The organism is Acinetobacter sp. LCT-H3 (assembly GCF_001866125.1).
Classification (GTDB): domain Bacteria; phylum Pseudomonadota; class Gammaproteobacteria; order Pseudomonadales; family Moraxellaceae; genus Acinetobacter; species Acinetobacter schindleri.
Map to the genome: position 1 here is coordinate 1 of NZ_MODX01000022.1, position 53,475 is coordinate 53,475.

Below are 53,475 nucleotides of genomic sequence, written 5' to 3' on the forward strand. Positions count from 1 at the left end.
AAACTATGGGACAGCAGTGCCTTCAGGCGCTTTTTTCTTGGCTAAATTTCTTCAATGGTCCCCTTTGAAAAAGGTGAGCCATATATGGCGCAAGAGGGGGTAAATTCTTTCTATAAGCCCCTCCCTTACGGAACAGTGTTCCTCACCCTTTAATAAAGGAAGGGGCTTTAACACTAAGGTTTAAAATAAGGCTTCTTGGTTTTGATTTTATTTTCAAAGCGTTTGACATCCAGCTTCTTCACTAGATTTATGGATGCAGGACAAGCCTCTCCTAGAATCTGTGCAGCCAAAATTTCACTACACAATGGAGCAAATAGAAAACCTTTGGAACCTAAGCCAGCCAGACTATAGATTTCCTGATCTGATTTGAGTTTTCCAAGCAAGGGGAAATAATCTTTGCTTTGGGCACGAACCGAAGCACGACCTTGCCATTCACTGACATCAGCCAAACTCTGTGCATACTCTGGAAATACTGAATGGATCAGTTCAAGGTTATGGATATGGTCTTCTTCCAGTACCTCTGTATCATCACGATTCAGGCAGAATGAAGCACCGAGCAGTAAATGCTGTTCATCAAACTGGATGCAGTATCCGCCGTAGCTATAGGCAATATTCGGATTAAGTGGTTGATCGCTATTTTTGAGCCAACTGACCTGTCCACGAATGGGTTTAAGTTCAGGATGCTCTTCAAGCAGCTGTGGCGTATTTAATGCGGTACAGACGATGACATGATCAAACTGGCCGAGTGAGCTATCACCATCAAATAATTCTGGACATGAGTGTGGTTCAATTCGGCTAATTTGGGCCTGGATATAGCGAATATTGCTATGTTGCAGGATTTCATCACGCAACTGATGAGGCGATACAGCTCCTGCCTGTAACAACGCCAATGCTGGATATTTCGCTGTTAAAGACTGCTGATTTTGATCTGGAACTTGTAGAATACCATCAGGATACTCATCAGCCAGAGCCAACAGGTTTTCTGGATTTTTCAATGCCAGCTGCTGAACCTGAATCGCGCGAAAGGCTTTAAACTGTGCATAATGATTTAGGGCGTGTTGCCAAGCCTGCGTCATTAAATGTTCAGCGCTTTGTGCAATTGGAGATAGCTTCGGATTGAGTAGCGCTAATGGATTACCTGAACTACCGGAAAGTGATGCTGTTTGATCGAATAGGCTGACTTGATGACCACGTAGAGCAAAAGCCCAGGCGGTACTTAAACCAGCAATACCAGCACCAATCACGGCAATCTGGCGTGCCTGACATTTCAACTCTTTATTGAGCGAAGTTTTTTTTTGAATATGATGTTCAGGAATTGCTGTTACTGGCTGTGCAAATTCAGGCAGATTCCAGATGGCTTTCAGCATTTCACGTTTATGACCAAAGCCACGTGGACGTGAAATCGAAATACCATGATTTCTAAGACCGCGTTTCAGTACCCCCGCGACACTAAAAGAGGCAAAGGTGGTGCCATAATCCGAGAGTCGAACAATATTGTTCAGGACATTCTCTTCCCACATATCCGGATTGCAGGAAGGCGCAAAACCATCCAGGAACCAGGCATTTACTGACACAGTTTTTTCAATGACTGGAAAGACATCTTGTGCATCACCTAGCCATAAATCCAGAGAAAAACGTTCTTCAGGAAAACTGAGGCGATGACAGCCAGCAATTGGGAGTGGATATTGGGAAATCAGCTGATCTGCAAGGGGTTTTAGTTCCGGCCAGGCATTTAAAGCACGAATCAGATCATCTTTTGATAGAGGAAATTTTTCCACTGAAATAGCATGCAGATGGCTCCAGTTATCTAGACGAACCTGTTGCCACAGTTGCCATAAGGCCAGAATATTGAGTCCTGTACCAAAGCCCGTTTCCCCTACACAAAAATATTCAAAAGGTTTGAGATCCGCGAGCCGGGTACCGAGATCATTACCATTTAAAAACACATGGCGTGTTTCAAGCAGACCATTGTCCTTGGAAAAATAAACATCACCGAACTGTTTGGAAACTGGCACGTCAATGCCATCTACCAGCTGCCAATCGAGATCGGCAGTTTGAATTGCATAAGACAAAACGGATACAACCTTCAATACGTCAGAAGAGGGAATAGCTTACCACTGACGACGGCGTTTGGTATAAACATAACTCGCAATCAGGAAGCCAAGTAGTACCCCTACTGCCAATGTGGCAGCACCGTAGAGAAACATTTGCGCACTACGTTCACTTTGTAGTACCTGCACCTGAACGCCGAGATTATCGTTTTTCAGCTGCAGTTCCTGATTCTGGGTCAATGCTTCAAGATTGGCTTTTTCCAGTTGTTGCAGACGTGTCGCCTGATCCTTGACCAAAGCCTTCACTTTGGCATCTTGCTGAGCTTTATTCTGTGCAATATCTTCTGCAGTCAGTGGCTTGGCAGCAGGATTTTGAACAAGAGGATTATTCGAAGCAGCCACTGGCATGATGCCAGGTTTATTGGCAGGCAGTGTTTGCGGTGGCGTATTGGCTACCGTGGGTTGCACAGTTGCTGGTGTATTTTGCGCTGGGGCAGCAGATTCCGCTGCCGATGTTGCTTCAACTGCCCAAGCAGTTGTACAGGCAAAAGATAAACCGATTAAACTGGCAATTACAGCGTGCATGAACCTTATCCTTGTGGGAATGCTTTATTGAATGGTTTAACGTCAATATGCGCATAGACGCCTTCTTTTAAGAATGGCTCTTCCTGTAACCATTCCTCCAATGCTTCACGGCTGTCAAAGTCCACAATGATGGTGCTGCCATAAAAACCTGCTTGAGGATTACCTGGTTCTTTTGGCATCGCGCCGGCAACGATTAAACGACCTTCATCATTTAATTTTTGCAGACGTGCAAGATGTTGAGGACGAATCGCAAGGCGTTTTTCGACAGTACCTTCCTGATCGGTACAGCTGACAACAAATAATGGCATGGCAGTTCTCGATGACTTAGTCTAACTTTTATTCAGCAGTTTTAAAGTATTTGCGCAATACAATGAACTGAATAATGATAAAGGAAAACATCACGATCATGTCACCAAATGCGGTAAATTCTCCCCAATATTTTCCATCCATAAAGATATAGGCAAAGAAGCAATGCAAGAAAGACATCACCGCAAACATTGCTGCCCAAGCATAGTTGAGCTTAAACCAGCCTTTTTCAGTTAAATTAAAAACAGGTCCAAACAGACGCTGGATTAATGGTTTTTTATCTTTACTGAACCATGGTGAAAGCAGGAATACGCCAGCAAAAACCAGATTCAGCAAGACAGCTTTTAAGCGGATATAGAAATCATCACTGAGTATTAAAGTGATTCCACCGAAGATCACCGTCATAAACAATACGATCCATTGCTGTTTGTCCAGACGGAATTTCTGCGAAACAAATAACGCGCCATAGACCACTAACATGGAAATGATCAGACCTGTGGTTGCCACAAGAATATTGTTATTGTCGACACCGCCTGCGGAGCCAATCAGCTGGAGTAATGGATGGTTGGTGTCTTTAGGATCTACTGTCTTATATAAATAAAAGAAAATAATGAGTGGCACAAAGTCTAAAAGTGCTTTCATGTTAGAGTATCTAAATCTGATCAAATAAATGTCATAGTATAGAGATGCACGGCGTAGATTTACATACACACAGCAATATTTCTGATGGAACCTTAAGTCCACAGCAGCTGGTTGAGGCCGCGGCAGCGAGCTTTATCCATACGCTGGCCTTGACTGATCATGACACCATGGACGGTTTAGAGCTGGCGCGTGAAGCCGCGAAAGATCACGAAATTAAGATCATTTCTGGGGTAGAAATCTCCAGTCAATGGTCACGTCCGGCCACCAAGAAGAATTATGGCGTGCATATTGTGGCGTTAGATGTTCAAAATCCTGAACCATTGCAACAGGCTTTAGAACAGCAAAAACGGATTCGCGCTGAACGCTCAAAAAAGATTTGTGATCTACTGATACCATTGATTGGACAAGATATTTATCCAGATGTAGTCGCTAAGGTTGATAATATTCCAGACCGTGTCACGCGAACCCATATTGCCAAAACACTGGTTGAAAAGGGGATCGTCACCCGTCCACAACAGGCTTTTGATAAATATATCAAGGAAGGCAAGAAAGCTTATGTGAAGTTTGATGGACTGGGACTGGAAGAAACCATTCAGGTGATTCATGCTAGTGGTGGTTTTGCAGTGCTAGCGCACCCCACCCGTTATGATCTGTCTGCGACCAACATCCGTTACCTGATAGAAATTTTTGCTAGGTTCGGTGGTGACGCCGTTGAGCTGCCACCAGCAGTTGATCCGGCTTCTACCCGGCAGATGGTAGATCGGATGATTGCTGAACATGGGCTAAAAGTATCTGTAGGCAGTGATTATCATGGGGACAATATGCCCTGGATTAAGCTCGGCCATATTCCAACAGTTAAAGACAGGCAAGTGGGCGTCTGGGAAAGTTTTCGGTAACAGGCGTCAGGCTTCAATAAATGGAGACTGCTTTTGCTGCTGGATTTTTATGCCTAGAAGGCAGGCCAAAGCTAAACTCAGTAATGCCAGTTGCCAAGTTGTTGTAATCGCTGCCATCAGTAATAATGCTGCAATAAGCGTATAGTTCAGTAAATTGCGATAAAGAAAAGGATGGTTCCGGGAAATTACCGCCTGCTGGATGTCTGGATGATGTTTGAATTCTCGATAGCGTAGAAAATCGATCAAATTCGCGAGCGCCAGTTCCAGCTTGTCAAAATGTACTGCCTTGCAGGACACCCGATAGTACTTACCATAATTGGTACTCAGCTTAAGCGTATAAGTTGGAGAGTCATCTTCACGACTCGCCTGAATATGTACAATTCTCGGTAAGTCCAGCATGAGTCGACTGGGAATATGGTCGAAGTAAATCCGTCCGCGGAGCGGTGTCGCGATATAGTACTGCAAATGCTGAAAATTCTGATCTCCATCATGTGCATACAGTTGAACAATCCAGCGTGTACGCCTCAGGTAATAGACCAGAACCTGCTGGCCGAGGAGCGCATCACTTGGTTGAACATGGATATCCAGATACGATTCTGTGTTAAACAGCTGATTCAGATCGACATTAAACCATTGTGGGGCTTCATGCTCATTGATCTTTAATAGCAGTTGCTGCTGTTTGCGTAGCCGGGTCGTGTGAATCTGACGTTGGCCCATAATTGTAGCATCTGAGCTGCGTAAGGCTCTTTCACGGATATCCTGAGCCAGCCTCGAATCAATCAGGTATTGCTGAATCAGAAAAGGAAATCTGAAATATTGTTTCTGGTCATAGCTTAGACCAAACACCAGTATGAAACTGATGAGAAGCAGTAAAATCCAGTACTGTTCTAATCCAGTGAATAAAATATCTTACCAGGCCAATACACAGCCAAATGCGAACACAACCCCGCTACCAAGCAGTAAAGCCACTAAAGTTGCACCCAGACGCGTCACCGGTTGCGGTGTATAAAGATGAATCCGTTGCTTGATATTCATGAGATCTTATTTTTATTGTTTCATTATTTTAATTTTGAATTGAATATATGAGCTGCGTTCAGCTGTAATCGTATTTCTTATAATAGATTATGATCTTGGGCCTGAATAGGTGGTGGGGTTGGTTTGCCTAAAGTACCCAATAGTTCAATTTCAATGGTACGTACCATTGAATCAAGGGGTAAGTCATTGCTTTGCGTACCAAAAGGTTCTTCAATTTCTGAACTGAGCGCATCCAGTCCCAAGAAAGTATAAGCCAAAATTCCGACCAGCAGCGGTGTCACCATTCCAAGGGTCGAACCCAGACTAAATGGCAGCATAAAGCAGAAAAAATATACGGTACGATTCAGCAAGACTGAATAGGCGAAAGGTAGTGGTGTGGTGGCAATCCGATCACAACCTGTCTGTACAATACTCAACTCAGCTACATGCTGGTTCATCTGCGCATAAATGATGTCTGAAATTTCGCCTTCTTTCAGGGCCTGCATAAATTCCCATTGAATCAGACTGAGGGTGTACTGTGGGGCATTGGCCTGTTGATAGAGCTGTTGCAGGGCTTGAGGACTCATGCCACTGGTCTGTACCAGTTCGGTTGGATTGGCAGTCTGATGGCGCAAACGATCGCGCAGTACATTGGCAAAGACAATCACATGCTGGATGACCCGCTCACGGCGTGCCTGCGTCAGCATACGGCAGTCCCGGTCAAAATGACGTGCATTGGCAATCAGGATCCCCCAGAGCTTGCGCGCTTCCCACCAGCGTTCATAGGCGGCAGAGTTCTTGAAACCAAGGAAAATCGACAGTACTACTCCGATCAGGGTAAAACCGACTAAGGGTAATTCCGGTAAATGTAAATAATTGGTATAAGATAGCCCGCCAATAATGGCAGAAATGAGCATGACCACTCCCAGAGGTGGTAGCACCTTAGGTAAAATCGTTCCCCGCCATGAAAATAATACTTTAAAGATACTGGGTTGGTCACGTACGATCATTTATTGGAATCATCACAATTTTTTTCATGATCTTGTTGAGTTGTGCCTGCTTTGTCAAGTGCTATCGTTCAGGGTTTTACCGTATTAATGAGTTGCTGTTCTGCAAAGGAAAAACTGCCTTCCCGGGCAATGATACAGTGATCAATCAGGCGGATTTCGACCAGGTGACAGGCCTTTGCAATCTGCTGGGTGAGTTCAAGATCTGCTGCGGAAGGTCGAGGCTGACCGAGTGGATGATTATGGGCAATCACAATCGATGTAGCCTGTTGCTGAATGGCATGGCGTAGTAACTGATTAATCGAAATCTCACATGAATTAATCGAGCCATAAAACATTTTCTTAAAGCTGATTTTTCTTAACCCGGCATCCAGACACAGTACAGCAAACACTTCCTGAGTTTCTCCCAGCAGTTCAAAGCGCAGATAGTCCATAATTTTGCGGGAATGATTCAGTTCCAATGCATCTTGGCGAAGGTGCTCGGCAATATAGCGCCGTCCCAGTTCCTTAACAGCCATCAGCTGGGTAAATTTACTGACACCCATCCCGTGAAACTGGCTGATCTCTTGCAGTGGGGCATCCAAAAGAGTACTTAAATGACCAAAATGTTGAATCAGAAGTCGAGCTAGTTCCACTGCGGAATGCCGCTGGGAGCCTGAGCGCAGGAAAATTGCCAGCAATTCGGCATCGGAGAGGCTTTGTGGGCCTGACTGTAACAGGCGTTCGCGTGGACGTTCCTGTTCAGGCCAGTGTTTAATCGAAAATTGCATGTTTATTAGACTTATTTATTATTAATTATTGTTTTTCACACAAGAAGGTCTCTTGGGCATGATTCTATTTAATGCTATTGTGAGCGCCACTGCAACAGAAAGGTAGCCTGTTTGTGAGCTTCGACGTAAGTGTAATTCCTCATAAAAATATTATTTTAGCTGTGACAGGCGGTATTGCTGCCTATAAAAGTGCAATTCTGGTCCGTCGTCTGAAAGATGCCGGTTTTAATGTTCGTGTGGTCATGACTCAAGGCGCACAGGCCTTTATCACGCCGCTGACGTTCCAGGCACTGTCGGGTAATCCTGTCCATACTGAATTACTGGATCCAGAAGCTGAAGCAGGCATGGGGCATATTGAACTGGCACGCTGGGCGGACCTGTTACTGGTCGCCCCAGCAAGCTGCGATACTTTGGCCAAATTCGCTGCCGGTCTGGCCGATGATTTGCTCAGTACACTTTATCTGGCGACCAACGCACCGGTCTGGGTAGCGCCAGCCATGAATCAGCAGATGTGGGCAGCCAAGCCGACGCAACGTAACTTAGCCACTTTGATTGAAGATGGCGTGCATGTGATTATGCCGGATGCAGGTTCACAGGCCTGTGGTGATGTAGGTTTGGGCCGTATGCCAGAACCGGAAGATCTGGCACGTCAGGTAACCGAGTATTTCCATAAGGCACAACGAGCGATTGCAGAAAAATTTGGTCAGCTTGCGGGTAAGCGCGTCACGATTACAGCAGGTCCAACGCGTGAAGCGATTGACCCGGTTCGTTATATTTCCAATCACAGTACCGGGAAAATGGGTTTTGCCTTGGCGGCAGCTTGTTATGCCGCTGGTGCGGATGTAACGCTGATTGCAGGACCAGTGACGTTGGATACGCCAAATGGCGTCAAACGTAAAAATGTCAGCTCAGCCATGAAAATGCTGGATGAAAGTCTGCATATGCTAGAACAGGGCTGTGATATTTTCATTGCGACCGCTGCGGTTGCGGATTACCGCGTAGCACAAGTGGCAGAACATAAGATTAAAAAAGCCGGTGATGAGCTGAATGTCGCACTGATCAAAAATCCGGATATCGTTGCAACCATTGCCCAACAGGAAAAACGTCCATTTATGGTTGGCTTTGCCGCAGAAACACGAAATATTGAAGAATATGCAGCTGGCAAACTGGTTGCTAAAAAACTGGATATGATTGCCTGCAATGACGTCTCCCGTGCGGATATTGGCTTTGCCTCAGATGAAAATGCCATGACGGTATTCTTTGCAGAGTCCTATCATATGGAAAAACGTGATCTGGAAAAGGCTTCTAAACAGGAAATTGCCCAGCAACTGGTTGAAGCCATTCATGATGCTCTACATCATGATCCTTCTAAGGATGATGATTTCTAAGTTATTGTATAAAAAAGTCCTGCATAGTCAGGGCTTTTTTATTTCTGCAGAATTGACTGAATGTTCAAAAGAAAACCAAGTATTTTGACCTTGAAAGACACTTTTGGCTATTTCGTGTCCAGTTTGAAAAAGATAAAATCACCCTATAAGAATCAGAATTTTTTTATTTTCCAGCCTCACTAATTTGAGCACTGGGGGTGGTATGAAAAGAATAAGTCTATTGTTTCTGACCTTGCTATTGTTTTCCTGCAGTTACTTTGTCTCTATTGATGAACTGTCGCGCAATATTCAGTCTCAGATGCAACGTGAATTTAATTCCAGTTTGGATTATCGCCATTACCGGTTAAAAGTCATGGATATAAAAATCATGGAACGTTCTGGTGATCATTTTCAGGCCATTTCCCAGATACAATATCAGGGCCAATCTTTTCCAGTTAAGGTCTCTATCCAGAAGGTGGAGCAGGGTTATAGCTGGCAGCTGGAAGATGATGCTTTTGCCTTTATTGATGAAGTTGAAATTCAGCGTTATGAACAGCAGTTACAGCAGGAACTGGCTATGATTTCTGCAGAATTCGAACAAGATGAAGGCTTTGGGAACGAGAAGGTCAATGAGATCACTGAGGCTGCAACGCGGGAATCCAGGACAACATCACAGCGGGTTGAAGAACCCATTCCTGTGGGAAATATTACCGCTTATACCCAATAAATTCTCTAGTCAAAAAACCTTAATTTAAAAAGCACCGGGGAAACGGTGCTTTTTAAATTAAAGATTCTGGGTTTGCTGTTCGAGCAGGTAGTCTTCAGTGCGTTTGATCGCCTCCTGAATATTGAACAAGGCATTTTCTACATCTTTTAAGGTTTTGGCATTACCACCGCTTAATGCCTGACGCCATTTACGCGCACCTGGCAAGTTCTGGAACAAGCCAAGAATATGACGGCTAATAATCGAAAGTGGTGCACCTTCTGCCATACGCTGGGCAATATAAGGCATCATTTGTTGCATGATCTCAAAACGATCAGGAGCTTCAAGATTCCAAAGTTGGCCTAACTCGGCCAGTAAGTACGGATTGTGATAGGCTTCGCGACCAATCATCACGCCATCCACATGTTTTAAGTGTTCAACCGTTTCCGCATAGGTTTTGATCCCGCCATTGATTTCAATCAGCAGCTCAGGACGTTCCTGTTTTAAACGGTAAACATCTTCATAACGTAATGGGGGAACTTCACGATTTTCCTTCGGGGATAGGCCTTGTAACAGGGCAATTCGGGCATGCACGATAAAATTATTACAACCCGTCTTCGCTACGGTATCGACAAAATGCAGCATCTCTTCATAAGACTGCATATCATCAATCCCGATACGATGTTTCACCGTCACCGGAATATCCACGGCATTGCGCATCTCACCAATACCTTCTGCGACTAGATCAGGCTCCGCCATCAGGCAGGCTCCAATTTTATTGTTTTGTACCCGGTCACTTGGGCAGCCGACATTCAGGTTGACTTCGTTATACCCCCAATCCTGTGCCATTTTGCTACAGGTGGCCAGGTCTTTGGGATTAGAGCCACCAAGCTGTAACACAACGGGCTGTTCTTGCTGATTAAAGTCCAGATGACGTTTGGCATCACCATGAATGATGGCACCTGTCGTTACCATCTCGGTATAGAGAATAATATTGGGATTAAACAGACGTGCAAAGAAACGATAATCTTTGGTGGTCCAGTCCATCATCGGCGCAACACTGATTCGTGGTTGAAGTTGTTGTTCAATGGTCTTGAGATCAGTCATTCAAAATCACGCCTTAAGTTAGAAATGGAAGAGACAGCACGCCGTTGGGGCTTTGGGCGCTCACCGGCAGTGATACGACCAGTAAAAGAGGGCGCAATATTAGCATAAAAATAATCAGGCTTCATGGCTGAGTACTAGCACTGCAAGAAAGTCTTCTAGGAAATTAAAAAGTATTGAATTCATTCAAATAGATGCAGAGGTTAAGGAATAGTTTACTAAACAGTAAAAGAGTTTAAGATAAAGAAAACAGGATAAAAAAAGGAGAAAAATAATGATGTTACTGGAAGAGATTTACAAAACAACAAAAGCTCAGCATTCAGAATATTTCAATCTGCGTATTCAACGCAGTCTAAGCTGGTTAAGAAAAGCGGTAGAGTTACAGGCCGATTATGATTTTCAGTTTCTGAGCCTGTGGATTGGTCTGAATGCTCTTTATGTACAGGAAAATGAAGATAGTCTTGATCAGCAGGCCTTATCACAATTTCTCCATCTCATCCTTAGCAAGGATCAGGAGAAAAGAATTTCTCAAATTTTATTGGGTCGCTATGAGGTTACGCTGCATGCACTATTGAATAATCAATATCTCACTCAGCACTTTTGGGATTATCAACACAATAAGATTAGCCAAAGTGATTGTCGTGAAATGCTGAAGCAACAAAAAATAGAGGCTCAACAAGCGCTAGGACAGCAGGATATATTGAAGATGCTGTCAGAAGTTTTTAAGCGTTTCACTATTTTAAGGCAACAAATTCTGCAGGGTGGAGTGAGTTATGCCAGCGCCCTCAGTCGCAAGCAGATGCAGGAAAGTTGTAGTCTATTTTCAGCCTTGCTGAACACCTTTATCTATATATTGCTGGAACATGCAGCAGTAATGGATTCCGGCAAAGCCTACTATCCAGTGGTTCAAGTAAATTAGATGATCATTAGTTGGTTTTTACACGCGCATGATAAAACTGATCAATCAGGGCAAAGACGGTGGCAGCTAGTGCAAATATGAATCCAGTCAGGCAGCTCATGCTCCAGCCACCATGATGCCACGCGTATACTCCCGCTGCAGAGCCACAGGCACCTCCAATAAAATACAGGGTCATATAAATAGAGTTAATCCGGGATTTGGCATCCGGACGCAGGCGGAAAATTACATTCTGGTTACAGCTATGGGTAATCGCCAGTCCCAGATTAATTAGCGCATAACCTGCAATATAGCTAATCAACGATGTGCCACCAAAATAGAGAAACAGCCAGCTGCCTGCCAGAATTGAACAGCCAATCCAGCTCAGCAGTTTGATATAACCTCGGTCCGCCCATCTCCCAATCACTTGAGTTGATAATGCGCCAAAAACTCCTACTAAAGTGACTAATCCCACCATAACATCTGCCAGATGAAAGGGAGACTGTGTCAGTAACAGGGCAATGGTAGAGAACAGAATACTCATCGCAGCAAAGGCAAAAGCACCGGTAAGGGAACGAAATACCAGTCGTGGTTCTTGGACCAACAGACTGCCCATAGAGTGGAAAATTCTGGCATAGCTGATTCTGAATTTTGGTAGGGTCGGTAGCTGCCCACGTAAATAGATTCCCAAGAACAGCATCGAGACTGAACTCACTGCATAGATGACTTTCCAGTGAAACAAGTCAGAGAGTAAGCCGGCAATACTGGTCGACAGTAGAATTCCGACCAATAAACCACTCATCAGAAAGCCAATCACTTCACCAGTTTTTTCCGGTTTAACGGTCATGGCCGCTAAAGGAATCAGCACCTGTGCCGCCACAGAAAATAAACCAGCGATAACCGTTCCTAACCAGAGCATGGGCAAATTGATTGCTGTGGCACAGATCATCAGTCCCAGCGCAGCCCCCCACATCAGGGCAGGAATCAGCTTGGTCTTATTCAACATGTCACCCAATGGAACGATGAACAGCAGGCCCAGTGCATAAGACACCTGAGCAAAGGTCACAGTCAGGGCGACTTGCGATTCAGGTACCTGATAATATTGCTGAATTGATGAAATCAGAGGCTGACAGTAATAATTCGCCCCAGCACATAGACCACATGCAATTGCCATCAGCCAGAGCAAAGGCTTATTTTGACTGATATCCAGTGCAGGATTCATGACAGCTACCTTATAAGAAGCAGAAGACTATTTTTGATAATGGCATCAAAAAGATGCAAAGACTGCAGGCACTATAGGTCAAAATAGCACATGATAAAAGTAGAAAAATACAACAGAAAGCTGAAGACAGATCTGGTTATTACCATCTCTGAATATCTTCAAAACCATAACTGATGTGTATTTAATCTTTTTTTTCTTACAAAGTATCTTAAGTTGTCGAAACGGCACTGAAGAAAAACATTGCAATTGAGTCAGAGATAAAACTGTATTCTATTGCACAAATATAGTGCAAATTTGACAATTTATGATGCTGAGCCAGTTTAAGGTATTAATATAATAAATGACTCAAAAATTATTTTTTAACGATTATTAGCGTAGTTTTAGACTTGAGTAGAATAAGTCAAAAGAGCCAATTAAATGAAACATTAAACTCAACTGATTTAAAAATTTTATGATTAAAAAAGGAAAAAGTTATAGGAAAACATGGTTTTCAGGAGTTCCAAATGAATCAGTATAATTCAGTTAAATTTGTCAAAGAAGTCAAGGAATCAAAAAGTGCCCAATAAAAGTGCCTAAATTAGGGCATTTTGGCATGCCGGAAAAGGGAAGGAGTACAGCAAAAAAAATGGAACGACTGTCAGAATGATCAATGTAACAAAGTACAACAAAAATTAAGCTAAGAAAAAATGAACAAAAAAGGAAATATCCTTTAAGAGAATGAATATCGTTTATAAATTCAGCAGATCAAAAAATCAAGGCCTAACTTATAAATGATATATGACAACATCATTTTTATGAATCATCAGTTCAAAATATAGGTATTTATTAAATAAATATTGGGTAGTATTTTGGAATGGTTTGATTAGAATCCAAAAAATCAACAAAACACATCCTGAGGGGAAACATCGTTTTTGCGATGTTTACTTAAGAAAAAATTAGCTTGAGGGACGCTCATGCAAATCGGAATTCCAGCCGAAACTGTCGTCGGTGAACATCGTGTCGCTGCGACACCTGAGACAGTAAAGAAATTGATCAGCGCTGGTCATAGCGTGATTATCGAACGTGGTGCAGGGGTAAAAGCTGCCTATATCGATAGCGCTTATGAACAGGTTGGTGCAAAAATTACGGATGATGCCTATACTGGTAGCCAGATGATTTTGAAAGTTCGTGCACCGAAGGGTGAAGAAATTCAAAAATTACCTGCGAATGCTACAGTTGTGGCGATGTTTGACCCATACCGCAATACCGAGCTTGACCATTTCGCGGCACAGAATGTGTCTGCATTTGCATTGGAACTTTTGCCACGCACCTTGTCTCGTGCGCAAAACATGGATGTCCTATCTTCTCAGGCGAACCTGTCGGGTTATAAAGCAGTGCTTCTTGCTGCAGCAGAATACCAGCGCATGTTCCCGATGCTGATGACTGCGGCAGGGACGGTTAAACCGGCTCGTGTCGTGATCATGGGAGTAGGGGTTGCAGGTCTGCAAGCGATTGCAACTGCAAAACGTCTCGGTGCTGTTGTAGAAGCAACCGACTTGCGTCCTACAGCAAAAGACCAGGTTGAATCTTTGGGTGGTAAGTGGTTAGACGTACCAATGTCTGAAGAAGAACAGCAAAAAGCAGCTGATGCGGCTAAAAATGGTTATGGCTGGATGCCAGGTGAACAGTATATCAAGGATCAGGCGATCATCGTTGATAAAGCAGTTTCCAATGCGGATATTGTGATCACGACTGCACTATTGCCAGGTCGTGATGCGCCACGCTTAATCCGTGCCGAGACCGTTGCCAAAATGAAACCAGGTTCAGTCATTTTAGATATGGCGGTTGAAACTGGCGGTAATGTAGAAGGCTCTCAATGCGGTGAAACGGTTGTGACTGAAAATGGCGTGAAGATTCTGGGTATTCCGAATATTCCTTCGACCTTGTCGACTGAAGCATCTGCACTGTATGCACGTAACGTTTTGAACTTCGTTGAAAATTTATTTGATAGCGAAAAGAATTTTGCCATCAATCCAGAAGAAGAAATTCAGAAAGCCCTACTCGTCACTCACGGCGGCCAAGTGCTGTTAAAGCGTGGTTAAGGAGAGTACTCATGGTTGAAACTATTACGATTTTTGTCCTTGCCATCTTTGTAGGCTACTACGTGGTATGGGGCGTGACTCCAGCTTTGCATACGCCGTTGATGGCAGTAACCAATGCACTTTCTTCGATCATTATCGTGGGTGCGATGATTCAGACTGTTGGTTTACCAATGGTCGGTGTTGAAGGCAGCGTAGACTTCCAGACCATTAACGTGGTGAGCGTACTAGGCGCGATTGCAGTATTCCTGGCGAGCATTAACATTTTCGGTGGCTTTGCCGTGACTGCGCGTATGCTGGAAATGTTCAAACCAAAACAAAAGAAAAAAGAGGGCTAATTGATGGAATTCATTCGTGAATATGCAAATTGGTTCTATTTGATTGGTGCCATTCTCTTTATCTTGACATTACGTGGTTTGTCAGGTCCTAAAACAGCAATTGCAGGTAACCGCTACGGTATGCTTGCTATGGCGATTGCGGTATTGACGACTTTCTTTGTCGCAGAAAATCCGGTGATCTGGATGATCCTTGGTGCAATGGTGCTTGGTGCGATCGTAGGTATTGCCCGTGCGAAAACTGTACCTATGACTCAAATGCCTGAAACTGTCGCGCTGATGCACTCTTTAGTCGGTTTGTCCGCAGTTCTGATTGCTATTGCTGCGATTATCCATAACAACAAGTTAATCGAATTGGGTCCAGACCTTTTAGCTGCAAATGGGGTAACTTTCCATGAAATGAGCAAAGTGCATTTGTTCGAACTCTTCGTGGGTTGTTTCGTCGGTGCGATTACTTTTACTGCCTCTGTATTTGCTTACGGTAAACTGGCTGCGAAGAAATGGGCAAAAACCATTTCAGGTGCTTGGGTAAAACCAGTTCAGGCATTGATCTTTATCGCAATGCTGGCAGCAGGGATTCACTTCTTCCTGACTGGTAACATGACATCCTTCTGGGCAATGACCGGTCTTGCACTGGTATTCGGTTGGGTATGGATTGCACCAGTCGGTGGCGGTGATATGCCAGTTGTGGTATCGCTTCTGAACTCCTTCTCTGGTTGGGCAGCTGCAGGTATTGGTTTTACCTTAGAAAATAACATGCTGATCGTTGCTGGTTCGCTGGTGGGTTCTTCAGGTGCAATTCTGTCTTACATTATGTGTAAAGCGATGAACCGTTCGATCATCAACGTTCTGTTCGGTGGTGCGATGGGCGGAACCGCAACTGCGACAGCGGGTGCAGGCGAGCAGGTACAACGTAATCATCGCTCAGGTTCTGCAGATGATGCCGGCTTCCTGATGTCGAATGCAGATAGTGTAGTCATTGTACCTGGTTATGGTATGGCGCAAGGTCGTGCACAGAATGCGGTGAAAGAGTTGGCGAACCTGTTAAAAGAGCAGGGTGTGACTGTACGTTTCGCGATTCACCCGGTTGCAGGTCGTATGCCTGGGCATATGAACGTATTGCTGGCTGAAGCTGACGTGCCATATGAAGACATTCTGGAAATGGACGAGATCAACTCTGATTTCCCGGCAACAGATGTAGTGCTGGTAATCGGTGCGAATGACGTGGTTAACCCGGCGGCCAAAGACGATCCAAGCTCACCAATTTACGGTATGCCAATTCTGGAAGCGCACAAGGCACGTACGATTCTGGTGATCAAGCGTTCTATGGCAACAGGGTATGCTGGTTTGGACAATGACCTGTTCTATAACGATAAGACCATGATGATCTTTGGTGATGCTAAGAAAGTTGTGGAAGATATGACCAAAGCCATTAATGGTACGGGTCACTAATTCCTAAAATCTTCTTCCAGATCCTCTTTTGTAAAAGAAAGGTCGAGATGAATTAAAAGATTTAGAAAAAAACCACCTTCGGGTGGTTTTTTTATTTTTGCTCTTATTTTTTTATGCACCACAGTTGATTGATATTTGATCGCATCTAAATATTTATCTTGTGAATTAGGAATTATTTATTTGTGAAAATTTGATGGGTTTATCATTAAATTGCTTCTTCAAAGAATTTAAAAATTCATAGATTGTATGGCATTGTTCTTGCTATTCCCTCATTAAGAGCTAGGGGGATTACATGACAAAAATAAAATATTTAGGGTTATTACTGGGGTTGTTGAGTTTGCCTATCTATGCAGCTGAACCAGCAGAAATGGTAAAAAATATCCAGGAAATCCGGATATCGCTGGACAGTGTCTGGGTGGTGATGGGCGGTATTCTGGTGTTCTTCATGCAGGCGGGTTTTGCACTGATTGAGAGCGGCTCAGTCAGAAGTAAAAATAGCGTGAATGTTTTAATGAAAAATTATATGGATGCCTGTCTTGGAGGGCTGGTTTTCTGGCTCATAGGTTTTGGGCTTATGTTCGGGATTAATCATACCGGGTGGTTTGGTAGCTCACATTTTGCACCGGATAATTTAGATAGCTGGAGCTGGAATTTACTCTTCTTCCAAATGATGTTTGCCGCAACAGCAACCACCATTGCCAGTGGTGCCATGGCAGAGCGTATTCATTTTGTCGCCTATGTGGTGAGTGCCGCTTTTGTGAGTGGCTTAATTTATCCAGTTTTTGGCAGTTGGGCGTGGGGTAGTCTATTTGAGGGTGAAGGCTGGCTCAAAGCCATGGGCTTTATTGATTTTGCTGGTTCAACTGTAGTGCATTCGATTGGTGGCTGGGTTGCTTTGGCGGGCATTATTGTATTGGGTCCACGTATAGGGCGTTTTGGCCGCAATGGCCAAGTGCACTATTTACCCGGTCATAATCTGCCTTTAATTGCCTTGGGTGGGTTTATTTTGTGGTTAGCCTGGTTTGGTTTCAATGCTGCTTCCACAGTCAATGCTGATGTCAGCATCGGGCGGATTGCTTTAAATACCCATCTCGCAGCGTGTGCGGCGGCAGTGGCTTATATGCTGTTTGCCCTGGTACGACGTAAAGCCATTTTAATAAGGACTACGATTAATGCTTCCTTAGGCGGGCTAGTGGGAATTACAGCGGGTTGCGCCACAATGAGTCCTATGTTTGCTGTTATAACCGGACTTGTAGCAGGGTTGCTGGTTAGTGTATTGCCAGCATTACTCGAAAAAATGCGTATTGATGATGTGGTGGATGCTGTCACTGTACATGGCTTTTGTGGTGCATGGGGGACGCTAGCTGCCGGTATCTTTTATGAAAATAAAATGTTTGATAGCAGCATTATTGCTGTTCAGGCACTAGGCGTTGGTGCCGGATTTGCCTGGGGTTTCGGGGTGGCATTTATTGTATTTAAAGTGCTGCATATTATTTTAGGTGGTCTACGTGTGAGTGCACAGCACGAGCAGCGTGGTCTGGACTATACCGAGCATGCTGAACTGTCTTATCCAGAATTCCAGCGAGATGTAACTTTCGATACTGATCACATCACCAAACGACATTAATAGACAGGAGGGTATAATATGAATGCAGAAGTGCTCAATCTAGAACAGCGCCGTCAGGCTATTCAGCGTGGGCTACAGCATTATTTTCAAGGACCTCACCTGGAACAGATCGTAGGATATTGGGAACAGGAATATAGCGGGCAGCCTGCTTTTGTACTGAATCGCTTTCTTAGCGAGATTTGTACTACAGAGGAGCTTAAGCAGAATCGGAAAGATATGCTTAAACAGGTACTGCATGAACTGACCATTCTGGAAAAAAGTGAATGGATCGAGTCTGAAGATACAGAGGCAGTATCTCTTAATCAGAAGGCACAGTACCAGGCTTATATTGAGTTTGGAGAATCAGTTCTTGATCAGGTCAAGCTAGAAGACCAGAAAGACTTTTATAGGGAGCTGGCACAACAACTGGTACAAGACCGGATTTTGTTCCAGGAAACTATTCAGAAATTGCAGAAAAGTGCGGATTTGCTGAGCTATGTATCTTCAAAACTTTATGCACAAGCCATTACCAGTCTATATCAGGTATTCTGTGACTTCTATGGCCCACAACGTAGTGATCAGGTCTATGCTCAGGCCAAGAAATTGATCAAACAAAAATATCCAAAAGCTAATTTACAGCAACTGCTTTGAATCTTTTCGGTTAAAGTTTATTTTGAACCAATAAAAAAAAGCGGCCTCCATAGGCCGCTTTTTTTAAGAATCTGTTTTATGCCACTGAATCTGCAGGAGCATTGCTCCACAGGCTTTCTAGGTCATAGAATTTACGCGCTGTAGGAAGCATGCAGTGAACCACTACATATCCGAGGTCTAGGAGAATCCATTCAGCATCACGTTCGCCTTCGATGCCAAGTGGACGGAAGCCAGCTTTACGTGCTTCTTCAGCAACATTGTTGGCAAGAGATTTGATGTGACGGGTAGAGGTACCGCTGGCAATGACCATGGCATCAGCAACATTGCTCATACCGCTGACATCAAGCACAACAACTTCTTTGGCCTTTACATCTTCAAGTGCAGCATGCACAACTTTCAAGCAGTCTTGTACAGTCTGTAAGTGTGAATTCATAGTAAGATCGTGAGAATTAGAAGCGCTGGGCGATGGTTCTAAATTCATGGGGGATATAATTTCCTAACAATTATGCATGATCTAATATAGCGGTTTTGCCCCGAAATTTCAAATCAGCACATTGTTCAGTTTGTAATCAATCTGCAAAATATCGGGTCTTCCAGCCAAAAGACGCTGCTGAATGCTTCAGCGGGCGATATTCTGCTGCCACATAGCCTTGATATTGGCTATTCTCTAACCATTGAAAAATCTCGACATAATTAACAATAGCCGTACCAGGTTCATGTCGTCCTGGACAGTCTGCAAATTGAATGTGTCCAATTATGTCAATATTCTCTTTTAAAGCTTCAAATACATCTTCACCCATCATCGCCATATGGTAACAGTCATATTGCATCTTTAAGGCTGGATGTTGGACTGCTTCGAGCATTTCCTGTGCTTGAGCTACATTTTGCACCAGGAAGCGTGGCATGTCGGTCCCATTGATCATCTCAAAGACTGGCTGAATACCATGATCTGCCAACATCGAACAGGCCATTTTCAGATTATCTGCCAATGTATTCAGGCAAGGTAACAGGTCACTATCCAGCGGCTGTTTACCTGCCAGAATATTGACGCTCGGTACTTTCAGTGCGGTTGCATATGTAATCGCTTGTTGCATCGCTTGATGAAATTCAATCTCCTTGCCGGGTATGCCAGCCAGTCCATGACCGCCTTGCATCAGGTCACCTGCTGGGACATTGATCAGGCATAAACTCAGCTGATGCGCTGTCAACTGTGCCTGAATCTGCTCGATAGTCAGTTCATAAGGAAACTGGATTTCTACATGGTCAAAACCATGCTCACGGGCAAGGGCAAAACGTTCCAGCAGGGGAACTTCCGTAAAAATCATGGAAAGGTTGACTGCGAATTTTAACATCTGAAGCTCCTTGCACTAAATATGGAAATAATCGTGAAAATGAAGTTATTGAACGTGCTGAATGACAGTCGCTAGATCCGTTTCGCTATAGCCATTCTCTTGATGAGCCTTGAGCTGAGATAAAGCTTGAGAAGCAACCGGAATATTTAGCGCATGTGCTGCTGCAAGCTGTACTGCATTATTGAGGTCTTTGGACAAGGTCTGAACTTTCCATTGCACCGGTTCAAAGGTCTGGGTGGCCATACGCGGTGCCAGAATCTGAAACGGTTTTGAATCCGCGAAACCACCGGCCAGCGCTGGGGCAAGCAGGGTGGTATCTACTCCAGCACGTCCAGCCAGTGCCACAGCTTCGGCAATCAGTGTACTGTTTGCCGCGACAATCAGCTGATTACAGATTTTCGTCGCTTGTCCTGTACCTGGGTCACCCATGCGAGTCACGCGTTGGGAGAGGACTTGGTAAATTGCAGCTAAAGAAGAAATAGTCTGTTCATCACCGCCGGCAAAGACCACAAGACTGCCTTGTTCAGCACCGGCAGTACCGCCAGAAACTGGAGAATCAATCCAGATCACCTGTTGGGCCTGCGCACGTTGTGCCAGTTCCAACGTCTGCTGCACAGATAAACTGGAGAAATCTACAATCACCTGTTGTGCAACCAGATAAGGCTCAATCTGTTCATACACTGCTTTGACGGCTAAATCGTCCGCCAGACAGATGAGAACTACCGGGTAATTTGCAATCTGATCAAGCTGCAATAACTGTGCACCTTGAGCAATTAATGCATCACAAGCAGAAGCAGTACGGTTCCAGACAGCAACTTCAAAGCCTGCCTGAATCAGCCGGCTGGCCATACGGCTACCCATCAGGCCCATACCAAGAAATGCGATTTTAGTGGTTTGATCAAACTGCATGATGCTATCCGCTATCTACTGAGATGATGATCTTATGAATACTGGCGAGGCTGGAACTGGACTTCTGGATTCTTGTCTTTCTTGCGTGCCAACTGGCTGTTTTTGCCGAGGAGTAATTTTAACTGCCAGATTTTTTCCATACGTAAGGATTTGTTTGGTTGATGTTCCATGGCATCCAGCACATATTTAGACGCCATTAAAGCATCTGGAGAACGCTGCAACATTTCTTCAGCCAAGGCTTGTGCTTTTGCTAGAGGTTGCTCATCTACATGAGTGATCAGGCCGATCTGCTTGGCATAGTTACCGTCAAAAATACGCGCGGTCAGTGTCAGTTCTTTGGCTAGATCCAGACTGATTAAGCCTTTTAACGAACGGCTCAGACCCATATCTGGTACTAAGCCCCAACGGCTTTCCATAATTGACATTTGAGTCTGTGGATGAGCAATCCGAATATCTGCTGCCAGTGCCAGCTGCATGCCTGCACCAAAACAATAGCCTTCCAAAGCTGCAATCACGGGAACCGGTAATTCTTGCCAGATCAAAAATGCTTTCTGAAATAGACTCTGACCCGGACGCAGCAGTTCCCAGGCTGCATAGGCACGATTTTTTGGATTATTTAAATCAGCGAGATCAATCCCGGCACTAAAGACCTGTGCTTCACCTGTCAGAATGACACAGCGGATACTTTTATCCTTTTTGATCGTGTTGGCGGTTGCAACAAGTTCACGCAATAGCGCAAAACTCATGGCATTACGTTTGTCCGGACGGTTTAAACTCACCGTAGCAATTCCATTATTTTTTTCTAAACGAACCAGTGACATGGCTAAACCCTTCATTTTTATTGCCCTGAGCATAGCATGTGCGTTAGATCACGTGCATGACACTTAAGTCACGCTTTGTGATTGTTCTTTACTTGCGCATTAGATCATATGCTTATTTAGCACCTGTTGTGCAGCCTGTTCCACCTGGCCAATGCCTGCTTTAAGCTCATCGAGGCGTTTCATCACCTCCTGAACAAAGGCTTCATCAGCTTTGCGGCGTTCTTTACGTAGGGTAGAAACAAACTGTTCAAAACTGCCTGTCAGCTGTTGCAGGTTCGGCGTACCCACATAACGTGTCGCGCCGTAGAGCCGATGCAGTACATGTTCCAGTTGTGGAAAATCTTCCAGTTCAATCAGCTGTTCTATTTCACTGAGTTCAGTTTCAAAACTGTCGACCAGCATTCTCAACAGATCTACGGCCAGATCTTCCTTATTGGCAGCCAGTTGCAGACTTTGCTGCCAGTCCAGAATATTGCTATCCAGAGCATCAATGACATTCGCACGTTCTAGCATGGGTGCCTTGCGGAAATTTTCCGTGGTCCATTGAGTCAGAATCTGGATGATCTGTTCAATCTGAATGGGCTTGGTGACATAATCATCCATGCCACCCTGTAGCAATTTATGCTTTTCATCAGACAGGGCATGTGCAGTCAGGGCAATAATCGGCAAACGTCGATGGTTTTCAAAGGTGGATTCCAGCGAGCGGATGGCACGGGTTGTATCCATGCCGGACATTACCGGCATCTGAATATCCATAAATACTAGATCAAATGGACTTAAACCTTCTTCATGACGTTGCTGGATAATATCAATCGCTTCCTGACCGCTAGTGGCCTTGGTCGTGGTGACATTCAGTTCACCCAGTAGCGCTTCCAGTACAATCAGGTTGGGTAAATGATCATCGACTGCCAATATATGCAGCCCTTGACCATTAAAGTCTTCATGAACCTCTTGATCGAATACGGGCTGGTTATTCAGGAGTTGAATCAGGGCACTACGGCTAAGTGGCTGGTAGAGCGCACGGGCACGGTATTCATTCAGCATATTTGGATCAAGCTGCATCTGATAGCCATAGACTGCCAGATTGCCATGATAACGCGCACGAATTTCTTGTAGCAGGGCCTGACTGTCACCGCTATGATCAACGATTAGCCAGGTATTTTCAGTCGTGGTTTTTAGATGATTCAGACGGCTAAACAGATCCAGAATCGAAGCACACTCGGTATGCTTCACGTTATAGTTTTCCAGATAATGACGCAGTACATTCGCTGTCGCTGGATGTGCCAGATAAGAGACCACAGTCAGATTGCTAAAGTCTGGGTGTTCGATCACATCATCTTCATCGACCAGGAACTGGGCGGTAAACCAGAAGGTTGACCCTTTCTCGGTTGGGGCGCGTTCCTGGTTGTCTTCAAAGCCGATCTGGCCATGCATCAGACTGACCAGCTGTTTGGAAATCGCCAGACCTAATCCAGTGCCACCAAACTGACGTGTAACTGAGGTATCGCCTTGTGAGAAGGATTCAAACAGCTTCTTGCGGTCAGTGCCGCTGAGGCCGATACCACTATCCTGTACGCTAAAATGCAGCAGACATTGCCCGATATCATCGTGTTCCATTCGTACCCGCACGATGATTTCACCATCCGGCGTAAACTTGATCGCATTGGAAATCAGATTAGTCAGAATCTGCTTAAAGCGCAGTGCATCACCATTGACGCATTTTGGTACATTGTCGGCATAGTAGAAGGCCATATCAATATGCTTCTGCGCTGCCAGTGGCGAGAGCATGTCCATTACATCAAAAATCGCTTCTTCCAGATCAAACAGCGCCGTTTCAAGTTCTAGTTTACCGGCATCAATCTTGGAAAAATCTAGTACGTCATTGATCAGGGCCAGCAGATGCGCCGATGATTTGCGGATGGTTTGTAAATACAGACTCTGCTCATTACTTAAATTACCCTGACGCAGTAGCAAATGAATAAAGCCATCAATACTGTTCAGTGGGGTGCGTAATTCATGTGAAATATTGGCTAAAAATACTGACTTGGCCTGATTGGCAGAAATCGCCTGGTCACGGGCCTGACGGTAGGTGATGTTCTGCACTTCGAGAGTGTCGAGGGTGCGGCGCAAGTCATCTTCGGTCTGTTCAGTATGTTCGCGCAGTTCTAGAAAACTGAAATGCAGCCGTTTTACCACATTGGCAATATCGCGCTGTAACAGGCGCAGTTCACCAGTACTGTTGATGACCATATGCTGATCCAAAGTATCCGCATTCAGGCGTTGTAACTGCATGCGGATTTCATACATCGGTGCAATCCAGCGGCGTGAGTAGAAATTCAGACACAATAAAAGTAGCAACAAGGTCAACAGGCCAGTAGCAATCAATACAATCATCACGCGGTAGCGAGCAATTTCGAGGGGCTGATTGTCCAGCTCAATCGCAAGCCAGCCCGGATTGCCCGTATTGTCATTAATGCGAACCGCAAAAATGTGATTATTCTGATTGACAATCGGGCCAACAAAACTAGCTTCCTGCTTGAACTTTGGCCAAGGTGCCTGATCCTGAAAACCAATACCGAGGCGGTTTTTGCCTTGAGGATCCAGAATTGCAGCACGAATCAGATGCTTTTCATTGAGCATGTTTTGCATGGCATTGCGTGCCTGTTCATACTGCCAGGGGGAGTAATTGACAATATCCAGCGCAGATTCAGAAGTGGCCTGAAAACGGGTCAGAATGGCAATCGCCATCTGTTTTTGCTGGGCACGGGCTGCATTGAAGGTTTCTGTCAAAACCAGGGCTGCACCTACACAAGCCAAAATTGTAATTGGCACAAAGATCAGGGCAATCAACTGGCCATAGGCATGATTTAAGTGTAGGCGTTTAAACAGCTTTTTATTGATATTTGACATGATTCAAGCAGTGTTTTCCTTATGCTCCGCATATTAGCACGCTTTAAATCTTCAGTTAAAATTTCATCAAGATTTTTCGCAATATCAAATTAAACAGACTTTTTAAGAATAAATCTGGATATGAAAAATATTCAAATAGATAGCGTATAAAATGCTAAGAAATGAAAGCTTTTAAATCTGAAATTGACCTGAGAAATATTGAAATAACAGCGTTTAATTTACAAATAAGCTACTGACAGAAATAATGTTTTTTAATTTTTAGACCATGCTGCACGAGTTTTGATCGGTTTTCTGAAAAAGACTGGCTAAATGGGTGCAGGGAAATGCAAATTTTCATACAATAGCCGCACCTCGACATAGGTGCAAATAATGAGTAATACAACCCCTGATTTTCAAGCAGACGAATTTTTACTGGACTACTACGTAGGCAAAACGCCACTGGTACGTCTACAGCGTCTGGCAAATCACACTCAAGCGACAGTGTTAGCAAAGCTCGAAGGCAATAATCCTGCAGGTTCGGTGAAAGATCGTCCGGCCTATAACATGATCATGCAGGCGGAAAAGCGTGGTCAGATCAAGCCAGGTGACACCCTGATTGAGGCGACGAGTGGAAATACAGGGATTGCATTGGCGATGGTTGCGGCAATGCGCGGCTACAAAATGAAGCTGATCATGCCGAATAACATGAGTCAGGAACGTAAGGATGCCATGCGTGCTTACGGTGCCGAACTGATTGAAGTGACCAAAGAGCAAGGCATGGAGGGTGCACGTGATCTGGCACTGCAAATGCAAAACGAAGGCAAAGGCCTGGTCCTAAACCAGTTTGGTAATCCGGACAATGTTGAAGCGCATTATCTGACCACTGGTCCGGAAATTTGGCAGCAAACGGGTGGCAAGATCACTCACTTTGTCAGCTCTATGGGTACGACCGGTACTATTATGGGTGTATCTAAATACCTGAAAGAGATGAATCCGGATATTCAGATTGTGGGTTTACAACCTTCTGACGGTTCAAGTATTGCGGGGATCCGCCGCTGGCCAGAAGAGTATCTGCCAACCATTTTCGACCGTAGCCGTGTGGATCGTATTATCGATATTCCACAAATTGAAGCTGAAAAAACCATGCGCAAGCTGGCACAAAAAGAAGGGATCAGTGCTGGAACTTCTTCCGGAGGTGCAGTCTGGGCATCGATCAAGCTGGCAGAAGAAAATCCAGGTGCCGTAATCGTGTGCATTATTTGTGACCGTGGTGACCGTTATCTGTCTACAGGTTTATTCTCTGTACAAGATCCTGAATAATTCCTGAGTAATCAATTTATGCGCTTGCCTGTTTTAACGTTTGATATTGAAACCCAGACCGATCTTAAGTCAGGCGCACATCTGTTTGGCCTGGACCTGCCTGAACAAAGCCTGGATCAGGCCCTGACCAAACTGCGTCGTCAGGAATCGGGTTCTGATTTTCAGCGTCTGCCGTTACATGAAATTGTCTGTATCTCCGGACTATGGATTGATGAGCAGGGTATGAAACTGTTTTCCTTTAGTCGGGAACAGAATTCAGAAGCTGAAATTTTACGAAAATTTTTATCGATTTTTGATAAGCGTCATCCAACCCTAGTGAGTTGGAATGGTTCACAATTTGATCTGCCCGTGATTCTTTACCGGGCCATGTACCATGGCTTGTCTGCGCCAAGTCTGTTTGATCAGGGCGAAATTGATACGCAAAAGCGCTATAATAACTATCAGAACCGTTACCATCAGCGTCATGTCGATTTGATGGATGTGATGGCCATGTTTCATGCCCGTCATTTCCAGAAACTGGATGACGTTGCGCACTTGCTCGGTTATCCAGGCAAGCGTGGCGACGGTGGCTATTATGTGCCTGAATATGTGCGCAATCAGGAATGGGACAAGCTCACCAGCTATTGTGAAGGTGATGTCCTGAATACCTGGCTGGTCTATATTCGCTGGTTGTTGTTAAAAGGACAGCTATTATTGCCTGATTATCAACATCTGCTACAAAGCACGATCCAGTATTTGCAAACGCAACCGCAGCATGCGGACTTTTTATCGGTCTGGCGTGAAACGTCACGACGGACTGAATTTACTCAATTTGATTTTCCCATCTCCACACATTAGGTTTTCATGAAACATCGAGCTCAACCACGGCCCAAGCAGCAACCCGAATACATCTTCCAGGTTGAGTCACTATCGCACGAGGGGCGTGGCATTGCTCACTATGGTTCACATCCGGACCATCCAGCGGACAAGCACGGTAAAAAAGTTTTTATTCGTTATGCACTGCCCGGTGAAACAGTGCGTGCCCGAATCACCCGTGAAGTGAAAAAGCTGGAAGAAGCTGACTCGCTTGAATTGTTGAGTGAAGCATCAGAAATTCGCATACAGCCCCCTTGTCCACATTTTGGGATTTGTGGTGGCTGCAATATGCAGCATATCGCTCCGGATGCACAGATTGAGCTCAAACAGAATGTGCTGAAATCACATCTGCAACATTTTGCTGGAATTCAGCCAGATGAATGGCTGGCGCCATTGCGTTCACAGCGTGAAGATTACCGTCGTAAAGCCCGTATTGGCGTACGTTATTTACCTGGTAAAGACAAGCTGGTGGTGGGATTCCGTGAAAGCCAAAGTAACAAGCTGACTTCGATTGATCGTTGCATGATTCTGGATCGGGAGTTTGGCTCGGTTACACGTCTTAAACAATTGCTCCAAAGTCTAAATGGTAAGGCTGACGTTGGTCATATAGAATTGGCCATGGGTGATCAGGAAATCGCATTAGTAGTTCGTGAAACTGCACAATTATCTGAACAGGATGTCAACCAATTACGCGAATTTGCGTTACAGAAGGGGTGGCAGCTTTATATTCAGCCAGCGGGTCAAAACCAACTGACGCGTATTGATCAACCGCAATTGCCTGCGCGGCTGTATTACCGTCTGGATGACTTTGATGTTGAGTTTGGCTTTGATCCATTAGATTTTACCCAAGTCAATTCCACAGTAAACCCGCAGATGATACGTCTGGCATGTGATTTGCTACAACTACAACCAGGAGAGCGTGTTCTGGATCTGTTTTGTGGATTAGGAAACTTTTCCTTGCCATTGGCGCGCTGTGTTGGTGCGAGTGGAAGTGTCGTAGGGGTTGAGGGTAGTGAAGAAATGGTGCAACGTGGTGCGGAAAATGCCAGAATAAATGGTATTGCACAACTTTCATTCCATTCGCAGGATTTAACCCAGGATTTTTCGCATCATTCTTGGGCAAATCAGGGTTTTGATGCATTGCTGATTGATCCGCCTCGTTCCGGCGCAGAAGAAGTGATGCGATATATTCCTAAGTTTGGTGCAAAAAGAATCGTTTATGTATCATGTAACCCTGCAACTCTAGCCAGAGATGCCGGATTGCTGGTACAACAGGGGTATCGTCTGAGCAGGGCAGGTGTGATGGATATGTTCACACATACGGGCCATGTTGAGTCGATTGCCTTGTTCGAAAAAGAAAATTAAATAAACGATTAAAGAGATGATGTATATAAAAGTAGGAGAATGGTATGGTCACAGTACGTGAACAGCTGCCTGGGCGACTGAATGAGTTGTCACAGGAGGCGACTGTAGAACATGCCGATCAAGCCCTGCAGGATATGACCGAATGGTTAGATCGTGTACGCGGCATATTAGATGGGGCCCCATTAAAACAGCTCGAAGAAGTCGCCCATCTCACTTTAGAAAATGAGTTAGAAACCACGGTTCAGCATCGCTCCAATACTTTCTATACCGGTATTGAGATGGCGGATATCCTTGCCCATTTGCATGTCGATGAAGATACCTTGTCTGCAGCCATGCTGTATCGTTCGGTACGTGAAGGTGTCACGCCGCTTGCAGACGTACTGGAAAAATTCGGTGAGAGTGTACATGGCCTGGTGAAAGGCACCCTGTCGATGGGTAAGCTGTCCGAGCTGATTGAAAATAACAAACGTCTGGAAGACCATTTCAATAATAACCAGCGCGAGCATTTGACTGGCATTTATAAAATGCTGATCTCAGTCACCGAAGATGTCCGTGTAGTACTGATCAAGTTGGCCGAGCGTACCTATGCATTGCGTGAACTGGCGAAATCACCTCGAGATCGTCAGGAACGTGTTGCACGCGAAATTCTGACCATTTACTCGCCACTGGCCCATCGTCTTGGTATTGCCCAGTTGAAATGGGAGCTGGAAGATCTGGCCTTCCGTTATCTGGCGCCAGAACGTTATAAAGAAATTGCTTCTTTACTAAATGAAAAGCGCTTGGAGCGTGAACATTATATTCAGTTTGTAATCGACAAGTTGCGTGGTGAACTGGCTGAGCATGGCATTGAGGCCGAAATTACCGGTCGGGTCAAACACATTTATTCGATTTATCGAAAAATGAAGAGTAAGGATCTGAGCTTTGATCAGCTCTATGATATCCGTGCTGTACGTGTCCTGGTAAATTCGGTACCTGAGTGTTATCACACTTTAGGTATCGTACATCAGATCTGGCGTCATATTCCACACCAGTTTGACGACTATATTACCAATCCGAAAGCCAATGGTTATCGCTCACTGCATACTGCCGTGATTGCAGAAAACAAATCGCTTGAAGTGCAGATTCGTACCTATCACATGCACGAAGAGGCAGAGTTAGGAGTATGTTCACACTTTAACTATAAGGAAGGAGCAAAAACCACAGACCATTCCTTTAACCATCGCCTGCATTCCTTACGTGCTGTATTGGAGCATTACCAGGAACGTAATGATGCCAGTGCACATAAAGATTCTGAGGCAGAAGTTGAGAATTTTGAACAGATTCAAGACTTTGAAGGCTTTGAAAAAATTTATGTGTTTAGCCGCGATGGAGATATTAAAGAATTGCCGCGTGGCTCAACAGTCTTGGATTTTGCCTATCATGTCCATACCGAAGTGGGTAATAAGTGCTATGCCGCACGAGTGAACCAGCGCTACGTGCCGCTGACCTATACTCTGAAAACCGGGGAACAGGTCGAGATTCTGACCAAAAAAGACCGTGAGCCAAACCGTGACTGGCTGGTGAACTCGCTCGGTTATATCAAGACTGCACGTGCACGTGACAAGTTACGTCACTGGTTCCGTCAGCAGGATCGTAGCAAGAATCTGGAAGTTGGCCGTGAAATTCTGAATAAAGAACTTTCACGTCTGGCAATTCACCCGAAATCGATCGACTTGGGCGACTATTGCAATCACTTTAATGTGAAGAGTGGCGAAGACATTCTGATTGGTATCGTAAATGGCGATATCAGCCTGCATGCGCTAATCAATCAGGTGAATCGCCATATGCATCTGGATCAGGATGAACCTGAACTGGTACTGAAGCCGGCGCTGAATCCGCGTGCCAGTCATACTTTGTCTGCTCATGGTATTCTGATTGATGGCTTAGACAATGTTGAACTACATGTGGCGCAATGCTGTCAGCCTGTACATGGCGAGTCGATTGGGGGCTATATCACGCTCAATCGTGGAGTAAGCATCCATAAGGTGGCGTGTCCGGATTATGTGCGTATGATTTCGCAGGAACCAGAACGTGCGGTAGAAGCTGATTGGGAAATGCAGCCAACCCGTGGTCAGAGTGTCCAGATTGTAGTAGAAGCTTATGACCGCCGCGGTCTGCTCAAAGATCTGACGCAAGTGATCTTCTCTGATCAGATCAATATCCGTCAGGTAAATACTATTTCAGAAGCTGATGGTATTGCCAATATGAAACTATTGATCGAAGTCAAAGGTCTGGCCCAGCTGTCCAAACTGCTGGCTCGATTAGAACAGCAGCCAGGGATTATCAGTGCCCGTCGTTTGGTACAAGGTAATTAAATCTACTGATTAATTTGTCTAGAAAAGCCTGCCATTTATTGGTGGGCTTTTTTATTGTAAGGTGCTCAGTAGCACTTAATAAAAATGAAGTCACCCAATTGCGATGAGTACGACAGAACTATTTGAACGTAGACGGGAAAATCTGAGCAGGATCATTGATCAATGGATTGCCAGTCAGCGCTTTAAAACAGGCAAAGAGATCTGTGAATATTATGGCCTGTCTGCGACTTATGTCGCTCAGTTGCTGAATAGCAAGCGCCAGATTGGAGAAAAGGCGGCTCGGGAACTGGAACAGCAACTCGGCTTGAAATCTATGAGTCTGGATCAGCAAGAGCTTCAGATAGAACAAGTAAAAAATACTCTGGTTCCTCATTTATATAGCATGCAGGCGGTGGAGCAGGAACTGTTTTGCTTAAAGCCTCTGAATGATGTTCATTATGAAATAGAGTCTACGATTCAGTTGCAGGCGAATCACTATGCGATACAGATTAATGGTGAAGCCTATACACCTACACTAAAATCGGGTTGGTGGTTGCTATGTGACCGTCAGCAGTCAGCTCAAACAGCTGATTGGCTTTGCATACAGTTCATCAATAAATTCTGTTTAATTTTAGAATTACAGCGAGAAACTGAGCAGGAGTTACAATGTCAAAGTCTGGATGGCAAACGTCAGGTTCGTTTTCAGAAACAGGACGTTCAGCAAGCTGAGGTAGTGATCGCCATCCTGCATCCAGAACAGATTCAACGGCGATAAAAAAAGCCCATCTGTAGATGGGCTTTTCATATTTTAAAAGAAGGCTGAAATTATGGAATTTCGTTTTCTTCCTCAAACTCAGGTTTCACTTGCACAATGAAATCCTGACGGTTCAGGCCACGCCATAAAGCAAAGGCTGTACCGATATAGATCGACGAATAGGTACCTACAAAAACACCAACAAACATGGCGATCGAGAACCATTTCAAACCATCACCACCCATGATCATCATGGCTACGACTACCAGCAATAACGTCATAGAGGTATGAATGGTACGACGTAAAGTTTCAGTCAAGGCAATATTGATGATTTCCAATGGTTCAGCACCACGGATTTTACGGAAGTTTTCACGAATACGGTCAGAGACCACGATGTTATCGTTGAGTGAGAAGCCGATAATCGCCAATAACGCTGCCAGTACGGTTAGGTCGAATGGCCATTGCATCATGGCAAAGATACCCAGTGTCACCACGATATCGTGGAACAAGGACAGTACTGCACCAATCGCCAGCTTGAATTCAAAGCGGATGGTGACATAAACCAGCATCAGCAGCAGGGCAAGGGCAACCGCACCTGCAGAACGCACGTACAGCTCATTACCGACCTGACCACCAACCACATCAACTTTTGGTACTTCAGCTGCATTACCTGGCAGCTGAACTGCTGTGGTAATGGCTTTGGTCAAGTCTTCTGCTTCAACATCTTCCTGAACAGGCATACGCACCATCAGGTCACGATCTGACCCTAAGGTTTGTACCACAGCATCATTAAAACCAGCTTGACTCAATGCCTGAGTAACTGATTCTGGCTGAACCGGATTGGTATAGTTCAGCTCTGCTGCCACACCACCAGTAAAGTCCAGACCCAGGTTCAAGCCTTTAGTGGCAATAAAGAAGATGCTGGCAACCGTTAATAAAATTGAAAACAATGCCGCAGGCAAAGCAATTTTCATAAACGGGATAACACGTTCGTGATCCGGGCGGCCGTATTGTTTTGAATTAGGTTGAGTATTCTCAGTCATCAGTGATCTCCTTAAATGCTCAACTTTTTCAAGTTACGCTTTTTGCCATAGATAATCTGTACAATCGCACGGGTTACAGTAATTGCTGTAAACATCGAGCAGACAATACCAATCATCAGGGTTACGGCAAAGCCTTTGATCGGGCCAGTACCAATCGCGAACAGAATGAACGCCACCAGGAAGGTAGTTAAGTTCGAGTCGAAAATGGTGTTATAGGCCCGGTCATAACCGGCGACAATAGCCTGTTTTGGCGAAGCGCCCCATTTCATTTCTTCCCGTATTCGTTCACAGATCAGGACGTTGGCATCGACCGCCATACCAATGGTAATCACGATACCGGCAATACCTGGCAAGGTAAGCGAAGCACCAATCCATGACATGACTGTCAGGATCATCGCCAGGTTAAATACCAGCGCAAAGTTGGCAATCACACCAAACAGACGGAAGAACACGACCATCCAGATCGCCACCAAGATAAAGCCGATTTGGGTAGAGAGTACGCCTTTATCGATGTTTTCCTGACCCAGACTTGGACCAATCACACGTTCTTCAACAAAGTACATTGGCGCGGCCAGTGCACCGGCACGTAACATCAAGGCAAGTTCAGATGCTTCCTGTGGAGAATCCAGACCGGTAATACGGAACTGAGAGCCCAATACCGCCTGAATGGTTGCCGCGTTAATTACCACAGATTCGGTATATGGCGTACGAACTTCAGTTTGCTGACCTGTTACAGGATCTTCAACATAGCTGATCTTCTGCTTGTTCTCGATGAACAGTACAGCCATACGTTTGCCAACGGCATTACGTGTGGCATCGGACATGAGCTTACCGCCCGCAGCATCGAGGGTAATGTTCACCTCAGCACCACCAGTGTCCTGGCTAAAGCCACTTGAAGCATTTTGAACACGTTCACCCGTCAGAATACGGGTACGGTTCAGCAATAACTGACGACCGCTGTCCAGAGATTCATAAGCAAATGCTTCAGTACCAGGGGGTAATGTACCTGTTACCTGACCCGTATATGGATCAATATATTGATCGTTCAGATCTGAGACCAGACGGAACTCGAGGTTTGCAGTACGGCCAAGGACACGTTTTGCCTCAGCAGTATCCTGAACACCAGGAAGTTCAACCACAATACGGTTGCTGCCCTGAGTTTGTACCAGTGCTTCAGCCACACCTAGCTCGTTAATACGGTTACGCAGTGTGGTTAAGTTCTGGTTGACTGCATAGCTTTCAATTTCCTGCTTACGCACATCGGTATAGTTCAGGCGCAGGGTAGATCCGGTAGCCGTCGCTACAGCCTGCTGGGTGAACTCATTGTCATTACGGCGCAGAAAGTCCATTACCGCAGAACGATCATCATTATTGGCAAACTGCATGGTAATGGTGTTGTTGCTGAGGGTCAGGCTGTTGAATTTCAGATTGTTATCACGTAATTGACGACGCAGGTCAGTTGCCGATGTTTCCATACGCTGCGCAATCGCCTTGTCCATATCCACTTCTAGCAGGAAGTGAACACCACCACGCAAATCCAGACCCAGCTTCATTGGCTTGGCGCCAATTTTTTGCAGCCATTCTGGCGTTGTTGGTGCAAGGTTCAATGCTACAACATAATCATCGCCCAGGCCGCGACGCAGTGCTTCCTTGGCTTTGAGCTGTGCTTCGCTAGAATCAACACGAAGTAAGGCCGCATTGTTGCTGAAGCTGTTGTCATGAGTTGCAATATTTTCAGTTTTTAATAATTGCTCTGCCCTTTGTACGATGCCCGCATCGATCTGAGTGCCGGCTTTGGCACCCGAAATCTGTACGGCAGGTTCATCTGGATACAAACTAGGCAGGGCATATAATGTACTGATCGCCAGGACAACCAGGATCAGTACATATTTCCATGCTGGGTAACGCATTTGTTTTCTTCTTAAAATTAAAAAGTCGTGCAGGGAGCACGACTTCTTTTGATTAAATGTTATTTAAAGTGCCTTCAGGAAGTACTGAGACCACGCTCGCACGCTGAACTTTTACTTCCACGCCACGGTTGAGTTCAACCACAGCAAAGTCACCTTCAATTTTTGTGATTCTGCCCATTAAGCCGCCTGCAAATACCACTTCGCTGCCAACACCCAGACTTTCAATCAGTGCACGATGCTCTTTGGCACGTTTAGATTGAGGACGCCAGATCAGGAAATAGAAGATTGCTACGAATACCGCAATCATCAAAAGGTTCGCCATCAGGCTTGGTTGTTGTGCAGCTTCACCTGCAGCGTGAGCAGTCGAAATAAATAGGCTCATTTACATTTTCCTAAACTAAAAATGGTTAATTAACTGAATGATAATAAATTGACTTGTTCTGCAATTTACCTTGTCTTTTTCTTTAGCGCAAATACTGAAAGATTAATCTTCAGGACAAGGCGGCACTTGCATGCCACGGCGGGCATAAAAGTCCTCAACAAATTGCTCGAATGTGCCTTGATCCAGTGCTTCGCGCATCGCTTCAGTCAGGCGCAGGTAATAGCGCAAGTTATGAATCGTACCCAGCATAGAACCTAGCATTTCACCGCATTTCTCCAGGTGAAACAGGTAGGCACGGCTAAAGTTTTGGCAAGTGTAGCAATCGCAGGCTGGATCAAGCGGACTTTGGTCATGACGGTATTTCGCGTTACGGATACGTACTAAACCGCCGGTCACAAAATAATGACCGTTACGTGCATTTCGGGTTGGCATTACGCAGTCGAACATGTCGACACCACGGCGTACTGCTTCCACGATATCTTCCGGTTTGCCGACACCCATCAGGTAACGTGGTTTGTCTTCCGGCATTTTCTCTGGAAGATAATCTAGCACCTTGATCATTTCTTCTTTCGGTTCACCAACAGACAGACCACCAATGGCATAACCATCAAAGCCAATTTCAAGCAGGCCTTTTAAGGATTCATCACGCAAATCTTCGTACATACCGCCTTGAATAATCCCGAACAGGGCATTGCGGTTTTTCAGTACGTCGTGATGTTGAGTCTTACAGCGTTTGGCCCAACGTAAAGACAGTTGTAGCGATTTCTGTGCTTCTTCATGCGTTGCCGGATAAGGCGTACATTCGTCAAAAATCATCACGATGTCAGAGTTCAAGGTGTGCTGAATGTCCATCGAGATTTCAGGAGACAGGAATACTTTAGAACCATCAATCGGCGAGCGGAAGGTCACGCCTTCTTCCTTGATTTTACGCATCGCACCGAGGCTGAACACCTGGAAGCCACCAGAATCGGTCAGGATCGGGTTGTTCCATTTCATGAACTGATGCAGACCACCATGTTCACGGATGACGTCCAGACCTGGACGCAGGTACAGATGGAAGGTATTGCCCAGAATTACCTGAGACTTAATTTCTTTAATGTCACGAGGCAACATGCCTTTTACCGTGCCATAAGTCCCCACCGGCATGAACATTGGGGTTTCAACCACGCCATGCTCAAGCGTTAAACGGCCACGACGGGCACGGCCCGACTGCGCTAATTTTTCAAACTTCATAGGAGTTCCAAATCAAGGCGAAAAAACAGTTCGCTGATTGTTAATGCTAAAACCGGCTATTTTCCTTGATTCTGACCGTAAACACCAGCGCTCCATCCAGTCCGGGCTGTTTTATTTATGTTGCCTGTATGAATAAAAAATGAAGAATAAGCTTGTGATCTAACGTTCAAACTGGCGGATGTGCTCCTGAATTTCCGCTTGTGTCATGGCACAACTGCCATCAATTTCAGTTGCCATCGCTGCGATATGCTGGATCAGTTTCTGGATATAAAAATTGGCATCGACAAAATGCGGTTCCAGGGTCAGTAAATAGGCCTGATGGGCAACATGTAAATAATCATAAGCTTCTAACTTGACCAGCTGCGCCAGATCAATCAGCAGATCTTTATCGTTCTGGTTTAGCTTAAATGACTTTGACATGGCAGGTTGATTGGCAGGCTGTTTGCTGAACAGAAACTGTTGTCTTAATGGACTTTCCTGATTTAGAGAAATAGCCGATTGGAATTCTATTTGTGGCTGTGTTGGCATATGGATAAAAAACACAATCCGGTTTAAGTCCAGGCCATAATCCTGTTCTAAAGCATCACGTGCCTGTTGAAAGAGCTTTAAAAGTACATCCAGCGTATTGGCCTGATCGGTCTTGCTATGTTCCAGCAAAGGATTGCCGAAACTATGCTGGTTCTTGAAATAGCTGTCCAGCAGTGCACGAAACTGCGTCATACCGTTACTAGAGCTATGGACGGTACGGTAACGCCATTTCGCTGCATTCCAGCGTTCAGTTTCAGACAGATACTGTGCACGATCTTCCTGATCATTAAAAATACTACGTTCGGTTGAAATGGCGAGATAATCCATTCGCAGAAACTCGTCAAAGACCAGGCTACAGGCATATATTTCGTCGTCACTATAATGATCATAGAGTTGATAAAATTTCTTGATCAGGACTTCCTTTAAGGTATCGAGATGATCCAGCATAGTTTTAATTCTTTATTTTTATTCTGAAGCAAACTGCCTTAGCTGGAATCTCCTGATTCATCGCTAAGGCAGTTGGGTATTTCTTATCATCGCATGAATATACGTCAGGGTTTAAAAATTCGGACGATAGTCAAAACTTTGGGTCACGGCCTGATCGCGGAAGGGACGCACAGCTTTCTTTTGTAGTAGCATGTTATTGATTATATTATGCGGGAAAACCTGAATCTGGTTATTGAACAGTTCAACATTGCGATTATAGATACTGATTGCGGCACCGACATTTTCATTCTGTTCTTCAATTTCGTTCATCATTTTCAGATAAATTTCATTGGCTTTCAATTCAGGATAGTTTTCGATCACCACATTCAGGTTATGCATCAGCTCCCGGTTCAGGCTTTCGATCCGTTGTAATTGCCCGATATCGGCATCTTTAATATTCAGGTTCATGATGTTCTGACGCAGTTCAGTCACTTTCTCCAGCGTGCCTTTTTCGAAACTGGAATACTGTTCGACCAAAGGTTGCAGGCCATCTAGAATTTTCAGTTTCTGCCGTTCATAGCTGGCAACATCAGACCATGCCCGAATTGTGGCATTATGATAACGTACGATGCTGTTACGGATCATGATGATGGCAACAATCAGCAGAATCGGGATAATGACAAAAACAACAAATCCCATAAAAGCAGTCCCCCGAGAAAATAATTATTTTAAAAACTGAATCAGGTCAGTTTGCAGCTTTTCCAGTTCTACTAATTTAAACGTTCTCAGATGTCCACGCAATGCAGAAATATCCTGGATATTCTGCTTGCGCTCAGGCGCATTAAAAATGTCATGTGGTCCTAAATAGCACAGCACACGTTGTTGGGGATGAAAAATAAGATCGCCTTCACGGTATTGGAAAAATTGACTTAATCGGAGAACAAAACCCGGGCTAAGCTGTTTTGCCATTTGCATGGGATCTGTGCCATAAAATTTTAAACGCTGATTGGTGCGTATATCACTGCTATGCCAAGGATGGCGATAAGGTGAGGGGAATGGACGTCTTGATGTGCTAATCGCAAGCCCCTGCACAGAGACATCAAAGACAAATGCACCCCACAAATTTTTATGTTGTTCAATGAGTTTGACGGTATTGCCATTTTTGTCGATGGTTTTAATTTCATCTACATAGTGGTATTCAAACAACAAGACTTGGTGTTCTTGCTCATTTTCATCTAACCATGTGGTGCTGGCATAACGTGAGATGTCATTGCGTAATGAGCCACGTTCGAACACAGGAAAAAGGCGTTTTAAATTGCCAATAAATTGCCGAGGATTAAGTGGCATTGAAATATGCTGTGGCTGTTGTTGAAAGTGGAGATGATATTTATGCGTCAGCACACGTTCTTCTAAATATTCAATCACATCATTGATGGAGCGCTCTTGCTCATAAATCAGATAGGCCCAAAACAACATGCCAAAACCCAAGGCAAAATTGCATTGCAGCCAGAAATTGTGCGGTGCAATGATAAGGCTGAATACTTGCATCAAGCCAAAGAGTGCCAGGAACCACGGCAGGGTGTTTTCAAACTTTAGAGAAATTGAACCTTGCCATGGATGCAAGCCATTAAGAATGTCCTGATGGCTTTTGGCATCACTTGATAAGTGCCACAGCCGATCGATATTTTTAAACACCACTTCATTTTTTTTACGACGAATATGAATGGAGCGTTGCACTGCATCGATCGGCATAGATGGGTCCTGTAATTATTTGGCCTGATCAATCAGCATGGCATCACCATAGCTGAAGAAGCGGTATCTGCTTTCTACGGCATGTTTGTAGGCATTCAGGATATTGTCACGATTTGACAACGCTGAGACCAGCATCAGTAGGGTAGATTCAGGCAAATGGAAATTGGTAATCAAACGATCAACCACTTTAAACTCATAACCCGGGTAAATGAAAATCTGGGTATCACCGGTCCAGCCTTTGAGTTCACCGCCATTGGCCTGAGCTGCACTTTCAGTTGCGCGTGTGGCTGTGGTACCGACAGCAATGACTTTATTGCCACGTTCTTTCGTAGCTTTGATCAGGGCCATGGATTCATCAGAGACCTGACACCATTCACTGTGCATGATGTGATTTTCAATATCACTGGTGCGCACTGGTAAAAATGTACCTGCGCCAACATGCAGGGTCACAAACGTTTTTTGAATGCCTTTTTCTTCGAGTTTTTTCAGCAAGTCTTCATCGAAGTGCAAGGAAGCTGTCGGTGCAGCCACACTGGCTAATTTTGTTGGGTCATTGAAAACCGTTTGATAGCGTAAAGTATCAATCGCCTCTGCTTCACGGTTAAAGTAAGGTGGAATAGGCAGGGCGCCGTATTGATCCAGGACATCTAAAATCGGCTGGGAGAATTCCACAACAAACAGATTCTCATGACGGCCTTGAACAGTCACTTTAACGGCATCCGGGCCAATAAACAGTTCAGCACCGGCTTTCGGTGTATTGCTGGCTTTAATGTGACAGTGCGCGATGAACTGATCCATCATGCGTTCAACCAGAACTTCAACTGCACCACCTGACGCACGTTTACCTTTCAGGCGGGCTTTCATCACCTTGGTATCGTTCAGAACCAGCAAATCACCTTCATTCAATAAATCCAGAATGTCGGTAAATTGGTGGTCATGATATTGACCTTCAGCATCGAGGTGTAAAAGGCGGGAAGCACTACGTTGTTCAAGCGGATAGCGAGCAATCAGCTCATCTGGGAGATCAAAGCTAAAATCAGAAAGTTGCATGACAAGTTACGGTAATAAAAACTGGGCGTAGTATAAACTTTTTTCCTTTTTAAGGAGAAAATTGCAGCTTTATAGATCAAAAAAATGAGTTTTGTTTTAAAATTAAACAAATGCAGAGAATCTGCGTTGACATCTGATTGAAACCGAGTAATATACCTTTCATCCACTCCCGAGGTGGTGAAATTGGTAGACGCGGTGGACTCAAAATCCACTGTCAGCGATGACGTGTCGGTTCGAGTCCGACCCTCGGGACCAAAATTCTAAAGAGCCCTAAGCATATTCAGTCTTGGGGTTTTTTTATTGCCTGATATGTAATTTAACTATTTTAATTCCTTTAATTTCAGTATTTAAAGTGTTAAATGAATTCTTTGCTATAAAAAAATCCCTCTAAATTTAGAGGGATTTTTTTATTTCAAAAGCTTTAGGGTGCAGGATTTGGTGGAACCAGTTTATCCAAATCTTTATCAGACATCTGGTCGAGCTCAGCAATATCAGTTTTGATTTTCCATTGAGATTCATCATCCACCGGATTCGGCAGGCGTGCTTCTAACCAGTCACATACCACATCCGGCGGGAAATCTGCATGATTGCATTGAATCACCCAGCACAGGAAATCCTTCGCTTCACCATTCATATACGGAGGAGGGGATACCGGTAAAAACTGCGTCGGCAGGCGTTCATTCTTGGAAATATAATTCAGAACATGACCGAGTTCCTGTACAGTTTGCCAAGCCAGCGGATGGTCTACATCAATACGAAACTTGAACCACCATGCCTGCTTGCCATCAGATCCATAGCTATCAATCAGGTTTTTTTGAACACTTGGGACTTTACAGAAATATTCATATAAACGATCAAAACTTAAATCGGACACGATGTTGGACTCAAAATTCGGAAAATCAAAGTTTAGCACAAAGCATGCACGCAGCACCTGAGCCGCAGCACAAATGTCTTTTCACTATTGGCTGTAAAACCTTGTGGTATAACTGGATAAATTCATATTTTCTCCGCAAATTCTGTATAAAATATAGACAAACCTATCAAAGGAAGTTCCTATGAAAATTATCTTGTCCAGCGCCTGTCTAGCTGCACTATTATTTGGAGCTTCTGTCCCAGCCGTAGCAGGAAGTAACTGGGTCGGCTATACCAGCAAAGAGACTTATAAACGCCCGCAGCATCCACGTCCACCTCAGCAGCATTATCCGCAGCGTCCGCGACCGCCTGAACATCATTATCCGAATCAGTGGGGCCATCCACCGATTCAAAATGGGGTGAGTATTCGTTATCAGGCACCGACCACCATTTATCAAAACTCGACCAGCTATAGCTGGGTAAATGGCGATCCGAACGTGGCACATATTGAAAGCTCACGTTATGTACTGGTCAATGACTGGCGACGTTTGGGTCTGCCTGATCCTCCTGCTGGAATGCACTGGATCTATGAAAATGGACGTTATATCTTGGTGAATAATCGTTAAACCGCCCTGAATGAAGAGATACTGCGGTTATGCGTCAATACCTCAAAAAAACAAAATAATTTCCTCACCGGTGAGGAGAGGGCTAGGGAGAGGTGATCTGGAATAATATGTTTCTCAAATTCTAAAAGAGATTGACATGTATACATTAAGTCCCTCTCTCTAACTCTCTCCCAAAGGGAGAGAGGATTCTTCAATACAGTTATGAATAAAACATTTTATGCCAACTCATCATCTTCAGGGCGAGGGGTCTTGCCTTGAGGAACTGGTTTTTCAGTATGTTTGTCTCGGATAATTGATGGATAGTTCCAGGATGCATAACGCACAATTAAAATGGCGAAAGCCAAAATGAGGATAGAACCCGTAATAATCACTTGATCCATACTGGCTTTATGCGTGTGTTGAATATCAGAAATCAAGAGACGTGTCAGCGCAGTAATCGCAATGTAGATCAGGAATCGGACTGGCATATGATTGGTTTTAAAGTAAATACCTACCATCGCGCCTAATTCCAGATAGATAAATAACAGCAGAATGTCATCAATACTGGCAAATTTTTTGACTGTCAAAATGTCGATGACGGTATGACCGGCAGACCAGATCACCATACAGCCAATAATGAACAGGGCGAGATAATGAAAACTTTCTACGGCAAGATTACCGCCGCGGTCGAGGAGGGCTTCTATTTTCTTGGCTTTGGAATTAGGTTTCATCACTATGTCCTCCTGATTAAAAATAAATAATTTATAAATCTTAGGAAATTTTCTGCAAATTTCATGCAAAGAAAATGAAAATATGGAAAATAAAAATGTAAAAAGATGAAAAAGTGTACTTTTTTCATACCAAATTGCTATATTGTAGAAGTTATACATCGAATAATGAGGGAGAAAAAAGATGTTAGAAAAAATCCAAAATAAGATTAATCAATTAGAAACAGGCAAAAAATTAATTCTGGGTACAGGGATTAAAAGTGATGACATGCAGAAAGTATTAGAGTTGTGTGAATCTTTGCAGTCTGAAGGGGAAATCCGAATTGTGAACAAGCATCTGAATCCTAAGGTGGCCAATCAGCCAGATACGATTCTGATCGAAAAAGTTTAAAAGAATAATAAAAAACGCCTGCAATTGCAGGCGTTTTTTTATGACTTAAATATCTTAAGACTGAGTTGTGAAGTACTCTTCAGAGAACTGTGTTAATGCTTCTGAACCTGCTTTGACTTTAGTAATACGCAGTGCCAGTTCAGGCAGAATGCGTTGTACGAAATAACGAGCAAGACCCAGTTTGTTCTGATAGAACTCACCTTGTTTATCTTTCGCAGCATGGGCAATGCGCGCGAACATATAAGAGAAGCTCAACAGGCCTACTGCATGCAGGTAATCTACTGCTGCACCATTCGCGTATTCTGGATTTTCTTTCGCAGCTTCAATAATATGCTGGGTTACTGCTTCAACTTCTGCAGCCGCATCAAGGGTCGCATCTTTAATAAAGTTCAGGTCAGCATCCAGTGCATTGGTAAAATCACGGATTTCCTGAATGTATTCAGCAATAAATTCACCATTACATTTAATGGTCTTACGGCCAATCAAGTCTTGTGATTGAACACCGTTAGTCCCTTCGTAGATCTGTGAAATACGCAGGTCACGGATACACTGTTCCATGCCCCATTCACGAATATAACCATGACCACCGAAGACCATTTGTGCATCAAGTGTTGCATTGAAAGCTGTATCAGTCAGATACGCTTTCGCGATTGGTGTTAACAGTGCAACACGATCATTGGCTTTCTTAATTGCTTCTGCATCAGTCGAGAACTTGGTGATGTCAAGCTGTTGACCAACGTACACAGCGAATGCACGAGAAGCTTCATTGTTTGCACGTACATTTAAAAGCATACGACGGACATCGCCATGTACTAGAATGCTGTCTGCTGGTTTGTTTGGAGACTGAACGCCACAAGCACTACGGCCTTGCAGACGATCTGTCGCATATTGCGCCGCATTTTGGTAAGCGAATTCAGAAGCGCCTAAGCCCTGGATCCCCATAGACAGACGTTCGTAGTTCATCATCACGAACATGGCTGCCAGACCTTCGTTTTCTTTACCTACCAGATAACCTTTGGCACCGTCGAAGTTCATGACGCAAGTGGCAGATGCTTTGATCCCCATTTTGTGTTCAATCGAACCTGGACCTACCGGGTTACGTTCGCCCATCGAACCATCTTCATTCACAAGAAATTTAGGCACGATGAACAGGGAAATACCGCGAGAGCCCGCAGGCGCATCCGGTGTTTTTGCCAATACCAGGTGAATAATGTTTTCAGCCAGGTCGTGGTCACCACCAGTAATGAAGATTTTGGTACCGGTAATGCTGTAAGTACCATCACCATTGCGTTCAGCTTTGGTTTTGATAATACCCAGGTCAGTACCCGCATGTGGTTCGGTTAGACACATGGTACCTGACCATTCGCCAGAATAGATTTTTGGTAGGTAAGTTTCTTTTTGCGCTTGAGAACCATAGCTGTTCAATGCCATACCCGCACCGACAGACAGCAATGGATACAGCATGAAAGAGGGGTTAGTAGCGAAAAGCATTTCATCTGACAGAACGGTCAGCATTTTTGGCATTTCCTGACCGCCCCATTCAGCATCAGCACCAAGGCCAATCCAGCCGCCTTCAGCATATTGTTTGAATGCTTCTTTAAAGCCTGCAGGTGTGGTCACAGCGCCATTTTCATATTTCGCGCCTTCTTCATCACCGGTACGGTTCAATGGAAGGGTGACGTTCTGCGCAAATTTAGCCATTTCTTCAAGAATTGCTTCTGCTGTTGCAGCGTCTAAATGGGCTAAATTTTCATTGGCTTGCCAGAATTGTTCAGCATTGAATACATCGTTCAGGATGAATTTCATATCGGCAAGTGGCGCGTTATAAATTGGCATAGTGGGTCACCTGTTTCTTGTTTGAATCGATTGATTTTAAGTCAGTCTAATGCATTAAAAATCTTATTGTTAGACGACTAAAGGTTAATTCTGTAACGCTTTATAAAGAAAAAGGACTGCCTGAAGATGACCGTCCTTTTTCTTATTATGCATTTAAAACTGCATCAGCTTAGAATGCGAAATGTTCAGCATCTAAAGACATAAGCGGTTCTACACCAGTTGCAATCACGTCAACGTGTGAACGAACACGTGGCAGGATTTTCTTGAAATAGAAACGTGCAGTCGTCAGCTTCGCGTTATAGAAGTCTACGTCTGTAGTACCCGCAGCCAAGGCTTCTTGTGCAACCAGTGCCATACGAGCCCATAGGTAAGCAAGCGTTACATAGCCAGAGAAATACATGTAATCAACTGCCGCAGCACCGACTTCTTCAGGGTTTTGCATTGCACGCATACCAATTTGCATGGTCAAATCGCCCCATTCTTTGTTCAGCGCTGCAAGCGGTTCAACAAATTCTTGCATTGCTGCGTTGTCTTTGTTGGCTTCTGCGAATTTGTGAATGATCTTGGTGAAGTCTTTCAGCATCGCGCCTTGCGTACCCAGAACCTTACGACCTAACAAGTCAAGTGCTTGGATTTCAGTAGTACCTTCGTATAAGCAAGCAATACGTGTATCACGTACGATTTGCTCCATACCGTGCTCGGAAATAAAGCCGTGACCACCAAATACCTGTACACCATGTTTCGCAGCTTCTGAACCGGTTTCGGTCAGGAAGGCTTTGGCAATTGGCGTCAATAAAGACAAGATGTTGTCAGAGAATTTACGATCTTCTTCAGTTGCACCTTGTTCAACGATATCTGCGTGTAGACTCAACAGATGCACTAGTGCGCGACCACCTTCTGCAAATGCTTTCTGCGTCAACAGCATGTTACGTACCGCAGGATGCACAATGATTGGATCTGCTTCTTTTTCAGGGGCTTTCGGGCCAGAAAGTGAACGCATTGCCACACGGTCTTTGGCATAAGCCAATGCACCTTGGAAAGAACCTTCAGATGCTGCAAGACCTTGAACGGCTGTACCAATACGCGCAGTGTTCATGAACGTGAACATGCAGTTTAGACCACGGTTTTCAGGGCCAATCAAGAAACCTTTCGCGTTATCAAAGTTGATCACACAAGTTGCGTTACCATGAATCCCCATTTTGTGTTCGATTGAACCGCAACGAACTGCGTTACGCTCCCCTAAAGAGCCATCTGCATTTACATTGAACTTTGGTACGATAAATAAAGAAATACCCTTAGTACCTTTAGGTGCGCCTGGTAAACGTGCCAATACGATGTGCACGATATTCTCTGCCATGTCATGTTCACCAGCAGAGATAAAGATTTTCTCGCCAGAAATTGCATAGCTACCGTCTGCTTGTGGTTCAGCTTTAGTACGGATAATACCTAAGTCAGAACCTGCATGAGATTCGGTTAAACACATGGTTCCGGTCCAGACACCTGATACCAGATTTGGCAGATAGGTATCTTTTTGTTCTTGAGAACCGTGGTGCTCAAGGGTACGTACCGCACCGTGAGATAGACCTGGGTACATGCCCCATGCCCAGTTTGCTGTACCTACCATTTCTGAAATCACGTTTCCTAAAGAAACAGGTAGACCTTGACCGCCATATTGCTCTTCAGCAGAAAGCGATGGGAAACCCAGTTCGATATATTTTTGATACGCTTCTTTAAAGCCGGTCGGCGTGGTGACTACACCATCGTTCCAGGTACAGCCTTCGCGGTCGCCCACCTGGTTTAAAGGAGATAATTCGTTTTCACAGAAGTCTGCAGCAGCTTCTAAATATTGGTCAACTAACTCACGGCTTACGTTTCCAGAGAATGCAGGGAGTTTTGCATAATGTTCTTCAGCATTTAATAATTCATGCAAAACAAATTGCATATCACGTAGTGGCGCTTTGTATTGTGGCATATCGGTTTCCTCAATACTGGTTTATACCAGCGTTATAATCCTGAATTAAATTGAAACGTGCCTTCATTGACACGTATTGACATGGTCTAATCGTGCAACATCTTCCTTGTTGGCACAAGCATTTCAAGGCTATTTCTTGGTGACTGTAAAGTCAAAGATAATTACCCTTGAAATCTTAAGTATATTGAGTGTAAACGTTTTTATAAAAAAATATCTGACACGAATGGTCAAAAACCTGCACACTTAGATAGACTTAGTTCTAACAATCAACACGCATAAAAAAAGACACCCGGAAGTGCCTTTTTTAACAATAAATTTGAAACGTTCAGTTAAGAAGTCTTAACGGCTGGTGCTTTAACTGAAGCATTTGGCTGGAAACGGACGTGACACTGACCATTAATGGTTTTTTCACCTATTTTGAGCTGTACAGCTGCGCCATCTTTTTTACCCTGACAGGCCTGAACAACAGCTTTTTGCTGTGCCTGACGTTGAGCCAGACGCTGGTCAAATTGTTTTACCATTTCCGCACGTTGCGCATCAGTCAGTGCTTCACCACGGTTTAATGCTCCACGGAAGTCACCACGCATTGGGCGATGTTCACCTTTCATACCACGGAACTCGCCACGCGCAGCTTTCATATCTTTACGGTCTGCTTTGAAAGAGATCTGACAAGTACCGTCTATAGTTTTATCACCGGCTTTCACCTGGACTGCACTGCCAACAGCTTTGTTATCACAGGCCTGTTGCATTTGCTTATGCAGCTGCGCACGTTGTGCACGCATTTGCTTGAACTGTTCGCGCTGTTCTGGAGTCAGATGACGACCTTTATAATCTTGATGATGTTTCATCATTTGCGGATGATCTTCACTTGGTGCATGCTTGGTCGATTGACACGCGGTCAATGCCCCCATTGATAACACACTTGCACCCAGGACGATGATTTTTGTCATTGCTTTCATTGTATTTTTCTCCAAGCCACGAGCCTGATCTGTATGTTGCAAAGAATAAACAATAAAGATGAAGAAACAATGAAGAGTTTTTTCAGCTTGTGTTCGCTACAATAATGAATCTAGAGGAAAAACTGAGAATCTGCTTTTGAATATTCGCCGCATTCCGATTGCACTCCGGCTGTTTTTAACAGTGCTGTTTACCACCTTGGTGATTACCACGGTGAGTCTCGGTGTGCTTCATCTCAACATGCAGCGTAATTTCACTCGCTATGTTGCCGATGTGGAAATGCAGAAACTGGATCATGTCATTGAAAACCTGGCCGAAGTCTATGGCGTTTATAATGACTGGGGCAATGCAATTCAGGCTCAGATTCTACAGATCGAAGGTGAAGCAGCGCCGGATGATTATGACCGTCTTTCACGCTGGTGGTTACGTCGTCAGTATGACATTGCCTTACAGCAACGTTATTTTCAGGATCACACCTTAGCCAATGTAGCACCAAGCCTGATGGGCACAGATGCTGAACAGCGTACTGTAAATGAGGAAGAACTACGTGTATTGGCAGCAAATTTACCTTCACAGTTTCAGCCTTTTGAAGGTTTAAAGTTCCCGCTGAGTTCTAATCAGAACCTGTTTAGAACCGATCGTAAAAATGGCTCGCAGTTAACAACACAGCCGCAAGCGGGTAAAAAACAGTTTATCCAGATGCCTGACCGTTTGGGTCTGAGTTCACGTCTATCGCTCTATGATGCCAAACGCCGTTTTGTCGTGGGTGAACCTTCCGATGAGCAGATTTCTTATCGCCCGATTATGGTAGACGATAAAATTGTCGGTTACCTGGGTCTAAAACCGGTACTGGATCAGGAAGATGCATTAAGTATCAATTTCTTTAGTAATCAGAAACGTTACCTATTCCTGGTATATGGCCTCAGTATCCTGACCAGTCTGATCGCTGCACTCCTGTTAGCGACTTATTTCAAAAAGCCGATTCAACGCTTGTTGCAAGGTACACGTGAGTTAACCAAAGGTAATTATCAGCATCAGGTTAAAGTCAACCGCAATGATGAGCTGGGTGATTTATCCAATGAGTTAAATCAATTAGCTGTCATTCTCAATCAACATGAGACTTCACGTCGCCAATGGGTAGCGGATACCTCGCATGAGCTGAAAACACCACTAGCCGTGTTGCAGGCACAGATTGAAGCGATGCAGGATGGAATTCGTAAGCCAACCCCAGAACATTTTGCTTCGATGCTGGCACAGGTGACCAGCCTGAAAAAACTGACTCTAGATTTGGCAGCCCTGGCACAGGCTGATGCCCAGCAATTGCAGGTGTATGTCAGTACGATTAATCCATGGGATGTGGTACAGCAGGAATTAATGAACTTCCATCCAAAGTTTGAACAGGCGCAATTAACTGTGACTGCGGAAGGTGAAGGCGCAGATGTAGAGCTGGATCTGGACCGCTTTAAACAGATCGTGGCCAATTTGCTGAGCAACAGTATTCGCTATACTGAAACGGGTGGACAGGTACATATTCATACTGAACAGAATGACAAAGAATGGACCTTATATGTCGATGACAGTCCGTTTGGTCTGACCGATGAACAGCTGGCCCGAATAGGTGAACGTTTCTATCGTGTAGATGACTCGCGTACCCGTGCCACTGGTGGTACCGGACTGGGTTTGGCATTATCGTGTAAAATTACGCAAGCATTAGGTGGAAGTTTAAGCTTCGATCATTCGCCACTCGGTGGATTACGTTGCAAGCTGACTTTTCCTAAACAAATAAAATCATAAGGAAGTTTATTCATGAAACACATTATGCTGGTTGAAGACGAAGTCGAACTTGCACAATTGGTGCGAGACTATCTAGAAGCTGCTGGTTTTGAAGTCAGCATGTTTCATGATGGACAGGAAGCTTATAACAGTTTCACTCAACGTAAGCCGAGCCTGATGATTCTGGACCTGATGGTGCCACGTATGGATGGCCTGACCATCTGCCGTAAGGTGCGTGAGCAGTCCGATCTACCGATTATTATGGTGACGGCACGTACTGAAGAAATTGACCGTGTACTCGGCCTGAATATGGGTGCAGATGACTACATCTGTAAACCATTTAGTCCGAAGGAACTGGTCGCGCGCGTGCAGGCAGTTCTACGCCGTCTGGATCGCAAGGCCGAACCGGAAAGCAATGATTTGTTCCGTATGGATAAATCGCAACAGCGCATCTGGTATCAACAAAAAGCGCTGAACCTGACCCCAACAGAATTCCGTTTATTAGAACTGTTTTTGGAGCATGTGGGTCAGGTGTATTCACGTGCGCAATTGCTGGATCATATTAACCCGGACAGCTTCGATGTGGCGGACCGTGTGATTGACAGTCATATCAAGAACCTGCGCCGCAAGATTTCCGAGGCTGCTGAAACGGGTAACCGTCATGAGTGGATTCAGGCAGTTTATGGTGTAGGTTACCGTTTTGAATATCCTGAGGACTAACTCTGGTTCAAGGAAATCACGAAAGCGAATAGATTTTCTCTATTCGCTTTTTTATTCACTAAAGAATACTGTGGTACGTTTTACTATAAAAATAGCGCGATAAAAGCAACTTAAATGGATAACTGAATTGGTGAGGAATAGGAGATCGATATTCGAGCACGTAAAAATTTAATAAAAGAAACCTTCTTAAATAAAAAATAAAAGTTTAAGAACTAATCACTTAAATTTATGAGTTAGCTGATTGGCATTAGACTCGGTACAATTCTATTTTTTTATTCATCATGAGAATATATTTTGGAGAGTGAAACACCGCAGCTTCAACGCCGTTTGAAGAATCGTCATATCCAGCTGATTGCCATGGGCGGTGCGATTGGTACCGGTCTATTTCTAGGCTCAGCTCATATTATTCAGTCTGCTGGTCCATCCATTATTTTGGGTTATCTGATTGGCGGTTTGATTGCTTTCCTGATTATGCGCCAACTCGGTGAAATGATTGTACATGAACCTGTAACCGGTTCATTTAGCTATTTCGCCTTTAAATATTGGGGGAAGTTTCCAGGATTTTTAACGGGCTGGAATTACTGGATTCTGTATATTCTGGTAGCGATGACTGAGCTGACTGCGATTGGTAAATATATCAATTACTGGTGGCCAGAAATTCCGGCATGGGTTTCGGTTTTATTTTTCTTTATTCTGGTCACTGGCATGAATTTGACCAATGTAAAGATTTATGGCGAATCTGAATTCTGGTTATCAATGATAAAAGTCCTTGCGATTGTCGCGATGATTTTATTTGGGATTTATTTGCTGGTCACTGCTGATGTTGATTCTACTGCTTCAATAACGAACTTATGGGCACATGGCGGTTTCTTCCCGAATGGCTTTGAAGGACTGTTTTATATGCTGGCCTTTATGATGTTTGCATTTGGTGGGATTGAGCTGATCAGTATGGCTGCTGCGGAAACTGAAAATCCGGATCAGAATATTCCAAAAGCTGTAAATCAAACTGTAATTCGTGTATTTCTATTTTATATCTGTTCACTTGCAATTCTATTATCACTTGTGCCGTGGAATCAGCTGAACTTAGGTGATTTAGAGCATAGTCCATTCGTGATGATTTTTAATCTGATGGGTATTGATTGGGCCGCCCACTTATTAAATTTTATTATTTTGACAGCCTCGCTATCAGTGTGTAATAGCGGGATGTATGCCAATAGCAGAATGCTATTAGGCCTGGCAGAGCAGGGTAATGCTCCAAAAGCCTTTAAGAAGGTGAATGCACGAGGAATTCCAGTGCTAGCGGTGCTATTCTCAGCATTACTGATTTTTGGCTGTGTTTTATTAAACTATTTTGTACCTGAAAAAGCCCTAAGCTATCTAATTTACATTGTGGTGGCAGCAGCAGTACTGAACTGGATCATGATTACACTGATTCATCTTAAATTTAAGCAAGCCATTCGCCTCCAAACTGTACAAACTAAATTCCCTGCATTGTTTTCACCCCTGAGTAACTATTTGGTTTTAATCTTTATGCTGACAGTGCTCTATATCATGTGGGATCAAGGTTTCATGTTGTCAGTGCTGATGCTGCCAGTGTGGATTGTAATATTATTTATTCTTTTCAAAATATTACAAGCCAAGAAAACTTAAATTTTTTATCCTTTTAAAAATGGGTTCATTAGAGCCCATTTTTATGTGCCTTTTTTCATGCTTTAGTAGAAATAATAATGTGATTTATATTTGCTTGATTAATTGAAATTGGAATAAATTGATTTGTCTATATTCTATTTAAAACAAGGTGATAAAGTTTTTATTAAGAATAAATGTAGTAAATAATTAGAATTATTTTCATAAAAAATAGGTATTAAAAAATAATTTAATTGAGGGGTTGGCTGAATCAATAAAATAGAATTTTATATTAATAAATACTTTTTCAATAATCGAGTTTGAAATAATTTATATTTTTATTTTCTATGGATTTGTTATATATTTTATAGGCTTCTTAATAATAAAAATAAATACCTATTAAAAGGCGAATTATAAGAATTAATTTATTATTTTAATAAGGACTTTACTCATGAAACTCAATATTATAGCAACGATGCTGCTTGCCTCTACGGGAATGCTAATGACTGGCTGTGGTTCAGATTCAGGCAGTTCTGGTAGCTCTACACCACCATCTCAAACGACCCCGGAAGAAACCGTAACGCCAGCAAATGGAGTAGAACGATTAATCATTACCGATGCAAGTCATCTGGCGCTTGCAGATGCTGACATTCGAATTTTATCAGCTGCACAATGGAGTAATAACGTCACCAGTATTTCTGATAATAATACAGTTGATCACAGTCTCTTTGTCCAGTATGACCGTCTTCCGGTGATTAGTGATTTCTCCTCGGCACGAGAATATACAACAGACCATTTGGGTGTTTCTGGTTCAGTTCATTTAGCACCAGGTATTTACTATATTTTGGTCAGAAAGCATTCTGAAACTGCAATCGTGCCATTCATTATTCACCCGACAAATACCAATAAGGAATTGTCGATCAACGTGCCTTTAACTTGTAATAATGCTGAATGTGGAACGATTCATCCGGTAAATGAAGCAATTATTGGGACACTATCAGGGCAAGTTCTGGTGCAAGGTCAGCCTTTGGCAAATGCACAGGTTTCATTATCAGGTGGTGCGGCTACCAATGGCGCATTCGTTACAGCATTAACTGATACGAAAGGATATTTCAGTCTAGCTTTTAATGTATCTGATGAGCTTGGCGATACCTTAAAAAATGCAACGCTTATGATCAGCGCACCCGGGTATATAAGTTTAACAAAGCAGGTTGCAGTGACGTCCTCTATTTCAGGGGGTAGTCAATTTACCTTGATACAAAATACTGAAGCTACGACCAGTATTTGGCAGGAAACTTTTGAAGAAGACTCTGCTACCCGAGATGAATGGGAAAATGCCTCTACAGTTGAAGAAACAAAATGGTCTTTACTGCAAAAAAATCACAAGATTATCAATAAAGATGTGAATCGTTTAGTGACCTTGGCACCAGATGATAGCAGTAATGGCAAACTGCCAGATCCTGCTCAAGGCAATTATGCATATTGGTATGGCAATGGTGTTGCAGGTAGTTTCTTAAATAAAGAAGCCAGTCTTTTAACCGAGGAAGGGCAGCCAGTAGAAACAAGACTGAATGGTGGAACGTCAGCACAGGCGTATTATGGAACACTGACTTCACCAGTAATTGACCTGAGCACTACACAAAAACCAATCAGCTTAAGTTTTAAAACCTGGTGGGAAATTGAATCAGTAAATCCAAGTAGCAGAGGGTATGATGCCATGGATGTGGAAGTTTCAGTGAATGGAGGGGAATTTAAAAAACTGGCGCGATTAAATCCGCTGTCTGATCCGCAAACAGATTATAACCGCTGGTCAATTCCATTCTCAAACTTTGGCTTTAACCTTGCACCTCAATTTGCCCAGCAAGAAGCTATTTCTTTAGATGAATATGCGGGGCAATCCAATGTTAAAATCCGGTTTAAATTCGATACTGTCGATCAGTACTATAATGCATATCGTGGCTGGATTATTGATGACATTGTGATTCAAAACCAGCCTGGTACTTTCCCGCTTTATAGCAACAATGAGGAAGTAGATGACGAGGTTTCGATGTTTGTCGCAAAAGCAGCGAAAGCTTTAATGCAATTGGCATCGAGTTCCCGATGGATAGAAAATCCGCCAGAGCGTACTCAATAAAATAGCATGTAAATAAATCATATAAAAAGCGAGCAGACTAATCTGCTCGCTTTAAACTTATAAGAAATTCAAAATGTTTTTCTTTTTAGAAAAATATAAACCTTTCATCTATATCTTTCCGGTTGCTCCCAAATAATTTACCTGGAAGTGAAGCGACCTCGGTCATCGCGTGGCGGGGTATTTCTTCCGCCTCGACCTCCCGAACGACCGCGATCGTCATCATCATCACGGCTGCGACTGCGTCCACGACCACCTGAGCGACCGCGATCGTCATC

48 protein-coding genes and 1 tRNA gene are annotated in these 53,475 nt (G+C 44.1%); 21 read left to right on the forward strand and 28 right to left on the reverse strand.

The genetic code is table 11. The features are described 5' to 3' along the window. Positions 1 to 173 precede the first annotated feature (173 nt). Genes mnmC through BK820_RS11400 form a run of 4 tightly spaced genes read right to left on the reverse strand, consistent with a single transcriptional unit; the run spans position 174 to position 3,584 of the window. Entirely contained in the window at positions 174 to 2,072 is a 1,899-nt protein-coding gene (gene mnmC / locus BK820_RS11385) for a bifunctional tRNA (5-methylaminomethyl-2-thiouridine)(34)-methyltransferase MnmC2/FAD-dependent 5-carboxymethylaminomethyl-2-thiouridine(34) oxidoreductase MnmC1 (RefSeq protein WP_071320989.1), read from the reverse strand. A 39-nt stretch (positions 2,073 to 2,111) separates the two neighbouring features. Further along, complete coding sequence (locus BK820_RS11390) at positions 2,112 to 2,636, reverse strand: SH3 domain-containing protein (RefSeq protein WP_071320990.1); 525 nt, start codon at positions 2,634 to 2,636, stop codon at positions 2,112 to 2,114. A gap of 5 nt (positions 2,637 to 2,641) precedes the next feature. Beyond that, a complete protein-coding gene (locus BK820_RS11395) occupies positions 2,642 to 2,944 on the reverse strand; it encodes a YciI family protein (RefSeq protein ID WP_004816011.1) in 303 nt (100 codons plus the stop codon). A 28-nt stretch (positions 2,945 to 2,972) separates the two neighbouring features. Further along, entirely contained in the window at positions 2,973 to 3,584 is a 612-nt protein-coding gene (locus BK820_RS11400) for a septation protein IspZ (protein ID WP_004816013.1), read from the reverse strand. Positions 3,585 to 3,628: 44 nt separating this feature from the next. Here BK820_RS11400 and BK820_RS11405 point away from each other — a divergent pair, with 44 nt between their 5' ends. Next, positions 3,629 to 4,480, forward strand: coding sequence for a PHP domain-containing protein (locus BK820_RS11405; RefSeq protein ID WP_071320991.1), 852 nt, complete (start codon positions 3,629 to 3,631; stop codon positions 4,478 to 4,480). A 6-nt stretch (positions 4,481 to 4,486) separates the two neighbouring features. Here the strand turns inward: BK820_RS11405 and BK820_RS11410 are convergent, their stop codons facing one another. The 4 genes from BK820_RS11410 to radC all read right to left on the reverse strand — a co-directional run bounded on the left by BK820_RS11410 (position 4,487) and on the right by radC (position 7,271). Continuing rightward, the gene (locus BK820_RS11410) at positions 4,487 to 5,326 is read right to left on the reverse strand and encodes a hypothetical protein (protein WP_228715848.1); all 840 of its coding nucleotides are present in this window, start codon (positions 5,324 to 5,326) and stop codon (positions 4,487 to 4,489) included. Positions 5,327 to 5,389: 63 nt separating this feature from the next. After that, positions 5,390 to 5,515, reverse strand: coding sequence for a hypothetical protein (locus BK820_RS15775; protein ID WP_267285656.1), 126 nt, complete (start codon positions 5,513 to 5,515; stop codon positions 5,390 to 5,392). A 77-nt stretch (positions 5,516 to 5,592) separates the two neighbouring features. Continuing rightward, positions 5,593 to 6,504 carry a bestrophin family protein gene (locus BK820_RS11415; protein ID WP_004816019.1) on the reverse strand — a complete coding sequence of 304 codons (912 nt, stop codon included), beginning with the start codon at positions 6,502 to 6,504 and terminating at the stop codon, positions 5,593 to 5,595. A 68-nt stretch (positions 6,505 to 6,572) separates the two neighbouring features. After that, entirely contained in the window at positions 6,573 to 7,271 is a 699-nt protein-coding gene (radC, locus tag BK820_RS11420) for a RadC family protein (protein ID WP_004816021.1), read from the reverse strand. Between the two features lie 113 nt (positions 7,272 to 7,384). On the opposite strand from radC, the gene coaBC reads away from it, so the two are divergent. Further along, the gene (gene coaBC / locus BK820_RS11425; protein ID WP_071320992.1) at positions 7,385 to 8,659 is read left to right on the forward strand and encodes a bifunctional phosphopantothenoylcysteine decarboxylase/phosphopantothenate--cysteine ligase CoaBC; all 1,275 of its coding nucleotides are present in this window, start codon (positions 7,385 to 7,387) and stop codon (positions 8,657 to 8,659) included. Positions 8,660 to 8,861: 202 nt separating this feature from the next. Continuing rightward, positions 8,862 to 9,365 carry a hypothetical protein gene (locus tag BK820_RS11430; protein WP_071320993.1) on the forward strand — a complete coding sequence of 168 codons (504 nt, stop codon included), beginning with the start codon at positions 8,862 to 8,864 and terminating at the stop codon, positions 9,363 to 9,365. Between the two features lie 57 nt (positions 9,366 to 9,422). Here the strand turns inward: BK820_RS11430 and dusA are convergent, their stop codons facing one another. Beyond that, a complete protein-coding gene (dusA, locus tag BK820_RS11435) occupies positions 9,423 to 10,448 on the reverse strand; it encodes a tRNA dihydrouridine(20/20a) synthase DusA (RefSeq protein WP_071320994.1) in 1,026 nt (341 codons plus the stop codon). Positions 10,449 to 10,719: 271 nt separating this feature from the next. Between dusA and BK820_RS11440 the strand changes: the two genes are divergently transcribed. Further along, the gene (locus BK820_RS11440; RefSeq protein ID WP_071320995.1) at positions 10,720 to 11,364 is read left to right on the forward strand and encodes a hypothetical protein; all 645 of its coding nucleotides are present in this window, start codon (positions 10,720 to 10,722) and stop codon (positions 11,362 to 11,364) included. Between the two features lie 7 nt (positions 11,365 to 11,371). On the opposite strand, the gene BK820_RS11445 is transcribed toward BK820_RS11440, so the two are convergent. Continuing rightward, on the reverse strand, positions 11,372 to 12,562 hold the full coding sequence (locus tag BK820_RS11445; protein ID WP_071320996.1) for an MFS transporter: 1,191 nt from the start codon (positions 12,560 to 12,562) through the stop codon (positions 11,372 to 11,374). A gap of 953 nt (positions 12,563 to 13,515) precedes the next feature. Between BK820_RS11445 and BK820_RS11450 the strand changes: the two genes are divergently transcribed. The 5 genes from BK820_RS11450 to BK820_RS11470 all read left to right on the forward strand — a co-directional run bounded on the left by BK820_RS11450 (position 13,516) and on the right by BK820_RS11470 (position 18,684). Beyond that, positions 13,516 to 14,643, forward strand: a complete 1,128-nt coding sequence (locus tag BK820_RS11450; RefSeq protein WP_071320997.1) for a Re/Si-specific NAD(P)(+) transhydrogenase subunit alpha — start codon at positions 13,516 to 13,518, stop codon at positions 14,641 to 14,643. An 11-nt stretch (positions 14,644 to 14,654) separates the two neighbouring features. Further along, positions 14,655 to 14,978 (forward strand): proton-translocating transhydrogenase family protein, encoded by a 324-nt coding sequence (locus tag BK820_RS11455; protein ID WP_004783638.1) that lies wholly within the window; start codon positions 14,655 to 14,657, stop codon positions 14,976 to 14,978. A 3-nt stretch (positions 14,979 to 14,981) separates the two neighbouring features. After that, entirely contained in the window at positions 14,982 to 16,427 is a 1,446-nt protein-coding gene (locus BK820_RS11460) for an NAD(P)(+) transhydrogenase (Re/Si-specific) subunit beta (protein WP_004816035.1), read from the forward strand. 292 nt (positions 16,428 to 16,719) lie between these two features. Continuing rightward, positions 16,720 to 18,054 (forward strand): ammonium transporter, encoded by a 1,335-nt coding sequence (locus BK820_RS11465; RefSeq protein WP_071320998.1) that lies wholly within the window; start codon positions 16,720 to 16,722, stop codon positions 18,052 to 18,054. An 18-nt stretch (positions 18,055 to 18,072) separates the two neighbouring features. Further along, positions 18,073 to 18,684, forward strand: coding sequence for a hypothetical protein (locus tag BK820_RS11470; RefSeq protein ID WP_071320999.1), 612 nt, complete (start codon positions 18,073 to 18,075; stop codon positions 18,682 to 18,684). A gap of 76 nt (positions 18,685 to 18,760) precedes the next feature. Here the strand turns inward: BK820_RS11470 and rsfS are convergent, their stop codons facing one another. The 5 genes from rsfS to BK820_RS11495 form a co-directional block, all read right to left on the reverse strand. Then, entirely contained in the window at positions 18,761 to 19,165 is a 405-nt protein-coding gene (gene rsfS / locus BK820_RS11475) for a ribosome silencing factor (protein ID WP_004816041.1), read from the reverse strand. A gap of 88 nt (positions 19,166 to 19,253) precedes the next feature. Next, positions 19,254 to 20,036 carry a hydroxypyruvate isomerase family protein gene (locus tag BK820_RS11480; protein ID WP_071321000.1) on the reverse strand — a complete coding sequence of 261 codons (783 nt, stop codon included), beginning with the start codon at positions 20,034 to 20,036 and terminating at the stop codon, positions 19,254 to 19,256. A gap of 45 nt (positions 20,037 to 20,081) precedes the next feature. Further along, complete coding sequence (locus BK820_RS11485; protein WP_071321001.1) at positions 20,082 to 20,945, reverse strand: NAD(P)-dependent oxidoreductase; 864 nt, start codon at positions 20,943 to 20,945, stop codon at positions 20,082 to 20,084. 32 nt (positions 20,946 to 20,977) lie between these two features. Continuing rightward, positions 20,978 to 21,766: a crotonase/enoyl-CoA hydratase family protein gene (locus tag BK820_RS11490; protein ID WP_026056767.1), complete on the reverse strand. Its 789-nt coding sequence runs from the start codon at positions 21,764 to 21,766 to the stop codon at positions 20,978 to 20,980. A 99-nt stretch (positions 21,767 to 21,865) separates the two neighbouring features. Further along, positions 21,866 to 24,676 carry a GacS-like sensor histidine kinase gene (locus tag BK820_RS11495; RefSeq protein ID WP_071321002.1) on the reverse strand — a complete coding sequence of 937 codons (2,811 nt, stop codon included), beginning with the start codon at positions 24,674 to 24,676 and terminating at the stop codon, positions 21,866 to 21,868. A gap of 369 nt (positions 24,677 to 25,045) precedes the next feature. On the opposite strand from BK820_RS11495, the gene cysM reads away from it, so the two are divergent. The 5 genes from cysM to BK820_RS11520 all read left to right on the forward strand — a co-directional run bounded on the left by cysM (position 25,046) and on the right by BK820_RS11520 (position 31,303). Next, a complete protein-coding gene (gene cysM / locus BK820_RS11500) occupies positions 25,046 to 25,975 on the forward strand; it encodes a cysteine synthase CysM (protein ID WP_004891398.1) in 930 nt (309 codons plus the stop codon). Between the two features lie 18 nt (positions 25,976 to 25,993). Continuing rightward, positions 25,994 to 26,812, forward strand: coding sequence for a 3'-5' exonuclease (locus BK820_RS11505; RefSeq protein ID WP_071321003.1), 819 nt, complete (start codon positions 25,994 to 25,996; stop codon positions 26,810 to 26,812). A 6-nt stretch (positions 26,813 to 26,818) separates the two neighbouring features. Continuing rightward, positions 26,819 to 28,195 carry a 23S rRNA (uracil(1939)-C(5))-methyltransferase RlmD gene (gene rlmD / locus BK820_RS11510; protein WP_071321004.1) on the forward strand — a complete coding sequence of 459 codons (1,377 nt, stop codon included), beginning with the start codon at positions 26,819 to 26,821 and terminating at the stop codon, positions 28,193 to 28,195. Between the two features lie 44 nt (positions 28,196 to 28,239). After that, positions 28,240 to 30,549, forward strand: a complete 2,310-nt coding sequence (locus BK820_RS11515; protein WP_005223232.1) for a RelA/SpoT family protein — start codon at positions 28,240 to 28,242, stop codon at positions 30,547 to 30,549. A gap of 103 nt (positions 30,550 to 30,652) precedes the next feature. Beyond that, positions 30,653 to 31,303 (forward strand): S24/S26 family peptidase, encoded by a 651-nt coding sequence (locus BK820_RS11520; RefSeq protein ID WP_071321005.1) that lies wholly within the window; start codon positions 30,653 to 30,655, stop codon positions 31,301 to 31,303. Positions 31,304 to 31,353: 50 nt separating this feature from the next. On the opposite strand, the gene secF is transcribed toward BK820_RS11520, so the two are convergent. From secF to queA, 8 genes are all read right to left on the reverse strand, one after another. Further along, the gene (gene secF / locus BK820_RS11525) at positions 31,354 to 32,328 is read right to left on the reverse strand and encodes a protein translocase subunit SecF (RefSeq protein ID WP_171056659.1); all 975 of its coding nucleotides are present in this window, start codon (positions 32,326 to 32,328) and stop codon (positions 31,354 to 31,356) included. Positions 32,329 to 32,336: 8 nt separating this feature from the next. Continuing rightward, positions 32,337 to 34,235: a protein translocase subunit SecD gene (secD, locus tag BK820_RS11530; RefSeq protein WP_071321006.1), complete on the reverse strand. Its 1,899-nt coding sequence runs from the start codon at positions 34,233 to 34,235 to the stop codon at positions 32,337 to 32,339. 52 nt (positions 34,236 to 34,287) lie between these two features. Next, positions 34,288 to 34,617: a preprotein translocase subunit YajC gene (yajC, locus tag BK820_RS11535; RefSeq protein WP_004816064.1), complete on the reverse strand. Its 330-nt coding sequence runs from the start codon at positions 34,615 to 34,617 to the stop codon at positions 34,288 to 34,290. 102 nt (positions 34,618 to 34,719) lie between these two features. Continuing rightward, positions 34,720 to 35,850 carry a tRNA guanosine(34) transglycosylase Tgt gene (gene tgt, locus BK820_RS11540; protein WP_004816067.1) on the reverse strand — a complete coding sequence of 377 codons (1,131 nt, stop codon included), beginning with the start codon at positions 35,848 to 35,850 and terminating at the stop codon, positions 34,720 to 34,722. Positions 35,851 to 36,009: 159 nt separating this feature from the next. Beyond that, positions 36,010 to 36,825 carry a DUF4303 domain-containing protein gene (locus tag BK820_RS11545; protein ID WP_071321007.1) on the reverse strand — a complete coding sequence of 272 codons (816 nt, stop codon included), beginning with the start codon at positions 36,823 to 36,825 and terminating at the stop codon, positions 36,010 to 36,012. A 111-nt stretch (positions 36,826 to 36,936) separates the two neighbouring features. Then, positions 36,937 to 37,503, reverse strand: coding sequence for a LemA family protein (locus BK820_RS11550; RefSeq protein ID WP_005223221.1), 567 nt, complete (start codon positions 37,501 to 37,503; stop codon positions 36,937 to 36,939). Between the two features lie 24 nt (positions 37,504 to 37,527). After that, positions 37,528 to 38,556: a hypothetical protein gene (locus tag BK820_RS11555; RefSeq protein ID WP_048881975.1), complete on the reverse strand. Its 1,029-nt coding sequence runs from the start codon at positions 38,554 to 38,556 to the stop codon at positions 37,528 to 37,530. Positions 38,557 to 38,571: 15 nt separating this feature from the next. After that, positions 38,572 to 39,606 carry a tRNA preQ1(34) S-adenosylmethionine ribosyltransferase-isomerase QueA gene (gene queA / locus BK820_RS11560; protein WP_071321008.1) on the reverse strand — a complete coding sequence of 345 codons (1,035 nt, stop codon included), beginning with the start codon at positions 39,604 to 39,606 and terminating at the stop codon, positions 38,572 to 38,574. 168 nt (positions 39,607 to 39,774) lie between these two features. Between queA and BK820_RS11565 the strand changes: the two genes are divergently transcribed. Then, positions 39,775 to 39,861, forward strand: a tRNA-Leu gene (locus tag BK820_RS11565). Positions 39,862 to 40,027: 166 nt separating this feature from the next. Here the strand turns inward: BK820_RS11565 and BK820_RS11570 are convergent. Continuing rightward, positions 40,028 to 40,480: a hypothetical protein gene (locus tag BK820_RS11570; RefSeq protein ID WP_008306039.1), complete on the reverse strand. Its 453-nt coding sequence runs from the start codon at positions 40,478 to 40,480 to the stop codon at positions 40,028 to 40,030. A 181-nt stretch (positions 40,481 to 40,661) separates the two neighbouring features. Between BK820_RS11570 and BK820_RS11575 the strand changes: the two genes are divergently transcribed. Continuing rightward, positions 40,662 to 41,084 (forward strand): RcnB family protein, encoded by a 423-nt coding sequence (locus tag BK820_RS11575; protein ID WP_071321009.1) that lies wholly within the window; start codon positions 40,662 to 40,664, stop codon positions 41,082 to 41,084. 215 nt (positions 41,085 to 41,299) lie between these two features. Here BK820_RS11575 and BK820_RS11580 read toward each other — a convergent pair whose 3' ends face one another. Further along, positions 41,300 to 41,794: a phosphate-starvation-inducible protein PsiE gene (locus tag BK820_RS11580; protein ID WP_004891463.1), complete on the reverse strand. Its 495-nt coding sequence runs from the start codon at positions 41,792 to 41,794 to the stop codon at positions 41,300 to 41,302. Positions 41,795 to 41,975: 181 nt separating this feature from the next. On the opposite strand from BK820_RS11580, the gene BK820_RS11585 reads away from it, so the two are divergent. Further along, on the forward strand, positions 41,976 to 42,182 hold the full coding sequence (locus tag BK820_RS11585) for a hypothetical protein (protein ID WP_004891465.1): 207 nt from the start codon (positions 41,976 to 41,978) through the stop codon (positions 42,180 to 42,182). 54 nt (positions 42,183 to 42,236) lie between these two features. On the opposite strand, the gene BK820_RS11590 is transcribed toward BK820_RS11585, so the two are convergent. The 3 genes from BK820_RS11590 to BK820_RS11600 all read right to left on the reverse strand — a co-directional run bounded on the left by BK820_RS11590 (position 42,237) and on the right by BK820_RS11600 (position 46,949). Next, positions 42,237 to 44,018: an acyl-CoA dehydrogenase C-terminal domain-containing protein gene (locus BK820_RS11590; RefSeq protein WP_071321010.1), complete on the reverse strand. Its 1,782-nt coding sequence runs from the start codon at positions 44,016 to 44,018 to the stop codon at positions 42,237 to 42,239. A gap of 169 nt (positions 44,019 to 44,187) precedes the next feature. Further along, complete coding sequence (locus tag BK820_RS11595) at positions 44,188 to 45,990, reverse strand: acyl-CoA dehydrogenase C-terminal domain-containing protein (RefSeq protein WP_071321011.1); 1,803 nt, start codon at positions 45,988 to 45,990, stop codon at positions 44,188 to 44,190. Positions 45,991 to 46,319: 329 nt separating this feature from the next. Then, positions 46,320 to 46,949, reverse strand: coding sequence for a hypothetical protein (locus BK820_RS11600; RefSeq protein ID WP_071321012.1), 630 nt, complete (start codon positions 46,947 to 46,949; stop codon positions 46,320 to 46,322). 136 nt (positions 46,950 to 47,085) lie between these two features. Between BK820_RS11600 and baeS the strand changes: the two genes are divergently transcribed. From baeS to BK820_RS11620, 4 genes are all read left to right on the forward strand, one after another. After that, a complete protein-coding gene (baeS, locus tag BK820_RS11605) occupies positions 47,086 to 48,741 on the forward strand; it encodes a sensor histidine kinase efflux regulator BaeS (protein WP_005223199.1) in 1,656 nt (551 codons plus the stop codon). A 12-nt stretch (positions 48,742 to 48,753) separates the two neighbouring features. Beyond that, a complete protein-coding gene (locus BK820_RS11610) occupies positions 48,754 to 49,440 on the forward strand; it encodes a response regulator (RefSeq protein WP_004891477.1) in 687 nt (228 codons plus the stop codon). 294 nt (positions 49,441 to 49,734) lie between these two features. Next, positions 49,735 to 51,090 carry an amino acid permease gene (locus BK820_RS11615; protein WP_071321013.1) on the forward strand — a complete coding sequence of 452 codons (1,356 nt, stop codon included), beginning with the start codon at positions 49,735 to 49,737 and terminating at the stop codon, positions 51,088 to 51,090. Positions 51,091 to 51,517: 427 nt separating this feature from the next. Continuing rightward, entirely contained in the window at positions 51,518 to 53,200 is a 1,683-nt protein-coding gene (locus BK820_RS11620; protein WP_071321014.1) for a carboxypeptidase-like regulatory domain-containing protein, read from the forward strand. Positions 53,201 to 53,475 lie beyond the last annotated feature (275 nt).

Bases quoted from the DNA above. Each gene is read 5' to 3' on its own strand.
- BK820_RS11395 (WP_004816011.1), bottom strand. From the start codon at position 2,944: ATGCCATTATTTGTTGTCAGCTGTACCGATCAGGAAGGTACTGTCGAA.
- BK820_RS15775 (WP_267285656.1), bottom strand. From the start codon at position 5,515: ATGAATATCAAGCAACGGATTCATCTTTATACACCGCAACCGGTGACG.
- BK820_RS11445 (WP_071320996.1), bottom strand. From the start codon at position 12,562: ATGAATCCTGCACTGGATATCAGTCAAAATAAGCCTTTGCTCTGGCTG.
- BK820_RS11515 (WP_005223232.1), top strand. From the start codon at position 28,240: ATGGTCACAGTACGTGAACAGCTGCCTGGGCGACTGAATGAGTTGTCA.
- BK820_RS11490 (WP_026056767.1), bottom strand. From the start codon at position 21,766: ATGTCACTGGTTCGTTTAGAAAAAAATAATGGAATTGCTACGGTGAGT.
- BK820_RS11575 (WP_071321009.1), top strand. From the start codon at position 40,662: ATGAAAATTATCTTGTCCAGCGCCTGTCTAGCTGCACTATTATTTGGA.
- BK820_RS11415 (WP_004816019.1), bottom strand. From the start codon at position 6,504: ATGATCGTACGTGACCAACCCAGTATCTTTAAAGTATTATTTTCATGG.
- BK820_RS11460 (WP_004816035.1), top strand. From the start codon at position 14,982: ATGGAATTCATTCGTGAATATGCAAATTGGTTCTATTTGATTGGTGCC.
- BK820_RS11520 (WP_071321005.1), top strand. From the start codon at position 30,653: ATGAGTACGACAGAACTATTTGAACGTAGACGGGAAAATCTGAGCAGG.
- BK820_RS11480 (WP_071321000.1), bottom strand. From the start codon at position 20,036: ATGTTAAAATTCGCAGTCAACCTTTCCATGATTTTTACGGAAGTTCCC.
- BK820_RS11545 (WP_071321007.1), bottom strand. From the start codon at position 36,825: ATGCTGGATCATCTCGATACCTTAAAGGAAGTCCTGATCAAGAAATTT.
- BK820_RS11620 (WP_071321014.1), top strand. From the start codon at position 51,518: ATGAAACTCAATATTATAGCAACGATGCTGCTTGCCTCTACGGGAATG.
- BK820_RS11390 (WP_071320990.1), bottom strand. From the start codon at position 2,636: ATGCACGCTGTAATTGCCAGTTTAATCGGTTTATCTTTTGCCTGTACA.
- BK820_RS11550 (WP_005223221.1), bottom strand. From the start codon at position 37,503: ATGGGATTTGTTGTTTTTGTCATTATCCCGATTCTGCTGATTGTTGCC.
- BK820_RS11585 (WP_004891465.1), top strand. From the start codon at position 41,976: ATGTTAGAAAAAATCCAAAATAAGATTAATCAATTAGAAACAGGCAAA.
- BK820_RS11555 (WP_048881975.1), bottom strand. From the start codon at position 38,556: ATGCCGATCGATGCAGTGCAACGCTCCATTCATATTCGTCGTAAAAAA.
- BK820_RS11595 (WP_071321011.1), bottom strand. From the start codon at position 45,990: ATGCCACAATACAAAGCGCCACTACGTGATATGCAATTTGTTTTGCAT.
- BK820_RS11495 (WP_071321002.1), bottom strand. From the start codon at position 24,676: ATGTCAAATATCAATAAAAAGCTGTTTAAACGCCTACACTTAAATCAT.
- BK820_RS11400 (WP_004816013.1), bottom strand. From the start codon at position 3,584: ATGAAAGCACTTTTAGACTTTGTGCCACTCATTATTTTCTTTTATTTA.
- dusA (WP_071320994.1), bottom strand. From the start codon at position 10,448: ATGACTGATCTCAAGACCATTGAACAACAACTTCAACCACGAATCAGT.
- queA (WP_071321008.1), bottom strand. From the start codon at position 39,606: ATGCAACTTTCTGATTTTAGCTTTGATCTCCCAGATGAGCTGATTGCT.
- BK820_RS11485 (WP_071321001.1), bottom strand. From the start codon at position 20,945: ATGCAGTTTGATCAAACCACTAAAATCGCATTTCTTGGTATGGGCCTG.
- radC (WP_004816021.1), bottom strand. From the start codon at position 7,271: ATGCAATTTTCGATTAAACACTGGCCTGAACAGGAACGTCCACGCGAA.
- cysM (WP_004891398.1), top strand. From the start codon at position 25,046: ATGAGTAATACAACCCCTGATTTTCAAGCAGACGAATTTTTACTGGAC.
- BK820_RS11465 (WP_071320998.1), top strand. From the start codon at position 16,720: ATGACAAAAATAAAATATTTAGGGTTATTACTGGGGTTGTTGAGTTTG.
- BK820_RS11470 (WP_071320999.1), top strand. From the start codon at position 18,073: ATGAATGCAGAAGTGCTCAATCTAGAACAGCGCCGTCAGGCTATTCAG.
- rsfS (WP_004816041.1), bottom strand. From the start codon at position 19,165: ATGAATTTAGAACCATCGCCCAGCGCTTCTAATTCTCACGATCTTACT.
- BK820_RS11405 (WP_071320991.1), top strand. From the start codon at position 3,629: ATGCACGGCGTAGATTTACATACACACAGCAATATTTCTGATGGAACC.
- BK820_RS11610 (WP_004891477.1), top strand. From the start codon at position 48,754: ATGAAACACATTATGCTGGTTGAAGACGAAGTCGAACTTGCACAATTG.
- BK820_RS11590 (WP_071321010.1), bottom strand. From the start codon at position 44,018: ATGCCAATTTATAACGCGCCACTTGCCGATATGAAATTCATCCTGAAC.
- BK820_RS11580 (WP_004891463.1), bottom strand. From the start codon at position 41,794: ATGAAACCTAATTCCAAAGCCAAGAAAATAGAAGCCCTCCTCGACCGC.
- BK820_RS11505 (WP_071321003.1), top strand. From the start codon at position 25,994: ATGCGCTTGCCTGTTTTAACGTTTGATATTGAAACCCAGACCGATCTT.
- BK820_RS11455 (WP_004783638.1), top strand. From the start codon at position 14,655: ATGGTTGAAACTATTACGATTTTTGTCCTTGCCATCTTTGTAGGCTAC.
- yajC (WP_004816064.1), bottom strand. From the start codon at position 34,617: ATGAGCCTATTTATTTCGACTGCTCACGCTGCAGGTGAAGCTGCACAA.
- BK820_RS11450 (WP_071320997.1), top strand. From the start codon at position 13,516: ATGCAAATCGGAATTCCAGCCGAAACTGTCGTCGGTGAACATCGTGTC.
- rlmD (WP_071321004.1), top strand. From the start codon at position 26,819: ATGAAACATCGAGCTCAACCACGGCCCAAGCAGCAACCCGAATACATC.
- BK820_RS11600 (WP_071321012.1), bottom strand. From the start codon at position 46,949: ATGAAAGCAATGACAAAAATCATCGTCCTGGGTGCAAGTGTGTTATCA.
- BK820_RS11430 (WP_071320993.1), top strand. From the start codon at position 8,862: ATGAAAAGAATAAGTCTATTGTTTCTGACCTTGCTATTGTTTTCCTGC.
- BK820_RS11440 (WP_071320995.1), top strand. From the start codon at position 10,720: ATGATGTTACTGGAAGAGATTTACAAAACAACAAAAGCTCAGCATTCA.
- secD (WP_071321006.1), bottom strand. From the start codon at position 34,235: ATGCGTTACCCAGCATGGAAATATGTACTGATCCTGGTTGTCCTGGCG.
- tgt (WP_004816067.1), bottom strand. From the start codon at position 35,850: ATGAAGTTTGAAAAATTAGCGCAGTCGGGCCGTGCCCGTCGTGGCCGT.